Origin of the sequence: Azospirillum himalayense (assembly GCF_042657465.1) — a bacterium.
Lineage (GTDB): Bacteria > Pseudomonadota > Alphaproteobacteria > Azospirillales > Azospirillaceae > Azospirillum > Azospirillum himalayense.
The window spans coordinates 117606-172595 of the sequence record NZ_JBHSLC010000118.1 but is presented as its reverse complement, the minus strand read 5'-3'; the positions used below and the strand labels follow the sequence as shown (position 1 = coordinate 172595).

The window sequence follows — 54990 nt, the reverse complement described above, 5'->3', positions numbered from 1 at the left end:
TCACCATACCGGACGCCGCGGACCGCCTTTATGTGATGGACCCGCGCACCGGCGCCATCGCCGTGACCGTCACCGCCGGAGCGGCCGCGCCATGACCAACACTTTCATCCACGATTTCCGCAGCGACAATGTGGCCGGCGCCGCGCCGGAGGTGGTCAACGCCCTGGCCGCGGCCGCGATCGGGTCCGCCGATCCCTATGGGCAGGACCCGCTGACCGCCAGCGTGACCCGCCGCCTCTCAGCCCTCTTCGAGGCCGAGGTGACGGTGTTCCCGGTCGCCACCGGGACGGCCGCCAACGCGCTGGCCCTGTCGGCCCTGGTCCCGCCCTACGGCGCGGTCTACTGCCACCAGGAAAGCCACATCCACGTCGACGAGTGCGGCGCGCCTGAGATGGCCACCGGCGGGGCCAAGCTGGTACCGCTGGCCGGGGAGGGCGGCAAGCTGACCCCCGCCGCCCTGACCGCGGCGCTGGCCGGGGCGGGCATCGGCGTGGTGCATCGTGTGCAGCCCGCCGCCCTCAGCCTGACCCAGGCGACGGAGGCCGGCACGGTCTACCGTCCGCAGGAGGTGGCGGCCCTGTCCGACGTCGCGCACGCCCACGGCATGGCCGTGCACATGGACGGCGCGCGCTTCGCCAACGCGGTGGCCCGGCTGGGCTGCGCCCCGGCGGAGGTGACCTGGAAGGCCGGGGTGGACGTGCTGTCGCTGGGCGGCACCAAGGGCGGCTGCCTCGCCGCGGAGGCGGTGGTGTTCTTCAACCCGGCGCTGGCCGAGGATTTCGGCTTCCTGCGCAAGCGGGCCGGGCATCTGGTGTCCAAGGGCCGCTTCCTGTCGGCGCAGCTCGACGCCTGGCTGGCCGACGATCTGTGGCTGCGGCTGGCCCGTCACGCCAACGCCATGGCCGACCGTCTGTCGCAGGGCCTCGCCGCGCTGCCGGGGGCTGAGCTGGCTTACCCGGTTGAGGCCAACGAGGTCTTCGTGCGCCTGCCCGCCGCGGTGGCCGACGGGCTGGAGGCGGCGGGCTACCGCTTCTACCGCTGGGAGGGCGATCTGCTGCGTCTGGTCACCGCCTTCGACACGCCGCAGGCCGTCGTGAACTCTTTTCTGAAAATCGCCAAAGATCTGTCAGAAAAGGCTTGATCGGGCAGGGTGGGTTCGCTAAAAACCCGCCACGCCGACGACGCCACGTCGTCAGACGACGAAAGACTGTCCCCTTCGTCTAGAGGCCTAGGACACCGCCCTCTCACGGCGGTAACAGGGGTTCGAATCCCCTAGGGGACGCCACTTTCGTTCGGCTGGCAACCGAGCATCGCCCGATGAAGGTCCCCTTCGTCTAGAGGCCTAGGACACCGCCCTCTCACGGCGGTAACAGGGGTTCGAATCCCCTAGGGGACGCCATCCTTTCCGGCATCAACGATCCACGGCCCGCCCTTCCGGCGGGCCGTCGTCGTTTCGGCCCCGTGCGCCGGCGCCGTTCCGGCGCTCTCTCCCGTCAGGTCTTGCGGATCAGGAAGGACATCGAGTCCGCCGTCTCGTAGAGCGGCACGCCGCAGCGGCAGCGCATCGCCGCGTAGTCGTAATCGCTGCCGCCGCATTTGTAGCAGCGCAGGGGCAACCGGGTGCGCCGGTACAGTTCGATCCCGGCGATGTCCGCGTGCAGCGCCTTCACCTCGTCCGCCGTGAAGAAATCCCTGGAGGCGAGATCCGCCGCCATGGCGTCGCTCAGGGGCATCCCAGTCGTCCGGATGTGCTGGAGGGCGAGGAGGACCTGAAGGCTGGTGGCCGGCGGCCGGGGGTAATCGGAGCAGTAGGCCCGGTAGAGGCTGTGGTCCGGGTGCGAGGTGTGGATGTCCTCCAGGATGTACAGGCCGCCGCTGCGCAGGTGGGGCAGGGACTGGGTCAGGCACCAGGCCTGATGCTGGGGGATGTGGCTGCCGTCCTCGATGATGAGATCGAACCGGATGTTGTTGGCCTGCAGGCTGCGCCCGATGTGCTCGGGATCGTTCTGGTCGAACCGCACATACTGGATGCGGTCGTCCTGCGGCCATTCCGGCTGCGGTTCGAGGATGTCGGCGCCGATGATGAAGGCGTCCGGGAACTGGGAGCGCAGCCAGCGGATCGAATCACCGCGGAACACACCGTACTCCAGGATGATCCGCACCGGACCCAGCGTCTCGAAGGCCTGTCGGTAGGTGTCGATGTACTGGTGCCAGTAATGCTTGTCGGAGTTCGTCCAGTCCGCGCTGCTCATCGGTGGTCCCCGCTGTCGGCGATGCCCGATCATACGGGAAATCGCCGGGCGGGGCCGCCGAATTGAGTGCGGAAGACGGTCGGCGTCAGCGTTTCGAAGTGCCGCCGGAGCGGGAGACGCTCAGTTCGGCGACCTCCTCCTGCTTCGCGGCCGGCAGGCCGGCGGAGCGCACCACGCCGGGATCGTGGGGATGGACCCGGCGCGGGTAGACGCTGTGGACCTTGACCACGTAATCCTGCGTCTCGCGGTAGGGCGGGACGCCCTTGTATTGGAGCACGGCCCCTTCGCCCGCGTTGTAGCCGGCCAGAGCCAGCGTCACGTTGCCGTCGAAATAGGCCAGCAGCCAGCGCAGATACTTCATGCCGCCGCGCAGGTTCTGCTCGGGGTCGAAGGGCTTTGTCACGCCGAAGCGCTCCGCCGTCTCTGGAATGAGCTGCATCAACCCCATGGCGTTCTTTTCCGACACCACATCCACGCGATAGCCGGACTCCACGGCGATCACCGCCAGCACCAGATCCGGGTCGAGCCCGTAGCTGGGGGCCATCTTGGTGACCATGGCGCGGATTTCCTTGGGCGGCATGCGGATCACGCCCCAGCGCACGCTGGGCGGTTCGCAGCGGTCGGGCGCCTTGCCCGCCGCGCCCTTGCTTGTGACGCTGGCTTTGACAATCTGCGCCGCGTCCTGGTTGCCCAGTTGGGCGGCGCGGCGCAGCCAGGAGCGGCCGAGTTCCTCGTCCTTCGACACCGCGCCACGCCCGGCCATGTGCATGCGCCCGGCGCGGTAGGCCGCTTCGGCGTAGTCCTGGCGGGCCGCCCGGCAATAGAGGGAAAGGGCCATCCGCTCGTCCCGGTTCACGCCTTTGCCGACCTCGTAGCGCATGGCCAGCTCGTACTGGGCGCGGGCGCTGCCCTTGCCGGCGAGGGCCTCCAGCGCGCGGATCGTGCGCTCGGTCGAACTTTGGAAGGCCGGTGGCTGGGCCGCCGCCGTCTGGACCGATTTGTCCTGGACCGATTTGTCCTGGACCGATGTGTCCTGGGCCGTGGCCGGCAGCGCCGTCAGAAAGGACGCGATCAGCCCGCCGGCGGCCAGAGCCGCCGCGCTTTTCGCCGTCTTGACGCGCCTTTTGCCGATTGGTGAGGCCGTCCGGTCTTTCGGCGTATGCGGGAAGATTGCTGCGCTAGCGCCAACGTCCGGCTGTCCGCGAAAGATGTAATGCGATATGGTTCCGGCCAACAGAGGAAGCGGAACACAATGAAATAAGACTTCCGCCAAGGGACGGAAACGCCGCCTATACAGAGAAGAAGAACCGCTGTCAGCGGACCTGCGGATTGATGAATGAGCGAATTCATCGTTGGCCATAGACATGGCTGTCCCGCAAAGGAGATTCGAGGTCGGTTGGTGAAAGCCAGCCGGCCTTTTCCTTTTGAGCAAAGTCATGAAGCCTCCCGTATGTCCGGAGACGATACCGCATCCCCGACCGAATGCTACGGGAGCAATCGGACGATTCATGGCATTTAGGGGTAATCTCGCCAAATTGTTAAGGGGCTTAGCCTTTTTCCCAACTGGCAGCCCCTGTGGTGGCCCATTACGTACTGATGGACCGACGATTGTCGTTGGAGAATCCGGTTATGCCCCGTGCGCATTCGGCGCAAGGCGGGGGCCGGAGCGATGGTTCGGGCGTTTTCAGACCCGCCCGGATCGATCGGGACATCTTTCGGTACACAGGGAGGCAGCGTTCCACCGATGGCGAACCACGTCGCGAGTTCCTTGCGCCGTCCGGCAAGCAGCCCCGCGCCGCTTGACCCCGTCGCCCTCAAGCCGGTGATGGGAAGCCGCCGTGCGGACGAGGACGAGTTGAACGTTGCGGTCGAAGCCGAGGATGGCGTCGAAGCCGACGATCCGGCCGTCGAAGACGCGGCGGAAACACCTTCGGCACCGTTGGCGCCCCCCGATCCGGCGATCATCGCGCAGATCGAGGCGGAGATTCCCCGTTTGCGTCGTTTCGCCCGCGCCATGGTCCGGGACGCCACGCTGGCCGACGACCTCGTCCAGGAATGCCTGGAGCGCGCTTTGTCGCGCCTGCATCTCTGGCGGCCCGGCAGCAATCTGCGCGCCTGGCTCTTCACCATCCTGCGCAACCTGCACATCAACGGCATCCGTCGCCGGCAGGCCGTCGTGGACATCGACGGGGAAGGGCAGGCGGCGATCGGCGCCGCCCATGGCGGGCAGTTCGTCCGGCTGGAGTTGCGCGACCTTAAGCGCGCCCTCGGCCTGTTGCCGACCGAGCAGCGGGAGGTGGTCCTGCTGATCGGCCTGGAGGGCATTTCCTACGGCGAGGCCGCCGACATTCTCGGCATCTCCATCGGCACCGTGAAGTCGCGCCTGTCGCGCGGACGGCGCGCCCTGCGCCAGCTCATGGAAGGGCACAGCCCGACCGACGAGGACTGATCCGTCCGAACTCCCTCACCGCTCATGCCGGGCGCACAGAGAAACCGGCAACGCTCCGGATGGGGCGTTGCCGGTCAGGTGCGAGGCTAACATCGAGAGGCTTTCGGGGTACTCGCGAGCCTGGCCTTCCGAAACGGGAACGGCCAAGCAAGGGCGCGCTGCGGGAAACGCCCGCCCGGACGGTTCCGGGCGGGTGCTGGGTCTAGCGGCGCCTGACCAGGCCCAGAATCAAACTCGCTGCGAACAGGATCAGGAAAAGGAAGAACAGGATTTGCGCAATGCCCGAAGAGGCCGACGCAATCCCGCCGAAACCGAGTGCGCCGGCGATCAGCGCGATCACGAAGAAAACAAGTGCCCAATAGAGCATCCTAACCTCCCTCGCTCGGTCCGAAGCGCATTGCAGCTCGTCCGGCGCGCAGTCTGTTGAGTGTCATACTCTGTGAAGAGCGTGTCAGTACTGTGCAGAACACGGCGCCGCTGCGAAAGGTTCCCAGGCCCCGCTCCAGTAAAGAGCTTTTTTTGGGTAGGGTCGGTTCCAAAAGGAGGGGGGTCTTCCCGATACCGCTGGCTTGACCGCAACAACCGCCGATGAGCGCTGTTGTCGGGGTCGCCAGCCTGCTTGGTTCCGGCCGGGCGGGCGAAAAGGCGCAGCACCGCTCCGCCGGTGCGAGACGCCCTGTCGAGAGAAGAGGATGCCATGAACGCCAAACTATCCCTCGCCGTTCTTGCCGCGACCCTGGCGGCCGCTCCTGCTGCGATGGCCCAGACCTATCCGAACAATGAGCCGCAGGTTCCCTACGAGCGTTCCAGCCCGTCGGGCCTGCCGACCAACAGCCCGCAGGTGGAAAGCCTGCCCGGCGAGCGGACCGATCCCTGGAGCAATCAGACCCAGAACCGGATGCCCGACGGCCGCATGCCCGACCGCGTGACCAGCGGCAGCGCCGAATCCACCGTCGGAGCCGGAACCGCGGGCACCTATGGCAGCACCGGCACCTATGGGGCGCCCGGCACCTACGGTTCGACCGGGACCATGAACAACAGCATGCCGAACAGCGGCGCGATGGGGACCACCGGGTCGGCCACCGGCACCATGCCCAACACCATGCAGGGCAACCGGCAGGTCATCATGAACGTCGACCCGAACACCGCCCAGCGCGCCGAGCGCGGCCAGAACCGCAAGGAGCTGATGCAGACCTCGCTGCTGAACTACCTCAGCGCCGCCGGCTTCACCTCCGTCCGTGATTTCCGCAAGCAGGGCGAGAACTACGTGGCTGAGGCCCAGTCGGCCAACGGCACCTGGAGCACCGTGCTTCTCGACACCAACACCGGCACGATCTCCGAAATGCGTTGATCGCCGGTCCGCCGCGGCTCAGTCCATCAGCCGCGGCCATGATCCGGTCAGGCGACCGTAACCCGCCGCGACCGACGCGTCGTACAGGGGCAATGGCTGGCGCAGCCGTTGCCCCGCGTCGCGTCCAAGGGTGCGCACCGCGGTCGCCAACCGCCCGTCCGGCGGCCAGGAGCCGCCGGGGCTGAAAGGCACCGTCAGCGCGATGCCCTGCTCCAACCGCCCGCCGTAGCGGCTCTGCGCGCCCTCCGGACCCTCGGTCCAGGTGATCTGGGCGGACAGGCGGATGCCGCCGTCGAAGGCGCGCATCAATTCGACCGTGCCGCCCCAATCCCCGCCGAGATAGCGGCCCAGCCGCAGCACGCCCGTGGTGGCGGCCCCCGGCGCTTCCCAATAGACGCTGGCGTGTCCGGTGTTCCGTCCGCTTTCCGGGGCAAGGCGCAACGCGTCGTCGGGCGGACGCTTCCAGACGCGGTTGAGGTCGAGCCCGAGCGCCCAGCGCGCCGTCGGAGGGCGGTACAGCGACTCGGCTCCCACACCGCCGAACATCTCCTCGAAATGGCCGATGGACAGGCGCGTGCTCCAGTTCCCGGAGGGGGCGGCCAGCCACGCGGCGTACAGCCGCTCGACCGCGGCGCTCCGGTCGGCGTAGCGCGGCAGGTCGCTGCGCACCGGCTCCGCCGCCGGAATGGCGTTGGTGTCGAGAAGGTGGAGGTTGTGGCTGACGTTCACCCGCAGTCCGCCGCTGAGAACCAGCCCGGGCAGCGGTTCCGCCGTCAGCACCGCGTCGCCATAGGTCCGCTGCACCAGCGGAGCGCTCTGCTCGAACAGGCTGGCTTCCACGGTAGGAACGACGGCCAGGGTCAACCGCGCCGGCCAGTCCGGCGGAGGACCGGCGGAGCGGTCGATGCGGGCTGTCCGCCAGATTTCCTCGGGGCTGCCGCGGTGATCGGCTGCCTGCTCCACGGCGCGGCGCGACAGAGTGACGGCGGTGCCATCCAGCCCGGCAGTGCCGGTGACGACGGTCAGCCATTCGACCTCCGGCGGTGCGCCGTCGGCCAGCAGGCGGGCGGCGCGCCCCACCTCCTGCGCCAGCGGGGCGGTGCCGGCGCCCGCCGGGTCCAGCCACAGGGTGGCGATGTCTTTATCGATCCGCGCGGCGCGGGCGGGCAGCCGGTGTAGCCGGGCCAGAGCTGCGATGTCCGGGGCGGGCAGGGCGGCGTCCGGCGCGGCCGGGCGGGCGCCGACCATGGGCGGCGGCGTGCGCGGGGTGGTGTCGGTGTCCTCCCGCGGGTCGAAGCGGGCGGCGAGGCGCAGCATGGCTCGCGATCCCTGCTCGACCCCGGCGCCCAGTTCCAGCCAGCGCCAGGGCCGATAGGTCAAGCCCGCGTTCAGCGGCAGGCCGGGCCGGAAGGTCGGGTCGTCCTGCTGCTGGGCGCGAAAGCCGTCGGCGCTGTACTCCAGCTTGGCGCTGAGCCCCTCCAGCGGCGTGTGCCATTCGAGCCCGCCGAACAGGGCGGCGCGTTCCCCGGTGAACCATGCCTCGGGCCCGCGGGACGACACCTTCGCCGGGTCGCGGTCACGCTTGAAACGCCCGCCAAGGAAGCGCAGCGGGTTGCGAAAGTGTCCATAATCGCCGAGCCCGCCCCAGCCAATGCCCAGGCTGAGATCCACGTGCCACCAGCGCCGCGAGGCGACCAGATATTCCCCCGCGAAGCGGCCCTTGCCCGGCAGGTCCAACCCGCTGCCGGTGACGTCGCGCCCGCCGACCGCCAGCGCCGGCCACCACGGCCCCTCGTGCACCAGGCGCAGCTTGGCGTCCACCCCTGGCTCGCTGAGGCCGTGCCAGCTTGGGTAAGTGCTGTCGCGGAGGGTAATCTCAAGGCCGGGAAGGAGCTGCGCTCCGGCGAAGACATGCCGATGCAGGCCACCGAGAGCGGTCAACCCCGCGGTGAGGGTGCCGTCCGGCATGCCGCGCGCGGTTGGTGTCTGAAGCAGCCCAACGGCTCCCCAGTCGGACAGGGTCGCCTCAAGCCCCTCCGCCCGAGCGGGCAGGGCGGCAAAGGACAGCGCCAGGACAAGGAGAACGCGATTCACGCCACAGTAGAAATAATCGGGAAGGTTCCCGATCCATGGCATTTTCATGCGTATGAATGCAACCAGAAACCCTCTGCCGCCCCGGAGAGGATGGCCCGAAGGGCCGGGTGAGGGGCCTGCAAGGATTTAGGCGTTGCTTCTTGACGGTACCCTCACCCTCCCACCGCTTCGCGGCGGGCCCCTCCCTCTCCCGGGGCGGGAGAGGGGTCAGAGCGGTTCGGCGGTGCAGGTCAGGCCCATCGTCTCCGCGGTGTTGGCGACCGCGGACAGGCAGGTGCCGGAACGCTCCGGCGGGATCGAGACGGCGAAGCGGATGGTATAGCGCCCGCCTTCCCGCTCCGGCAGGGTCTGGGCGTCGAGGCGGACGATGTTGGCTTCGAACTGGGTGAAAATTTCCGACAGACGGGCGATCAGGCCGGGCTGGTCGCCGCCCGACACCTCCACGCGGTGGGTGATGCGGGCGAGCGGGCCGGGGTTGGGATCGAAGTCGAAGGGCGTGACCTTGATCTGCGCGCCGGCCAGCTCGGGCAGGCTCGCCAGCCCCTCCTGCACCTCTTCGACCGGGACGCCGTCCGGCAGTTCGCAGACCGCCGAGAATTCCGCCCCGGACCCCATCACCGCGAAGGTCGCGTCGCGCAGGTTGGCCCCCAGCCCGAACAGATGGCCGGTGACCGCGGAGACGAGGCCGACGCGGTCGGGGCAGAAGGTCGAAACCAGCGCGAGGGATGACACGGGCGGAACCTCCGATGCAGGAAAGGGAAGCGGTGGCGGCGATCAGGCCGCCGTTCCGCCCACGGTCAGGCCGTCCAGGCGCAGGGTCGGCTGTCCGACGCCCACGGGAACGCCCTGGCCGTCCTTGCCGCAGGTGCCGACGCCGGGGTCGAGCTTGGTGTCGTTGCCGATCATCGACACACGGGTCAGGCTGTCCGGGCCGTTGCCGATCAGGGTGGCGCCCTTCACCGCCGGGCCGAGCTTGCCGTCCTCGATCAGATAGGCCTCGTTGGCGGAGAAGACGAACTTGCCGCTGGTGATGTCCACCTGCCCGCCGCCGAAGTTCTTGGCGTAGAGACCCTTCTTGACCGACTTGATGATCTCCTCAGGCTCATAGGCGCCGGGGCGCATCACGGTGTTGGTCATGCGCGGCATGGGGTGGCAGGCGAAGCTCTGGCGGCGCCCGTTGCCGGTCGGGCGCATCCCCATCAGCCGGGCGTTCATGCGGTCCTGCATGTAGCCGACCAGGATGCCGTCCTCGATCAGCGTGGTGCACTGGCCGGGGGTGCCCTCGTCGTCCACGGTGATCGAGCCGCGGCTGTTCTCGATGGTGCCGTCGTCCACGATGGTGACGCCGGGCGCGGCGATGCGCTGGCCCATCAGCCCGGCGAAGGCCGAGGTCTTCTTGCGGTTGAAGTCGCCCTCCAGCCCGTGGCCGATGGCCTCGTGCAGCAGGATGCCGGGCCAGCCGTTGCCGAGAACGACGGTCATCTCGCCCGCCGGGGCGGGAACGGAGGACAGGTTGACCAGCGCGGAGCGCAGCGCCTCGTCGACGAAGGCCCGCCACGTCTCCGGCTGCATGTAGTGCTCGTAGGTGACGCGCCCGCCGCCGCCGTGGCCGCCCGTCTCCATGCGGTCGCCCTCGGCGACCACGACGGAGACGTTCAGCCGGACCAGCGGGCGCAGGTCGGCGACGCGCACGCCGTCGGCGCGGATGATCTGCACCGCCTGCCACTCGCCGCTGATCGAGCAGGAAACCTGCCGCACCCGCGGGTCCTTGGCGCGGGCGTAAGCATCGATCTCCGCCAGCAGCTTCACCTTCGCCTCGAAGGGAACCAGGGGCAGGGGGTTGTCGGGAATGTAGAGCGCGCGGTTGGTGCCGGCGGGCGGCTCGGCGAAGGTGCCGGCGTGCCCGGCCTGGACGGCGCGCACCGTCGCGGCGGCGCGGCGGATGGCGTCCTCGGACAGGCTGGAGGCGTGGGCGAAGCCGGTCGCCTCGTCGGCGATGGCGCGCAGGCCGAAGCCCTGGGTGGTGTCGAAGCTGGCCGCCTTCAGCTTGCCGTCGTCCCAGCCCAGCGATTCGCTCTGCGAATATTCCAGATACAGTTCGCCGTCGTCCGCCCCCCGCAGCGCGTCGGCCACCACCCCCTCGACACGGGAACGGTCCAGGCCGGCGCGGTTGAAGAACAGATCGTCGGTGACGGCAAGCGCGCTCATGGGGACTCCGGGGTATCGGTCTATCGTAGGACAACGATGCGGCACCGGCGCTCTCGCACCCGCACCCGCGATGTGGTCTAAGATCAGACATATAGTGTGGCGACGGGCGGCCCATCCGGCAAGGCTCGTCGTCCATGGGTGGAAGGGGCTTGGAAGGGGAATGGCCGCGATGACCGACGACGCGCTGGCGATGGGCCGCACCGGCAACGGGGACGCCGGCCGCTCCCTGGCTCACCCCCTGAAGAACCACGCCCTGCGGGTGACCCTGACCAACGAGGTGCACACCCGTCCGCCGGAGGTTCTGTCGACCCCGGTGCGCGCCACCATGCTGGCGATGCTGTCGGGGGAAGGCGCGTCGGAGGCCGACCGGCTGCATCTGGAGAAGCTGTGCGACTGGGCCGGCGTGCCGCGCCCGCCCGCCGGGGCCACCCATTACAGCGGCTCCTTCGGCAGCTTCCGCCTGAAGTGGGAGCGGCACACCGAATTCTCCACCTGGACCATCTTCCGCCCCAACGCCGCCGCCCCGGCGGGTGTGCTGGTCGACCCCTTCCTGGAACCGGCGCTGAACGCGGTGCCCAAGGAATGGCTGGCCGGGCTGCCGGGCGAGCTGATGGTCGGCGTCCATGTCGCCGTGCTCGACGCCGAATCGCCGGAGCCGTCGGCCAACATGCTGGCGGCGATGTTCGGCTCGCCGAGCTACATCGGGACGCGGATCTCCGGGCGGGCGGCGACGGCCTGGACCGACTTCCGCATCCATGGCGACGGCTTCTCGCGCATTTTGATCGCCGACCACGCGATGACCTCCAACCAGGCGGGCCGCGTCGTGCAGCGCCTGCTGGAGATCGAGACCTACCGGGTGATGGCGTTGCTGGCGCTGCCGGTGGCGCGCGGCGTGCTGCCGCGCATCGGCCCGATCGAGGCCGATCTGGCCGACCTGACCACCCGCATCGCCACCCTGCGCGGCCTGGACGACGAGCGGGAGCTGCTCGACCGGCTGACCCTGCTGGCCGCCCAGACCGAGCAGATCGCCGCGGAGACCGCCTACCGCTTCGGCGCCGCGCGGGCCTACTACAACCTTGTGGAAAAGCGCATCGTCGAGCTGCGCGAGATCCGCATCGAGGGGCTGCCTACGGTGGGCGAATTCATGGACCGCCGCCTCGCCCCGGCGATCCGCACCTGCGAGGCGGTGGAATCGCGCCTGCAGGCGCTGTCCCAGCGCGTGGCCCGCGCCAGCGACCTGCTGCGCACCCGCGTCGAGATCGCCGTGGAGGGGCAGAACGCCGAGCTTCTCCTCTCCATGGACAAGCGGGCGCAGCTTCAGCTCCGCCTGCAGGAGACGGTGGAGGGGCTGTCGGTGGTGGCGATCAGCTATTACCTTGTCGGCATCGTCGGCTACGCGGCAAAGGGCGTGAAGGGACTCGGGATGAAGGTCGATCCCGACCTGCTCGTCGGGCTGATGATTCCCATCGTTATCGCCTTTGTCTGGTCCGGCGTGCGCCGAATCCGCAAGGTCATCACCAGCGGCCACTGACGGCCCCGGAGCTTTTCCGTTCTAACACGGTGGTGGGTTACCGCAGCGCAAACGGTGGCCGGATGGCGCCGTCCGCGCAAGGTCGCTTGCGTCCCACACCAAGGACGTGCAAGCCTAAAAACTTGATTTTCCGAGACAATTCGCTATACCATCAAACTGCGACAGCTTGTCGCAGTGCGAAGCCGATACGGAAGCTCAACTTCTGTTCTGATGCGGGCTTGAAACCGGCATTGCGCCTATGTCCTTCGTGTAGGGACGCCTGACTTGTACCCAAGCGCAGTGCAGGGTTAAGCTCGCGCTGCGGGGACCGTGCCGCCCACAAACGGCACGATCCCTGCATAGACCGGCACCGTCGCAACGCCCGGACGCGCAACCGCCCGACAGGGGTGGAACGCACCAGGGAAACAGGGGCGAAGGCGGGTCCGGCGGGAAGGGACGACCGCCGTCCGCGACCGTGGGCGGCGGGCAACGAAGAGGGTGGGGATGAAGACGCAGACCCTGAACGCTGCCGTTCTGGCGGCGCTGACATCTTTGTGTGGATTTGCCGCGACCGGTTCCGCCGCCGAACCCCACCCCTGGCAATTGGGGCTTCAGGAGGCGGCCACCCCGGTCAAGCACGCCATGGACTCGTTCCACGACCTGCTGACGGTGATCATCGTCGCCATCGTCATTTTCGTGGCGGGGCTGCTGGGCTGGGTGGCGCTGCGCTTCAACGCCAAGAAGAACGCCGTGCCGTCCACCACCTCGCACCACACGGTGCTGGAGATCGCCTGGACGGTCATTCCGGTCATCATCCTGATCGTCATCGCCGTGCCGTCCTTCAAGCTGCTCTATCAGGCCGAGCGGGTGCCGGAGGCGGAGATGACCATCAAGGTCACGGGACGGCAGTGGTTTTGGGACTATGAGTATCCCGACCACGGCAACATCGCCTTCTCCAGCTACATGATCCAGGATTCGGAGCTGAAGCCCGGCCAGAAGCGCCTGCTGGAGGTCGACAACCGCGTGATCCTGCCGGTCGGTACGACCGTGCGCGTGCTGGTCACCGCGGGCGACGTCATCCATTCCTGGGCGGTGCCGAGCTTCGGCGTGAAGAAGGACGCCGTGCCGGGCCGCGCCAACGAGACGTGGCTGCGGATCGAGAAGGAAGGCGTCTATTACGGCCAGTGCTCCGAGATCTGCGGCGTCAACCACGCCTTCATGCCGATCGCGGTCGAGGCCGTGTCGAAGGAGGCCTTCAACCAGTGGGTCGAGAAGGCCAAGACCGCTTACGGGACCCCCGACACCAAGCGTGACGTTGCCCAGATGCCGTCCGCCGGGGCCGTCCAGTAAGCCTCATGCTTTGGATGCAGCGGCACCTCAAAGAAAAATCATTCCGCCGACGCGAGGGTTAGAGACATGGCAAACGCCAATCCGGGGGAAGCGCAGGGACACGGCCACGGGCATGACCATGACCACCACATGCCGGGCTTCGTCGAGCGTTGGTTCTTCTCCACGAACCACAAGGACATCGGAACGCTCTACCTGATCTTCTCGGTGATCGCCGGGCTGATCGGCGGGTTGTTTTCGGTCATCATGCGCTTGGAGCTCCAGGCGCCGGGCCTGCAGTTCGTCAGCGACGGGCAGGTCTGGAACGTGCTGATCACCGCGCACGGCCTGATCATGGTGTTCTTCGTGGTGATGCCGGCGCTGATCGGCGGCTTCGGCAACTGGTTCGTGCCGCTGATGATCGGCGCGCCCGACATGGCCTTCCCGCGGCTGAACAACATCAGCTTCTGGCTGATCGTCCCGGCCTTCCTGCTGCTGCTGGGCTCCGCCTTCGTGGGGCAGGGTGCCGGCACCGGCTGGACGATCTACCCGCCGCTGTCCTCGCCGCTGGGCCACAGCGGGCCGTCGGTGGACATGGCGATCTTCGCCCTTCACCTCGCCGGTGCCTCGTCGATCCTGGGTGCCGTGAACTTCATCACCACCATCTTCAACATGCGCGCGCCGGGCATGACGCTGCACAAGATGCCGCTGTTCGTCTGGGCGATGCTGGTGACCGCCTTCCTGCTGCTGCTGGCCGTGCCGGTCCTGGGCGGCGCCATCACCATGCTGCTGACCGACCGCAACTTCGGCACCAGCTTCTTCAACCCGGAGGGCGGCGGCGACCCGATCCTGTTCCAGCACCTGTTCTGGTTCTTCGGTCACCCCGAAGTCTACATCATGATCCTGCCGGCCTTCGGCATCATCAGCCACATCGTCTCGACCTTCTCGCACAAGCCGGTCTTCGGCTACCTGGGCATGGCCTACGCGATGGTCGCCATCGGCGTGGTCGGCTTCGTGGTGTGGGCGCATCACATGTACACGGTGGGCCTGGACGTCGACACCAAGGCCTACTTCACCGCCGCCACGATGATCATCGCGGTGCCGACGGGCGTGAAGATCTTCTCTTGGATCGCCACCATGTGGGGCGGGTCGATCGAGTTCAAGGTGCCGATGCTGTGGGCGCTCGGCTTCATCTTCCTGTTCACCGTCGGCGGCGTGACCGGCGTGGTGCTGGCCAACGGCGGCATGGACATCGTGCTGCACGACACCTACTACGTGGTCGCCCACTTCCACTACGTGCTGTCGCTGGGCGCGGTCTTCTCGATCTTCGCCGGCTGGTACTACTGGATCGGCAAGATGTCGGGGCGCCAGTATCCGGAGTTCTGGGGCAAGGTTCACTTCTGGACGACCTTCATCGGCGTGAACCTGGTCTTCTTCCCGCAGCATTTCCTGGGTCTGGCCGGCATGCCGCGCCGCATCCCGGACTATCCGGACGCCTATTGGGGCTGGAACATGATCTCCTCGTTCGGGGCGTATCTCTCCTTTGCGTCCACGCTTCTCTTCGTGTGGATCGCGTACAAGACCCTGCGCAGCGGCGAGAAGGTCGAGGCCGCCTATTGGGGGCCGCAGGCCGGCACGCTGGAGTGGACCGTGAGTTCGCCCCCGCCGTTCCACGCCTTCGAGACGCTGCCGCAGGTGAAGTGACCATCGGTTGTGACCATGACGCCGGGGGAGCCGGGAAGCTCTCTCCGGCCGGAGGATAGTGAAGTATGACGGACCTGAGCATTGAACGGGTCTCGACAGGTCCGGTCTCCGGATCGACGCCGGGTGACTACATCGAACTGCTGAAGCCGCGGGTGATGTCGCTCGTGGTGTTCACCGGGCTGGCCGGCATCGTGCTGGCGCCCGGGCACATCCACCCCGTGCTGGCGGCGGTGGCGGTGCTGTGCATCGCGGTCGGAGCCGGAGCCTCGGGCGCCATCAACATGTGGTACGACCGCGACATCGACGCGGTGATGTCGCGCACCGTCCGCCGCCCGATCCCGTCGGGGCGGGTGGAGCCGGAGAACGCGCTGGCCTTCGGGGTGATCCTGGCCGCGGCGTCGGTCGTGGTGATGGGGCTGGCGGTCAACTGGGCGGCGTCGGCGCTGCTGGCGATGACCATCGGCTTCTACGTCTTCATCTACACCATGTGGCTGAAGCGGCGGACGCCGCAGAACATCGTGATCGGCGGGGCCGCCGGCGCCTTCCCGCCGATGATCGGCTGGGCGGCGGTAACGGGCGGTGTGGAGTTGCCCTCCATCCTGCTGTTCCTGCTGATCTTCCTGTGGACGCCGCCGCACTTCTGGGCGCTGGCGCTGTTCCGCAACGGCGACTACACGCGCGCCGGGGTGCCGATGATGCCGGTGGTCGCGGGCCCGGACGCCACCAAGCGGCAGATGCTGGCCTACACGCTGGTCCTGCTGCCGGTCGCCGTGGCGCCGTACTTCCTGGGCATCGGCGGCCTCACCTATCTGATCGGGTCGAGCCTGCTGGGCGCCTTCTTCGTGCTGTGTGCGGTCCGCGTGCTGCGCGCCACCGACGACAAGCCGGCCAAGCGGATGTTCGGCTTCTCGATCCTCTACCTGTTCCTGCTGTTCGCCCTGCTGATGGGCGAGCATCTGGTGACCGGAATCCTGACGACCGGAGGCGGGGCATGACGATCATGGATGAATCATACGAGGAACGCCGCAAGCGGCTGCGCGGGCGCAACTACGCGGTTCTGGCCGCGCTGATCGGGCTGGTGGTGATGTTCTACGTCATCACGCTGGTGCGGATGGGCGGGCACTGACCACGGAACGTTGAGCGGACAAACGGCAGGGGAGGACGCGGCGCCATGAGCGACCGGCCTGAAAGCGACAAGGGGCTCCGGCGGAAGAACCGCCTGTTCATGGCCGGGCTGCTCGGCCTCGTCTTCGGGATGGTCGGGCTGGCCTACGCCTCGGTGCCGCTCTACGCGCTGTTCTGTCAGGTGACCGGCTTTGGCGGCACCACCCAGCGGGCCGACGCCGCGCCGGCGCGGCAGGTCGACCGCGTCATCAAGGTCCGCTTCAACGCCGACGTGAACCAGTCGCTGCCCTGGCGCTTCAAGCCGGAGCAGAAGGAGCTGACGGTGAAGCTGGGCGAGATGGGGTTGGCCGCCTATCAGGCCGCCAACCGGGTCGACCGGCCCACCGTGGGCACCGCGCTCTACAACGTCACGCCGGACAAGGTCGGCAAGTACTTCAACAAGATCGAGTGCTTCTGCTTCACCGAGCAGGTGCTGGAGCCCGGTCAGTCGGTGGACATGCCGGTGGCCTTCTTCGTCGATCCGGCCCTGGCCGACGATCCGGCGATGGAGGACGTGACCACCATCACCCTGTCCTACACCTTCTTCCGCGCCAAGGACGAGACCCAGGTGCTGGCGCAGCACGCGACGCAGGCCGCGGGTGCGAAAGGCACCGGGACCGCGGCGAACTGAAGACAGATCTAAAAAAGAGACAGTCTGAACGAAGAAATCGGGCGAAACAAACCGGGGTTGGAAAGAGACGATGGCCGACATCACGCACGCGCACATGCCGCATCCCCCAGCCTCCGCGCACGGCGCGGGCGAGGGTGCCGGCATCCCGCATCCCTACCATCTGGTGAAGCCGAGCCCGTGGCCTCTGCTGGGCGCCTTCGCCGCCGGTCTGTTCGCGACGGGCATGGTCATCTACATGCACGGCGGCGGCTGGCTGCTGGCCGCCCTCGGCTTTGTGTCCATCCTGGGCGTGATGTTCGGCTGGTGGCGCGACGTCATCAAGGAGGCGGTGCGCGAGAAGGCGCACACCCCGGTGGTGAAGATCGGCCTGCGCTACGGCATGGCGCTGTTCATCGCCTCGGAGGTGATGTTCTTCGCCGCCTTCTTCTGGGCCTTCTACGACGCGGCGCTCTACCCGAAGGTGTTCGCCGAGAACCCGCACGGCGTCTGGCCGCCGCCGAACATCACGGTGCTGGAGACCTTCCACCTGCCGCTGATGATGACGCTGATCCTGCTGCTGTCGGGCGTCACCGTCACTTGGGCGCACCACGCCATCCTCGAGGGCCGCAACAAGGAGGCGTCGCGCGCGCTGGGCCTGACCGTCCTGCTGGGGGTGATGTTCACCTTCTTCCAGGGCTGGGAATACGCCCACGCCGCCTTCGGCTTCAAGCAGGGCATCTACCCGTCGACCTTCTACATGGCGACCGGTTTCCACGGCTTCCACGTCATCATCGGGACCATCTTCCTGGCGGTCTGCTGGTTCCGCACCATGAAGGGCCACTTCACCCCGCGGAGCCATTTCGGCTTCGAGGCGGCGGCTTGGTACTGGCACTTCGTGGACGTGGTCTGGCTGTTCCTGTTCGTGTCGATCTACTGGTGGGGGTCGCTGGGCGCCGCCAGCGGCCACTGATCGATCCCCCCCTGTCGCCTTGCGAAGCCCTTCTCCTCCACCGGGGAGAGGGGCTTCCCGTTCCTGGAGGGAGGCGAATGATTTGAGCACGTACTACACCAGCCCATCGCCCCTGACCGCCGGCCTGCGTTGCGCCTGCCCGCGCTGTGGACGGGGCAAGCTGTTCCACGGCTACCTGACCGTCAACGAGCGCTGTTCGGTGTGCAACCTGAACCTCGCCCGGCAGGACAGCGGCGACGGGCCGGCGGTTTTCCTGATCTTCATCCTGGGTTTCCTGGTCGTGCCGGTGGCGCTGTGGGTGTCGATGTCGGTGGACTGGCCACTGTGGCTGCACGCCGTCGTCTGGAGCATCGTCGTGCTCGGGCTGGCGCTCGGCATGCTGCGCCCGGCCAAGGCCTATGTGGTGGCGCTCCAGTACCGCCACCGCCGCAACGAGCTGGAGGATCCGGACGAGTGACCATGACCGCCGCCGAGCCCCGCCGCTTCCGCCCCTCGCTGTGGGCGACGCTCATCACCGTGCCCGCCGTTCTGGTCATGCTGGGGCTTGGCACGTGGCAGATGCAGCGGCTGGAATGGAAGGAGGATCTGGTCCGCCGGGTGGAGCAACGGCTGCACGCCGCCCCCATCCCGCTGCCCACCACCATCGCCGATCCGGAGGCGCTGGAGTTCCGTCCGGTGACCGTCGCTGGGCGCTTCCTGAACGACAAGGAGATGCTGCTGGTGGCCCGGCCCCGGCAGGGGCAGGCGGGCTACGAATTGCTGACCCCGCTGCAGCGCCCGGCGGCGGACGGCGGCGGTGTGGTGCTGGTCAACCGCGGCTTCCTGCCCATGGACAAGCGCGCCCCCGCCAGCCGTCCGGAGAGCCGGGTGGAGGGGCCGGTGACCGTCACCGGTCTGGTCCGCCTGCCGCAACCCGCCGGCTGGCTCCAACCGGGCAACCGGCCGGGGGCGGAGTCCTGGATGCGGCTGGACCCGCCGGCCATGGCGGCCTCCGCCGGGCTGGAGACGGTCGCCCCGCTGGCGGTGGAGGCCACCCCCGATCCGGGGCGCGGCAACGCACCGCTGAACGGGATTCAGCCCTTGGTCGAGCTGCCCAACAACCATAGGCAATACGCGTTCACCTGGTATAGCCTCGCCGCGACGCTGATCGTCGTCTATGTGCTGTCCCAACGCCGGAGGACCGGTCCGGCATCCTAGGAGTTGCGCTTCATGACCGCTGCTTATCGGGAGCTGGAACGCCGTTTCGCCCGCATCGCCGCCATCGGCGACGCCCTGGGCATCCTGAGCTGGGACAGCCAGACCATGATGCCCGACGGCTCCAGCGACGGGCGGGCCGAGCAGACCGCCACCCTGACCGTGCTGGCCCACGAGCTGCAAACCGACCCCCGTGTGGCCGACTGGCTGGCCGAGGCGGAGGCGGCGGGCGGGCTCGACGACTGGCAGGCGGCCAACCTGCGGGAGATGCGGCGCACCCACCGCCACGCCACCGCCGTTCCCGGCGACCTGATCGAGGCGACCAGCAAGGCGATCTCGGCCTGCGAGATGACGTGGCGCACCGCGCGGGCGGAGAGCGACTTCGTCAAGCTGCTGCCCAGCCTGTCGGAGGTGCTGCGCCGTGTCCGCGAGTGCGGTGAGGCCAAGGCGGCGGCCATGGGCCTGTCCCCTTACGACGCCATGCTGGACGAGCACGATCCCGGCGCGCGGTCGGAGCGGATCGACGCCCTGTTCGCCGGGCTGGCCGGCTTCCTGCCGGAGCTGATCGGGCGCGTCCTCGACCGGCAGGCCGCCGAACCGGCACCGCTGCGGCCCGTGGGGCCCTTCGCCGTCGCCAACCAGAAGGCGCTGGGCGAGCGGCTGATGCGCGCGGCGGGCTTCGACTTCACCCGCGGGCGGCTGGACGTGTCGCTGCATCCCTTCTGCGGCGGCGCCACCGGCGACGTGCGCATCACCACCCGCTACGACGAGGACGACTTCACCAAGGCCCTGATGGGGGTGATGCACGAGACGGGGCACGCCCTCTACGAACAGGGCCGTCCGCGCGACTGGCTGAACCAGCCGGTCGGGCTGGCCCGCGGCATGGCGGTGCATGAGAGTCAGTCGCTGATCGTCGAGATGCAGGCCTGCCGCTCGCCGGAGTTCCTGTGCTGGCTGGCCCCGGTCGCCCAGGAGGCGTTCGGCGGCTCGGGCCCGGCCTGGGAGCCCGACAACCTGCGCCGCCTCTACAGCCGGGTGGAGCGCGGCTTCATCCGGGTGGACGCCGACGAGGTGACCTATCCGGCGCACATCATCCTGCGCTACCGGCTGGAGAAGGCGTTGATCGCCGGCGATCTGGCGCTGGCCGACCTGCCAGGGGCCTGGAACGACGGCATGAGGGAACTGGTCGGGGTGGTGCCGCCGAACGACCGGCTGGGCTGCCTTCAGGACATCCACTGGCCGTCCGGCGCCTGGGGCTACTTCCCCAGCTACACGCTGGGCGCCATGACCGCCGCTCAGCTGTTCGAGGCCGCGGCGACGGCAAATCCGGACATCCGCCCGGCGCTGGCGCGCGGCGATCTCGGGCCGCTGGTGGCGTGGCTGGGGACGAATGTGCACGGCAAAGGGTGCCTGCACGCGTCCGGCGACGAGCTGCTGACGGCGGCCACCGGGCGCCCGCTCGATGCGGCGGTGTTCCGACGGCATCTGGAACGCCGGTATCTGGGGGCTTGAGCGGAGCCTTTGCCCCCTCCCTAACCCTCCCCCGCTAACGCAGGGGAGGGGACCGTTTCTCCCTCCCCTGCGTTAGCGGGGGAGGGCCGGGGTGGGGGCGAGTAAGTCGCCAAATCGCGTTCTTTGGGCAGCAAGAAAACCCAAAATCCGCAGAACGCAAAAGGCTGACCCGTAACCCTCCTTCGTTCCAGCACGGCGCCTCGCGCAATCAAGCAATCAATCCGAAAAACAGCCTCAAAACAGCGCAAGCACTCGACGCGCCTTCATTGTCTCAAATGTCTTCAAAATCCGCTCTTCCGGACATGGTCACACATGCCTTGGATTGCCGGAATTAAGCAACATTCCTGGCAATATTTCGTTAACCATAAACCGCCAGCTTCCGGCCCAACGCGAATGGCAACGAGGGCTGAGCACAATGGGCATCGCCAAGGGCTTCCTGCACACGGACGGCAACCAGATCGTCGATTCGTCGGGTCAGAACGTCAAGCTGACGGGCGTCAACTGGTTCGGCGGCGAGGGCTTCGTCTTCAACCCCAACGGCATGGACATGCGCGGGTACTGGGGGATGATGGAGCAGATGAAGGAGATGGGCTTCAACACCATCCGCCTGCCGTGGAGCGACGCGGCTCTGGACGCCGACCGGGCGACGGGCATCGACACCTCCAAGAATCCCGACCTCGCGAACAAGTCCCCGCTTGAGGTCATGGACAAGGTGATCGACTACGCCGGGCGCATCGGCATGAAGGTCATCCTCGACCACCATCGTTCCAGCGACGGTGCGTCGGCCAACGAGAACGGCCTGTGGTACGACGACAAGTACCCGGAGTCGAAGATGATCGAAAACTGGAAGATGCTGGCCGAGCGCTACAAGGGCAACGACACGGTGGTCGGTGCCGATCTGCACAACGAGCCGCACGGTCAGGCGACCTGGGGCGGCGGCGACAAGGCCACCGATTGGGCCTGGGCCGCGGAGCGCATCGGTAACGAGATCCAGTCCGTCAACAAGGATTGGCTGCTGCTGGTCGAGGGCGTCGAGATCCACGAGAACCAGTGGGAGTGGTGGGGCGGTAACCTGCGCGGCGCCAAGGACCGCCCGATCGAGTTCGACAATCCGGGCAAGCTGGTCTACTCGGTCCACTCCTACGGCCCGTCCATCCATGAGATGGAGTGGTTCAAGGCCAGCGACTACCCGAACAACCTGCCGGGCCAGTACACCGACAATTGGGGCTGGCTGCTGAAGGAGGACAAGGCGCCCGTGCTGGTCGGCGAGTTCGGCGGCAAGCTGGAGACCGACCAGGACAAGGCCTACATGGCCAAGCTGATCGACTACATGAACGGCGACCTCGACGGCAACGGCACCAACGACCTCGGCGCCGGCAAGGAAGGGGCGAGCTGGACCTACTGGTCGTGGAACCCGAACTCGGGCGACACCGGCGGCATCCTGAAGGACGATTGGCAGACGGTCGACCAGACCAAGTACAACGCCATCAAGGAAGGCCTGTTCGACGGCGGCGGCAGCCCGGCCAAGGCCGCCTGGGCACCGGCCAAGGCCCAGGCGCTGGGAGAAGGCGACATCAACGTCCTGTCCCACACGGTGACCCAGCCGCAGGCGGCGGATCACAGCACCGCCGCCTCGGTGAACGCCGCGCTCGCCGCCCAGACGGTGGAGCTTCCGCCGGTCGACGCCGCGCACGATCCGTCGGCGCTGCATCACGACCCGCTGGACGTCCACACCGGCGCCTGATCGGAGGACAGCATTCCACCGTCCCTCTCCCGGGGCGGGAGAGGGACGGTGGAATGCAACGCACCCGGAACCCGCCGCTTGCGCCGCGTGTGGGAGGGCGCTAACTATGCCCGTTCCACAAGAGTCGCCGGCCCGCCACAGCGTCGGCCACCTTCAGGCGTCGGAGAGTGTGCGTTGAAGTACGTCAGCACGCGGGGTCAGGCCCCGGTCCTGGGTTTCGAGGAAGTCCTTCTGGCCGGTCTCGCGCGTGACGGCGGCCTCTATGTCCCGGAAAGCTGGCCACAGTTCTCGGCCGACGAGATCCGCGCGATGCGCGGCCTTCCCTACAGCGAGATCGCCGTGCGCGTGATGCTGCCCTTCCTGGGCGGCGCCATCGCCGAGGACGATTTCCGCGCCATCGTGAAGGACGCCTACGCCAGCTTCGATCACGCCGCGGTGGTGCCGCTGGTGCAGCTCGACCAGCGCACCTGGGTGATGGAGCTGTTCCACGGTCCGACGCTGGCCTTCAAGGACGTGGCGCTGCAACTGCTCGGCCGCCTGTTCGACCATGTGCTGGCCAAGCGCGGCGAGCGGGTGACCATCGTCGGCGCCACCTCGGGCGACACCGGCTCCGCCGCCATCGAGGCGTGCCGCGACCGCCAGAACGTGGACATCTTCATCCTGCACCCGAAGGGCCGGACGTCGGAGGTGCAGCGCCGCCAGATGACCAGCGTCCTGTCGGACAACGTGCACAACATCGCGCTGCACGGCACCTTCGACGACTGCCAGGATCTGGTGAAGGCATTGTTCAACGACATGGCCTTCCGCGACAGGATGGGCCTGTCGGCGGTTAACTCGATCAACTGGGCGCGCATCATGGCCCAGATCGTCTATTACTTCGCCGCCGCGGTGGCGCTGGGCGCGCCCGACCGCAAGGTGGCCTTCACCGTCCCCACCGGCAATTTCGGCAACGTCTACGCCGCCTACGGCGCGCGGGCGATGGGGCTGCCGGTGGAGCGGCTGGTCGTGGGCTCCAACGCCAACGACATCCTGGCCCGCTTTTTTGCCAGCGGCACCATGTCGGCGGCTCCGGTCGTGCCCACATTGAGTCCCAGCATGGACATCCAGATCTCCTCCAACTTCGAGCGGCTGCTGTTCGATCTGCTGGGCCGCGACGGCGCTGCCGTGCAGGCCGCCATGGACGGCTTCCGCGCGGAGGGCAAATTCGCCGTCACCGACGCGCAGCTGGCCGAGGCGCACGCGATCTTCGCGGCGGGCCGCGCCGACGACGCCCGGACCATGGACGTCATCAAGGAGGTCTGGGAGAAGACCGGCGGCTATCAGGTCGATCCGCACACCGCCGTCGGCATCCATTCCGCGGCGACCGCCCTGGTCGATCCGTCGGTGCCGGTGGTCGTGATGGCGACCGCCCACCCCGCCAAGTTCCCCGACGCGGTGGAGACGGCCACCGGCCGGCGCCCGGTCCTGCCGCCGCGCCTCGCCGACCTCTACGAGCGGGAGGAGCGGCTGTCGGAGCTGCCCAACGACGTTGCGGCGGTTCAGGAGTTCGTCGTCGCCCGCGCCCGCGCCGCCAAGGAGGCCGCATGAGCATCCGCGTGACCACGCTGCCGAACGGGCTGCGCGTCGCCACCGACACGATGCCCGGCGTGCAGTCGGTCTCGCTCGGCTGCTGGGTCGGGGTTGGCACACGCAACGAGTCCGCGAGCGTCAACGGCGTGGCGCATCTCGTCGAGCACATGCTGTTCAAGGGCACCGAGCGGCGCTCCGCCTTCCGCATCTCCGAAGAGATCGAGAATGTCGGCGGCCAGCTCAACGCCTACACGACGCGCGAGCAGACGGCCTATTATGCCAAGGTCCTGCACGAGGACACGGCGCTGGCGCTCGACCTCATCGCCGACATGCTCCAGAACTCCGTCCTCGACAGCGACGAGCTGGTGCGCGAGCGCACGGTGGTGCTTCAGGAGATCGGCCAGTCCGCCGACACCCCCGACGACATCATCTTCGACCATTTCCAGTCCACCGCCTATCCGGGGCAGGCGCTTGGCCGGCCCGTTCTGGGGTCGGCGGAAATCGTCGGCGCCCTGTCGCGCCCGGCGCTGGTCGATTACATCGACGGCCATTACGGCGCGCCGGGCATCGTCCTGGCCGCCGCCGGGCGGCTGGAGCACGACCGGCTGGTCGACATGGCCCTGTCGGCCTTCGACGGTCTGTCCTCCCGTCCGGCGCCGGAGTCCGAGAATGCGCGCTACGCCGGCGGCGACTTCCGCGAGGCGCGGGACCTGGAGCAGATGCACCTCGTCCTCGGCTTCGACGGGGTGGGGGTGCACGACCCGGATTACTACGCCCATTCGGTGATGTCGACGCTGCTCGGCGGCGGCATGTCCTCCCGCCTCTTCCAGGAGGTGCGGGAGAAGCGCGGGCTGGTCTATTCCATCTACACCTTCTCCGGCGCCTACCGCGACGGCGGGCTGTTCGGCGTCTACGCCGGCACCGGCGAGGACGAGGTGGCGGAGCTGGTCCCCGTCGTCTGCGACGAGTTGATGCGGGTGACCGAGGACGTGACCGAGGAGGAGGTGGCCCGCGCCGCCGCCCAGCTCCGCGCCGGGACGCTGATGGCGCTGGAAAGCTCCATGTCGCGCTGCGAGCAGCTCGGCCAGCAGCTTCTGGTTTACGGGCGCCCGGTGCCGGTGGAGGAGATCGTCGAGAAGATCGGCGCGGTCGACCGCGAGTCCATCGTCCGCGTCGCCCGCCGCCTGCGCGAGAGCCGCCCCACCGTGGCCGCGCTCGGCCCGATCGGACGGCTGGAGGAATATGACCGCATCGCCGCGCGGTTCCGGTAAAGGACGCGCCAGGGTGGGAGGGGCAGAATGATCCGCCTGCTCGGCGGTGGTCTCATCAGCCCGCCGGCGGTCCGGCTCGACGGGCCGATCTGCTACATCCGCCCGCCGCTGCCGCGGGACTGGCGCGAATGGGCCGACCTGCGGGCGGACTCCCGCGCCTTCCTCACCCCCTGGGAGCCGACTTGGCCGGCGGACGCCCTGACCCGCGCCGCCTTCGGGCGCCGGCTGCGGCGTCAGGCGCAGGAATGGCGCGACGACCAGGGCTACAGCTTCCTCGTCTACGACCGCGCGACCGACCGGCTGGTCGGCGGGCTGGGGCTGACCAACCTGCGGCGCGGCGTGGCCCAGATGGCGACGCTCGGCTACTGGGTCGGGCAGCCCTACGCACGCAATGGCTATATGTCCGGCGCGACCCGGCTGGTGCTGGATTTTGCCTTCGGGCAATTGGGGCTGCACCGGGTCGAGGCGGCCTGCCTGCCGACCAACGCGCCCAGCCGCGGTCTGCTGGAAAAGGTCGGCTTCACCCACGAAGGCTACGCGCGCGGCTATCTGCGCATCGACGGGGTGTGGCGGGACCATGTCCTCTACGCCATCCTGCGCGAGGAGTGGCGGGGCTAGCCCGTCCGGTCGGGATGCCCGCCTCCAAAATCCCAAGACGTCGTCCCGGCCGGCTTAACCCGCGGTTAAGGGAGCGGGCGCAGGCTGACGGCATGTCCTTCGCATCGCATGAGGCGGATATGTCGTCGAACCCCACCTATCCGAACGCCACTTGGACGATAGAAGATTCCCTGACTTACGCCGTCGAACTGGACGGGCGCCGCGTCGATCTGCGTTATGAGGCGTCGGGCTTCCAGAGCGGCTGGGCGGTCTATGCCGGTGACGAGCTGATCGAACGGTGCAGCGAGCTGATACAGGCCCGTGGTCTTGCCCTGGCGATCGCCAGCAAAGGTCCGTGAATCGGAAAGTCTGACGTGAGGTCCCGCCGCGTGCCGTGCGGCGGGTCGTACTCTTGATTAGGAGGGGGTGCCGTCAGGCGTGCCCGGCCTCCGCCGACAGCATGGACAGGCTGACACCGAGCTTGGCGATCGAGCGTTCCCACTTGGTGTCCAGTTCGGGATCGAACAGCAGCGTCTCGTCGCAGGGCACGTTCAGCCAGCCGTTCGCCTGGATTTCCGCGTCCAGTTGCCCCGGACCCCAGCCGGCGTAGCCGAGCAGCAGGATGTTGCGGCGCGGCCCGCGATCCTCGGAAATGGCGCGCAGGATGTCGATGGTCGCGGTCAGCGCCACCTCGTCGTCCACCACCAGCGTGCCGTCCCGCACGTAATCGGTCGAATGCAGGACGAATCCGCGCCCGGACTCCACAGGCCCGCCATAATGGACGGGCATGTTGGCGATCGGCTCCTGGATTTCGATCTCGAGCTGCTCCAGCAAATCCTCGAAGGTGACCGACCCGAACAGGCGATTGACGACGAGGCCCATGGCGCCGTCTTCGTTGTGGGCGCACATATAGATCACGGTCCGCTGAAAACGCGGGTCCGTCATGCCCGGCATGGCGATCAGCAACTGGCCGGTCAGATAGTCCGAGGACTTGGTCAGGTGCGGCATGGGCGCTATCCTTAGTGTCGGGGGACGGGCGGACCGTTGGGCGGCCACCCGAAGCCGTCTTCGCCCGAGTGTGACAGCACGGGCCAAGCTTTGTCATCCATATACAGCCGCGGCCGATGGGCGGCCCGCTGCGTCTTGATATGAGAACAGTCGGTGCGATGAAAAGGTTTGTTCCGTTCCTGCTCGCCATCCTGGCCTTGGCCGCACCCGGAATGGGGAGGGCGGAGACCGGCTCCTGGGTCAAGTCCGGCCCGGTGGAGGCGCGGCTCGTCGCGTCGGTCCAGGGGGTGGGCGATCTCGCCAAAATCCCTCTGGGGCTGGAGGTCCGGCTGGAACCGGGGTGGAAGACCTATTGGCGCACACCGGGCGACGCCGGCTTCGCGCCGCGGCTGGACTGGTCGGAGTCGCGGAATCTCAAGGCGACGGAGCTGATCTACCCGGCGCCTCACCGCTTCACCGTCCTGGGCTTCGAGACGGCGGGCTACGACGCGGAGGTGCTGTTCCCCATCGCCGCCACCCCGGCGGAGCCGGGCAAGCCGCTCGATCTCGCACTGAAGGCGGAACTGCTGGTCTGCTCGACCATCTGCGTGCCGGAGATGGTGACGCTGTCCCTGTCCATCCCCAAGGGACCGGCGACGCCGGGGCCGTCGGCCAACGACATCGCCCGCGCCCAGTCCCTGGTGCCCGGCGACGGGCGGGCGTCCGGCCTGACCGTCACCGCGGTGCGCGGCCAGGGCGCCGCGCTGGAGGTCGAGGTCACCGCCCGCGAGCCGATGGTCGCCCCCGACGTGTTCGTGGAGACCGACCCGCCGGTGACCTTCGCCGCCCCCAAGAGCCGGTTCCTCGACGGCGACCGGCGCGCGATCCTGCGGATGGACGCGACCGACCCGACGCCCGGCCTGGACCTCGCCGGACGGGCGATGACGCTGACCGTGGTGGACGGCAACCGTTCCGTGGAGGCTCCGGCGACCGCCGTCGCTGGGCTGCGCGGCGGTGCCGGGGCGGCTCCGGCGGGGCTGCTGGCCATGCTGGGCGTCGCCCTGCTGGGCGGGCTGATTCTGAATCTGATGCCCTGCGTGCTGCCGGTGCTGTCGCTGAAGCTGCTCTCGATCGTCCAGCACGGCGGACGGGCGCCCGCGGCGGTGCGCGCCGGCTTCCTGGCCTCGGCGGCGGGCATCCTGACCTCCTTCCTGATCCTCGCCGGGGCGCTGGTCGCGGTGAAGGCGGCGGGCGGTGCCGTGGGCTGGGGCATCCAGTTCCAACAGCCGCTTTTCCTCGTCTTCATGGTCGTGCTGGTGACCCTGTTCGCCGCCAACCTGTGGGGCCTGTTCGAGCTTCCGCTGCCGCGCGCCGTCGCCGACCGGCTGGACGGGCCAGGGGGGCAGGGGCTGGGTGGCCAGTTCGCCACCGGCGCCTTCGCCACGCTGCTCGCCACGCCCTGCTCCGCGCCCTTCCTGGGGACGGCGGTGGGCTTCGCGCTGGCCCGCGGGGCGCTGGAGGTGTTCGCCATCTTCGCCGCCCTCGGCGTCGGGCTGGCGCTGCCTTACCTGCTGATCGCCGCCTTCCCGCGCGCCGCGCGCCTGTTGCCGCGTCCGGGGCGCTGGATGGTGGCGCTGCGCCGGGTGCTGGGCGGGGCGCTGGCCCTGACCGCGCTCTGGCTGCTGTCGGTGCTGGTCGTCCAGGTCGGCGAGGTGCCGGCGCTGGCCGTCGCCGTGCTGATGGGCGGGCTGGTCGCCGCGCTGTGGCTGGGCCGCCGGCTGGCGGAGACGGCGCGCTGGGCCGGGGCGGCGCTGGCCGGGCTGCTGGCCCTGGTGGCCTTCGCCGTTCCCGCCGTCTTCGGTCCCTCCGCCGGGGCGGCTCCGGTCGCCGAAAGCACGGCGGCGCGCTGGACCGTCTTCGACGAGGCCGCGATCCGCGAGCAGGTGGCCGCCGGGCGCACCGTCTTCGTGGACGTCACCGCCGACTGGTGCATCACCTGCCAGGCGAACAAGAAGCTGGTGCTGAACCGCGGCACCGTCGCACAACGGCTGGAGGACGCCGGGACGGTGACCGCCATGCGCGCCGACTGGACCCGTCCGGACGAGACCATCGCCCGCTATCTTGCCCGACACGGCCGCTATGGTATTCCCTTCAACATCGTCTATGGTCCGGGGGCTCCGGAGGGCATTGCGCTTCCGGAACTGCTGACCGAGGGCGCCGTCCTCGACGCGCTCGACCGGGCGTCCGGCAAGATCAAAAGCTGAAATACAAAAAGTTGGGAGTTCAGGAGACATGACCATTCAAGTGGGCGAGGCCATCCCGTCCGTCACGCTGAAGCATCTGACCGACAACGGGATGCAGGACATCACGACCGACGCGCTGTTCAAGGGCAAGACGGTGGTGATGTTCTCGGTGCCGGGCGCCTTCACCCCGACCTGCTCCGCCAAGCATCTGCCGGGCTTCGTCCAGAAGGCCGAGGACCTGAAGGCTAAGGGTGTGGACGACATCGTCTGCCTCGCCGTCAACGATCCCTTCGTGATGCGCGCCTGGGGCGAGAAGAACGGCGTCGGCGGAAAGGTCACCATGCTGCCGGACGGCAACGCCGCTCTGACCCAGGCGCTGGGCCTGACGATGGACGGCACGGGCTACGGCCTCGGCCTGCGCGGCCAGCGCTTCGCCCTGGTCGCCAAGGACGGCAAGGTCACCCACCTCGCCGTGGAGAAGCCGGGCCAGTTCGAGGTGTCCTCGGCCGAAGCCGTGCTGGGCGCGCTGTAAGGGGTTGAAACCCCTCTCCCGCCTCGGGAGAGGGTGCCCGCGAAAGCGGGCGGGTGAGGGTGCCGGCAAGGATCAACGCACCATTCTCGCCAGTACCCTCACCTTCCCGCCGCTCTGCGGCGGGTCCCTCCCTCTCCCGGGGCGGGAGAGGGCCTGTTTGCTGCGTCACCCCAGCTTCGTGCGGTCCCAGGTGGTGTCGGCCACGCCGCGTTCCCGCAGCTTCGCCTTCTGCACCTTGGCGGTCGGCGTCTTGGGGAAGGCGTCCACGATGTCGATGTAGCGGGGCTGGGCGTAGCGCGGCAGTTCACGCTCGGCGAAGGCAGCCACGGCCTCCGGCGTCAGGGTGGCGCCCGGTGCGGCGACCAAGGCGACCATGATCTCGTCCTCCGCCCCCGGAATGCCCGCCGGCACGGCGTAGGCGGCGACCTCCGCCACCCCCTCCAGCCGCGACAGCACCGTCTCCACCTCGTAGGACGAGACGTTCTCGCCGCGGCGGCGGATGCAGTCCTTGATGCGGTCGACGAAGGTGACGTAGCCCTCGTCGTCCATCACCGCGGCATCGCCGGTGTGGAACCACAGGTTCCGCCACGCCTCCACCGTCTTGTCGGGCATCCGGTGATAGCCGGACAGGAAGCCGAAGGCGGCCTTCGGGCGCACCATGACCTCGCCGACCTGTCCGCGCGGCACCGGGATGTCGGTCTGCGGGTCGCGGATTTCCACCTCGAAGTAACGGTCGTAGACCTTGCCGCAGGTGCCGGGTCGCGGCTTGCCCATCTCGGCGTAGAGCGGGATGTTCACCTCGGTCATGCCGTAGAGGCTGATGACGTCGCGGACGCCGAAGCGCTCGCGCAGCACCCGCTCGGTGTCCGCCGGGTTGGGGGCGGCGCCGACGAGGCGCAGCGGGTGGTCCCGGTCGTCGGGGCGCGGCGGCTGGGCCACCACGAAGGCGGTGACGGCGCCCAGCGAGTTGGTCACCGTGCAGCCGTGGCGCCGGATGTCGTCGAGCCAGGAGGAGGCGCTGAACCGCTCGCGCAGCACCGCCGACCCGCCGGAGATCATCGCGGCGTAGAGCTGCATGTAAAGCCCGTTGGCGTGGAACAGCGGCAGGCAGATGTAGAAACGGTCCTCGTCGGTCAGCGCGAAATTGTCGATGGAGCCCAGCCCGAACAGGAAGCCGTGGCCGTGCGGCATCAGCACACCCTTCGACAGGCCGGTGGTGCCCGAGGTGTACATGATGCAGGCGTCGTCCCCGGCGCGGGGCAGGGGGCCGTCGTAGGGGGCGGCGTCGCGCCAGCCCTCCAGCGCAGTGTGCGGCGATCCTTGGGCGGCGCCGGGCACCACGAGCCCGCGCAGGGCGGTCAGGCGTGGCGCGATGTCGGTGATGCGGTCGGCCAAAACGGCGTCGACCACCGCCAGGGCGGCCCCGGCATTCTCAAGCTGGTGCTCCAGGAAGCCGCCCTTCAGCTCGGTGTTCAGCGCGACCATGACGGCGCCCAGCCGCCCCAGCCCCAGCCACACGCGCACGAAGTCCAGCCCGTTCGGCAGCATCACCGCCACCGTGTCGCCCGGCTTCACGCCCAACCCGGCGAAGAAGCCGGCCACGCGGCCCGCCTGCTCCTGCGCCTCGGCGTAGGTCAGGGACTCGCCGCCAATCATCGTGACGAAGGTCTTGGCGCCGCGTTCGGCGGCCTGATGGGCCAGCACCTCGGGCAGCACCCAGCGGGCTTCGTTCCGCAAATGCGGATACATCTCGGTCTCCTCCCAACGATCTTTCGTCGTTCGTTATCGGAGGGAGCCTAGCGGGACGGCGGGTCCGCCGTCCAGAAGCCCTTGAGGAGGGCGGTCATTCGCCGGACGGGATCAGCCCCGCCCGGCCTGCCGGACGTCGGCGACGCCCTGGCGGGCCAGCGCGTCGGCCCGCTCGTTCTCCGGATGGCCGGCATGGCCGCGGACCCAGTGGAACTCGATCCGGTGCTGCCGCTTCGCCTCGTCCAGGCGCCGCCACAAATCCTCGTTCTTCACCGGCTTCTTGTCGGCGGTCTTCCAGCCACGGGCCTTCCAGCCGTGAATCCACTGGGTGATGCCGTTCTTCACATACTCGCTGTCGGTGTAGAGCCGCACCTCCATGGGCCGCTTCAAGGCTTCCAGCGCCTGGATGGCCGCCATCAGCTCCATGCGGTTGTTGGTGGTGGCCGGCTCGCCGCCGTACAGTTCCTTCTCCACCCCGTTGTAGCGCAGGATGGCCCCCCAGCCGCCGGGGCCGGGGTTGCCGCTGCACGCGCCGTCGGTGAAGATGTCGACGACCTTCGGCGCGCTCTTGTCACCGTCGGTGCCGCCCCCGCCGTTGGTATCCGTCGTGTCCGTCATGGCGTCAGACCTGATAGCTGCCGCCGTCGTCGAGCGCGTAGTCGCCGAGCCCGCGGACGGTCTGGTGGAAGCGCAGCTTGCGCAGATATTCCAGCGGGTCCTTCGGGCGCACGAAGGCCCCCGGCGGATGGTTCAGCCAGTCGTAGAGGCGCGTCAGCAGGAAGCGCAGGGCGCTGCCGCGGCACAGCCAGGGCAGGGCGGCCAGCTCCGCCGGCGAGAGGGGGCGGACCTTCTGGTAGCTGGTCAGCAGCATTCGCGCCTTGGTGGCGTTGAACGACCCGTCGACCTCGAAGCACCAGGCGTTCATGCAGATCGCGATGTCGTAGGCCAGGAAATCGTTGCAGGCGAAGTAGAAGTCGATCAGCCCGGACAGCCCGTCGCCGCGGAAGAACACGTTGTCGGGGAACAGGTCGGCGTGGATGACCCCGGACGGCAGGCCGGCGGGCCAGTTGGCCTCCAGCGCCGCAAGCTCCGCCTCCAGCGTCGCGCGCAGGTCGCGGGCGACCTCGTCGGCGCGCGGCGCGCACTTTCCGGTGAGGTCCTTCCAGCCGTCCAGCGACAGGGCGTTGGGGCGCTCCATCCGGAAGTCGGCGACGGCCAGATGCAGGCGGGCCAGCGCCGTCCCCAGCTCCGCGCAGTGGTGCGGCGTGATGCGGCGCGGCCACATGCCGGCCAGGAAGGTGACGATCACCGCCGGGCGCCCGGCCAGCTCGCGCAGGGCCTGCCCGTCCGTGCCCTGGACCGGCAGCGGGCAGGCGATACCCTTGTCGGCGAGATGCTCCATCAGGCCCAGGAAGAAGGGAAGATCCTCGCGCCGGGTGCGCTTCTCGTAGAGCGTCAGGATGTAGGGGCCGCGCTCCGTCACCAGGAGGAAGTTGGAATTCTCCACCCCCTCCGCGATGCCCTTGCAGGACAGGACGGCGCCCAGATCGTACTGGGCGATGAAAGCGTTCAGCTCGTCGTCGGTGACTTCGGTGTATACGGCCATGCCAGCGCCTTACCGGGATTCGGGGCGCCGGTCAATGCTGCCGCGACCGCTCACAGCGCTATGCCGTCGTAAAGCGCCATCAGTGGAAGCTCCGCCCCGATGGAGGCCAGCGGCAGCGTGGTGTCCTCGGTGAAATCCTCGACGATCCAGCGCCGTCCGTCGCGGCGCCAGAGCTGCGCCCGGACGGCGCGGCTGTCCACCAGCAGCACCTCCTGCACGGAGGGGATCTGCATGTAGTCGGGCACCTTGGTGCCGCGGTCGTGGCTGGCCGTGCTGTCCGACAGGATCTCGACCACCAGCACCGGATTCGGCGTCGCGCGTTGGCCGGGCTGGTGGGATGAGCAGGTGACGGCGAGGTTGGCCTCGTAGAAGCGATCGGCGCGGTCGTCGCGTTCGATGGCCGTTTCCGTCAGCACGAAGCAAGGCGGGCGCAGGCGCCGCCGAATCTCGAAGGCGATGTTGCCCGAAAGACGGCTGTGCGCCTGGCTGCAAGGACTCATCGCCCGCGGCTGCCCGCCGACCAGCTCGTAGCGCGTGTCCGGCTCCTGCCGGTCGGCCCAGGCGAGGAACTCGTCGATGTCCATCTTCTGGATGGCCGGCTTCTGGATGGCGGGCGCGCCCATGAACGTCTCCTTCGCGAAGGCCGGTCCCTGGATTATGCGTCCGCCGGGACCGGACGGGAAGGGGCGCCGCCGTCCAGAAGCGGCTTCGGCAGTTTGAAGGTGATGTCCTCGAAGGCGGTGCGCAGTTCCTCCACCGTCACGGCGTAGCGGGCGCGGGCGGCCTCCATGACCTCCTCCACCAGCACTTCGGGGGCCGACGCTCCGGCGGTGATGCCCAGCGTGGCGACTCCGTCGAGCGCCGACCAGTCGATGTCCGCCGCGCGCTGGACGAGCTGGGCGCGCTGGCAGCCGTGGATCTTCGCCACCTCGACCAGCCGCTTGGAGTTGGAGGAGTTCGGCGCGCCGAGCACCAGCAGGGCGTCCACCTTCGGCGCGATGGCCTTCACCGCCTGCTGGCGGTTGGTGGTGGCGTAGCAGATGTCCTCCTTCTTCGGCCCGCCGATGGTCGGGAAGCGGGCCTGGAGGGCGGCGACGATGCTCGCCGTCTCGTCCACCGACAAGGTGGTCTGGGTGGCGTAGGCGAGGTTCTCCGGGTCGTCCACCCGGACCGTCGCCACGTCCTCCACCGTCTCCACCAGCACCACGGCGCCCGGAGGCAACTGGCCCATCGTGCCGATCACCTCCGGGTGGCCGGCGTGGCCGATCAGCACGATCTGGCGCCCTTCGTTGAAGTGGCGCTCGGCCTCGCGGTGCACCTTGCTGACCAGCGGGCAGGTGGCGTCGAGGTAGAACAGGCCGCGCTGCTCCGCCGCCGCCGGGACCGACTTCGGCACGCCGTGGGCGGAGAAGACCACCGGCACGCCGTCGGGCACCTGGTCCAGCTCGTCGACGAAGATGGCGCCCTTGGCCTCCAGGCTCTGCACCACGAATCGGTTGTGGACGATCTCGTGCCGGACATAGACGGGGGCGCCGAACCGCTCCAGCGCCACCTCCACGATCTGGATCGCGCGGTCCACGCCGGCGCAGAAGCCACGGGGGGCCGCGAGCAGGATGGTCAGGGGCGTCTGGGTCATGCGCGTCGTTCCGGTGTCTCGAAAAAGGGGTGTAAGGGTTCGTTCGTCGCAGCGGCGGCGTGGCCTTGTGCCGGCCCCACCGCTTCTCTAAAGTCGTGGCAGAACACACCCTTCCAACCGTTAGGTCAGACCGATGGACCGCCGCCGCGACCGTAATATAGGAACCCCCGCCCGGAAAAGCCCGCGGGCGCTTGCATTCGCAGGTTTGGGCGTCCTGGCGCTCACCGGCTGCTCCGGCATGGGGGGCGGATCGAACGCGGCGGCGGACGCGGCGCTGGCCTGCCCGAAGGTCTCCATCGTCCGCGATCTGGCGGAGGTCACCCAGTTCCGCAACGGCGGCGGGCGCGACCTGACGGACGTGACCTCCCGCGCGGCGCTGGCCGATTATTCCGGCAACTGCGACTACACCAGCGACGGCGTCACGGTGAACGTGAACGTCTTCCTGATCGCGGAGCGCGGGCCGGCCATGCAGGGCAACACGGCGAATTACCGCTATTTCGTCGCCGTCGCCAAGCCGGGCGAGGAGACGCCGACCACCAAGTCGGAGTTCGACACCTCCGTGACCTTCGATGCCGGGAAGCTCCGCTCCGGCAGCCGCGAGGAGCTGGCGCCGAAGATTCCGTTGCCCAAGGACGCCAACGGCAAGGATTGGAAGATTTTCCTTGGATTCCAGCTGACGCCGGAGCAGTTGGCCTTCAACCGGGCGCAGATGAAGCAGTGATTGGCTGGGGGGTTGGAAGTGGTCAACGCACCGCTTGTCGTGACCAGAGCACTAGTTATCATAGGCTTGAAGTCAACAGGACATCCCGAGGTGCTGGTGCAGAGGTACCGCCAAGAATTCGTCGTATGATGGTGGCTATCTGAATTTAACTTGATGATGATAGGAGCGCCCGCTGTCATGTGGGCGCTCCATAGTTTTCTTTCGGTCAGCCGATTCTGTGGGCGGTAAAATGGGTGGCGAATTGCTGACCGGCAATCGCCGAAGTCGACGATTTGCTATGGTGCGCCAGCATTTCCACGTAATCTGATGTGCCATTCATGTAGACGACTGTGGACGCCGGCACGTAGTAATGTCCATTTGTTGTTGCAATAACCAGAGCCATGGTGGCGCCCAATCCATTTTTATTAATATTCAACTGGAGAAAAGATCCGGTGGTCATCAGCATGGCGATCTGCCCATGCAGAGCGTAGTAGCCTGCGACCGAAGGCTGAAAACGATGGTTTGTCGGATTCAGCGCATTGCCGATGTTTATGTCTTCGCTCGGGGAGGGTTGAATGACCAGATTCACCAGTGTGGACGTGTTGGGAGCAACTCCTGTTTGATCAATACCGGCAAGGGATGCTCGGCAGATCACGGGGGTGCTGGTAGCCGGCGCCGTATCGAAGAGGGCTCTCTCATCAATGATGGCCCTGTTTTCAATCGCCTGAGTTTTCTCATCGGAGAACACTCGTGCAACCGGCAGCATGCCGGTCGGGATGGCCGGTGGCTGCAGGCTATTGGGCGTGCCGGTCACCGCACTGGCGGTGCCAGTCAAACGATCCACCACCACGCGGTCGATACGGAAACCCGACGTCGGCGGCACGAAGGGGCCGACGACCTGCGCCTTCACCTCGGTGAGGGTGATCCCATTCAGCAGATAGCCGGGGTCGAGCGCGATGGTCAGGTCGGGCGACACCTGGGCATGCGGGGCGAAGGGGCCGACGATGCGCTGGGCGACGGCCCAGTTGGCGGCGCTCTGCGACAGATCGGTCGGGTTGAAGGTCTGGGCGGCCATGGAATGCTCCTTTGAAAAACTGGCATTGCAGCGAGGAATGGTTCGGCATGGGGCCTCACCGCTGACGTAAATAGGATTATCATCCTTATAGCCGGTAATGAAGACTGATTTCCTTTTAACATCTGATTTAATTCCTTGACGCACTGCGCGTGCCGCTGGTTCTTCCCGCATCCGATTCGCTTGGAAGCGGGCCGACGAGCGGCTGAAGCGATGCCGAGCGAAGGACGCTTGCGTTGTGTCCCGGGTCGGTTAGCCTTCAATGACGCGGCCGAGAATGAGCGGTCGAAAGAAGGAGAAGGCTTATGCCCAGCGCACCGGTTGCTGCGACCAAGGAACCCATCGTCATCGAACTGGAAGCCGGGAAGACCTACTGGTGGTGCCGCTGCGGGCGCAGCGTCAAGCAGCCGCTGTGCGACGGCAGCCACGCCGGCACCGGGCTGGAGCCGATGAAGTTCGCCCCCGCCACTTCCATGAAGGCGCGCTTCTGCGGCTGCAAGGCGACCAGGAAGCCGCCCTTTTGCGACGGCAGCCATCTGGACCTGAAGTGAGCATCACCGGGACCCCAGCGAACCCCGATTGACATTCGCAAAGGTCCCGGTAGGTTAAGCGGCACAAGCTGACGATCCCTCGCGGGAGAGATCGCCGTCCGGTCCGCCGGACGGTGGCGCCGAAGGAGCAACCGCCCCGGAAACTCTCAGGCAAAAGGACCGCAAGGGGGATAAGGCAACTCTGGAAAGCAGCTTCGTCCGCGCATCGTGGGTGATGGCTCACCGAAGGAGTAAACCGGTCGTTGAGGGTTGGACCCCGCCGGTGAATCTCTCAGGTCCAGGACAGAGGGGGCAGGACTCGCGCCAATCCCGGCGCGGGTTGTGCGACCCTATGTCGGAGGACCCGCGTGACCGAGGCTTCTGAGTCCCCCAAGAAAACGCCGCTGCACAGCCTCCATCTGGAGCTGAAGGGCAAGATGGTGCCCTTCGCCGGCTACGACATGCCGGTGCAGTACCCGCTCGGCATCCTCAAGGAGCACCAGCACACCCGCGCCAAGGCCGGGCTGTTCGACGTGTCGCACATGGGGCAGGTGCGCCTGACCGGCGAAGACCCGGCCGCCGCCCTGGAGTCGCTGGTTCCCGGCGACATCAAGGGGCTGGCCCGCGGGCGCATGCGCTACACGCTGTTCCTGAACGAGCAGGGCGGCATCCTGGACGACCTGATGGTCACCAACGCCGGCGACCACCTGTTTCTGGTCGTCAACGCCGCCCGCAAGGACCACGACGTCGCCCACATGCGCGAGCGGCTGAAGGGCAAGGCCGAGGTGGAACTGCTGGACGACCTCGCCTTGATGGCGCTTCAGGGGCCGGAGGCCGCGGCGGTGCTCGGGCGCTTCATCCCTGAAGCGGCCACCATGAAGTTCATGAGCTACCTGCCGGCCACCTTCGACGGCATCCCGGTGATCATCACCCGCTCCGGCTACACCGGCGAGGACGGCTACGAGATTTCCTGCGACAAGTCCGACGCTGAGGCCATTGCCCGCGCCCTGCTGGCCGAGGACGAGGTCGAGGCCATCGGGCTGGGTGCCCGCGACTCGCTGCGGCTGGAAGCCGGGCTCTGCCTCTACGGCCACGACATCGACGAGACGACGACTCCGGTCGAAGCCGGCCTGGAATGGGCGCTGTCCAAGCGCCGCCGGGAGGAGGGCGGCTTCCCCGGCTACGCCATCATCAAGGACCAGCTCGCCAACGGCGCCCCGCGCCGCCGCGTCGGCCTCCAGCCGGAAGGCCGCCAGCCGGCCCGCGAGCACACCGACGTCTGTGACGCGGACGGACAAAAGATCGGCGAGGTGACCAGCGGCGGCTTCGGCCCCACCGCCTCCGCCCCGGTCGCCATGGGCTACGTGGACCGCGCGCACGCCGCCGTGGGCACGCCGGTCCAGCTCATGGTCCGCGGCAAGCCGCTGGCCGCCAAGGTCGCCGCCATGCCCTTCGTGCCGCAGCGCTACTACCGCGGCTGAACAACAAACACCGAGCGAACAGGGGACAACCATGACCATCAAGTACACCAAGGACCATGAGTGGGTCCGCGTCGAGGGCGATGTCGGCACCGTCGGCGTCAGCGACCACGCCCAGCACCAGCTCGGCGACGTCGTGTTCGTCGAGCTGCCGGACGTCGGCCGACAGCTCGCCCAGGGCAAGGAAGCCGCCGTCGTGGAGTCGGTGAAGGCCGCCAGCGACGTGTTCGCCCCGGTCTCCGGCGAGGTGATCGAGGCCAACGCCGACCTGGAGAACGACCCGTCGCTCGTCAACGCCGGGGCCGAGACCACCGGCTGGTTCTTCAAGCTGCGCCTCAGCAACCCGTCGGAGCTGGACGGGCTGATGGACGAAGCCGCCTATAAGGCCTTCGTGGAAGGGCAAGCCTGAGATGCGTTACCTGCCCCTGACCGAGGCCGACCGGCGCTCCATGCTGGAGGCCATCGGCGTGCCGTCGGTGGACGAGCTGTTCCGCGACGTGCCCGAGGCGGCCCGCCTCTCCGGCCCGATCGAGGGGCTGTCCAACCATATGGGCGAGCTTGAGGTCGATCGCGCCCTGTCGGCGATGGCGGGGAAGAACCTGCCCGCCGGCAGCGTGCCGAGCTTCCTTGGCGCCGGCGCCTACCGCCACCACATCCCGGCGACGGTGGACCACCTCGTGCAGCGCGGCGAGTTCCTGACCGCCTACACCCCGTACCAGCCGGAGGTGAGCCAGGGCACGCTGCAGGTCCTGTTCGAGTTCCAGACCCAGGTCTCGCTGCTGACCGGCATGGACGTCGCCAACGCCTCCATGTACGACGGCGCCACCGCCTGCGCGGAAGCCGTGATGATGGCCAACCGCGTCACCCGCCGGAAGAAGGCCGTGCTGTCCGGCGGCCTGCACCCGCATTACCGCGACACCACGACGACCGACGCCCGCTTCATCGGTTTCGAGACGGTCGTCATGCCGCCGGCCCCGACGGGCGGCGAGGACCTGCTGGCCGAGGTCGACGGCGACACCTCCTGCGTCGTCGTGCAAAACCCCGACGTGTTCGGCCACGTCCGCGACTACACCGAGCTGGGCAAGGCCTGCCAGGCCAAGGGCGCCCTGCTGATCGTCGTGGTGACAGAGGCCGTGTCGCTCGGCCTGCTGACCCCGCCGGGCGCGATGGGCGCCGACATCGTGGCGGCGGAAGGCCAGTCCCTGGGCAATGCGCTGAACTTCGGCGGCCCCTATGTCGGGCTGTTCGCGGTGAAGGAGAAGCTGGTCCGCCAGATGCCGGGCCGTCTCTGCGGCCAGACGGTGGACGCCGATGGGCGGCGCGGCTTCGTGCTGACGCTCTCCACCCGCGAGCAGCACATCCGCCGCGAGAAGGCGACCTCGAACATCTGCACCAACTCCGGCCTGTGCGCGCTGGCCTTCTCCATCCACCTCAGCCTGCTGGGGGAGGAGGGCTTCACCCGACTCGCCGAGATCAACCACGCCAAGGCCGTGCAACTGGCCGACAAGCTGGCGGCGGTGACGGGCGTCGAGATCGTCAACGACAGCTTCTTCAACGAGTTCACGGTGAAGCTGCCGAAGCCGGCGACGGAGGTCGTGGAGGCGCTGGCGCGGCGCGGCATCCTGGGCGGCGTTCCGGCTTCCCGCCTGTTCGGCGGCGGGCTCGACGACCTGCTGATCGTGGCCGCCACCGAGACCAACACCGAGTCCGACATGGACGCCTTCGCCACCGCCCTCGCCGAGGTTCTGTGATGAGCATGAACAACCAGGGTCGCCCGACCAGCATCGCCGAGGGTGCGGACAGCGCCGTTCCGCAGACCGTCACCGGCAACCGCGGCCTGCAGATCGAGGAGCCGCTGATCTTCGAACAGGACAGCGCCGGGCGTTGCGGCGTCGACCTGCCGGAGGTCCCCGCGGTGGGCTCGCGCCTGGGAGCGGTGAAGCCGCGCGGCCGGATCGGCCTGCCGGGCCTCGCCGAGCCGCAGGTGGTCCGCCACTACACCCGCCTGTCGCAGAAGAACTACGCCATCGACAGCGGTCTGTATCCGCTGGGCTCCTGCACGATGAAGCACAACCCGCGCCTGAACGAGAAGATGGCGCGGCTGCCGGGCTTCGCCGACGTGCACCCGCTCCAACCCGAAAGCACGGTGCAGGGTGCGCTGGAGCTGATGGCGGAGCTGGGCCGCTGGCTCGCCACGCTGACCGGCATGGCGGCGGTGACGCTGGCCCCGGCGGCGGGTGCGCACGGCGAGATGTGCGGCATCATGGCGATCCGCTCCGCCCACGACGCCAAGGGCGACAAGGGCCGCACCAAGATCCTCGTCCCGGAAAGCGCCCACGGCACCAACCCGGCGACCGCCGCCGCCTGCGGCTACGCCGTCGAGGCGATCCCGGCGACCGAGGACGGGCGCGTCGATCTGGAGGCGCTGAAGGCCAAGCTCGGGCCCGACGTCGCCGGCCTGATGCTGACCAACCCGAACACCTGCGGCCTGTTCGAGCGCGACATCATCACCATCGCCGAGGCGGTGCACGCGGCGGGCGCCTATTTCTACTGCGACGGCGCCAACTTCAACGCCATCGTCGGGCGGGTGCGACCGGCCGACCTCGGCATCGACGTGATGCACATCAACCTGCACAAGACCTTCTCCACCCCGCACGGCGGCGGCGGTCCGGGCTCCGGCCCGGTGGTCTTCGCGGAGTCGCTGGCCCCCTTCGTCCCGGTGCCCTATGTGGTGCAGGACAAGGACGGCGCCTTCCGTCTGGTGGAGCAGGCCGGCGACGGCCCGGCCTTTGGGCGGATGAAGGCGTTCCACGGCCAGATGGGTATGTTCGTCCGCGCGCTCGCCTACATGATGAGCCACGGCGCCGACGGGCTGCGGCAGGTGGCGAACGACGCGGTGCTGAACGCGAACTATCTGCTGGCCCGCCTTCAGGACGTGATGACACCCTCCTTCGAGGGGCCGTGCATGCACGAATGCCTGTTCGACGACCGCTTCCTGAAGGGGACGGGGGTGACCACGCTCGACATCGCCAAGGCGCTGATCGACGAGGGCTTCCACCCGATGACCATGTACTTCCCGCTGGTCGTGCACGGTGCCCTGCTGATCGAGCCGACTGAGACGGAGTCAAAGGCGAGCCTGGACCAGTTCGTCACCGCCCTGCGCGCCCTGGCGGAGCGGGCCAAGTCCGGCGACGTGGCCTATTTCCAGGGCGCCCCGCGCCTGACCCCGCGCCGCCGCCTCGACGAGACCGCTGCGGCGCGCAAGCCGGTGCTGCGGTGGACACCGGCGGTGGAGCCGGAGACGGTCGCGGCGGAGTAGGGCGCACTTGCCCCCACCCTCCCACTTCGTGGGTCCCTCCCTCCCCCTCTGCGCAGGGGAGGGACTGATTGCGGAGGCGGCGGAGTTCCCTCCCCTGCGCAGCTCTCGCGCAAACCATGGGTTTGCGCTGACGCGGCAGGCGGACCTTCGGTCCGCCGAGAGCGGGGGAGGGTTAGGGTGGGGGCAACGCGCCCCTCACCGCTGATCCAGCTTCACCTCGATGCGCCGGTTCCGGGCCAGCGCCTCGTCGCTGGTGCCGGGGTCGAGCGGCTGATACTCGCCGAAACCGGCGGCGGCCAGACGGTCCGCCGGAATCCCCTGGTCGATCAAGTACTTCACCACCGAGATCGCGCGCGCCGCCGACAGCTCCCAGTTCGAGGCGAACTGAATGCGCACGGGGCGCGCGTCGGTGTGGCCGTCCACGCGCAGCACCCAGTTGATGTCCGGCGGGATGGTCCGGCCGATCTCGATCAGCGTGCGCGCCAGCTCCGCCAGCCGTTGCTTGCCGGCCTCCTCCAGAGTCGCCGAGCCGGAGGGGAACAGAAGCTCAGACTGGAAGACGAAGCGGTCGCCGACGATGCGCACGTCGGGCCGGTTGCCCAGAGCCTCGCGCACCCGTCCGAAGAACTCCGAGCGGTAGCGGGCGAGGTCCTGCACCTTGGCGGCCAGCGCCTGGTTCAGCCGCGAGCCGAGTTCGGCGATCTGGACCTGCTGCTCCTCCGCCTTCTTCTCCGAGATCTCCAGCACGGCGCCGATGCGGGCGAGCTGCTCGCGCAGGGCGCTCATCTGCCGGTTCAGCAGGTCGACCTGCTCATTCGCCTTGCCGGTCGCGCCCTGCTCGGCGGACAGGGAGGCCATCAGCTCGGTGATGCGGATGTCGCGCTTCTCGATGTCCTTCTGCGCGAGCATCGTCTTCTCGTCGGCGCTGGTGAGCCGTGTTTCCAGCGCCTTGGACCGGTCGCGCTCCCCGCCCAACTCGGCGAGCAGCGCTTGGCGCTGCTCCTCGCTCAGGCGTTGCTGCGCGGCGGCGGCGGCCAGTTCGCCCTCCAGCTTGGTCCGGGTCTCGCGCAGCGCCTTCAGGTCGGCCTGGAGGCTGGCGGCCTCGGCCAGCTTCAGCTCGATGGTTTCCTTGTCGGCGCGGATCGTGCGCTGCAGCTCCTCCGCCGTGCGGGTGGCGTGGTCGAGGTCGCCCTGCAGCGTGGCGATGCGGCTGGTCATGGTGTCCCGCGCCGCCACGGAGCCCTGAAGCTCCGCCGAGAGCTGGGCGACGTTGATGCGCAGATCGGCGTTGGCGTCCCGCTCCAGCGCCAGCAGGTCGTTCAGCTCCGCCACCTTGCGGTTCAGGCTGCCGAGCTGCTCGTCACGCCCGGTCAGGGCGGTCGCCATGTAGAACTGGGCGACGACGAAGATCATCAGCAGGAAGATGACCACCATGACGAGGGACGACAGCGCGTCCACCCATCCGGGCCATGCGCTGGCCTCGCGATGGCCGTTGCGGCGGCTGATGCTGGGCATGGCGGGGTGTCCCTCCGGCGATTGGAACCCCTCTCCCGCCTCGGGAGAGGGAGGGGCCCGCCGCAATGCGGCGGGAGGATGAGGGTGCGGCACGGAGGACGCGCTGATCCTTGTCTGCACCCTCACCCGGCCGCTTCGCGGCCACCCTCTCCCGGGACGGGAGAGGAGAGACAGGTCAGCGCTGTTCCGATTCTTCGGCCAGGGCGGCGATGGTGCGGGCCAGCAGCTTGATCTCGCTGCGGATCTCCTGCACCGCCTGGACCCGGCCCGTGGAGGATTCCTCGACCATTCGGGCGAGGTAGATGTCCATGTTGCGCAGATGCTGGCGCGAGGCTTCGTCGAAGCCGCCGATGGCCGCTTCCGACAGCCGGTCGAGCAGCCCCTTCATCTCCAGTTGGCTCTCACCAAGCCGCAGGAGGAGTTGCTGTTCGGCGCGCATCTGGTCGGTCAGCGTGCTCAGCCGTTCGGTCAGCGTCATCAGGTTGGCGTTGGCCGAGCGGCGGCCCTCCTCGGCGGTGGCGACGGTGCGCTGGAGCGAGTCGAGGTTCTCCGCCGTCTGTTCCAGGAGTGCCGTCAGATAGGCCGGCATCGACTGGTCGCCGGTCTCCAGGCTGCCGCCGGCCCCGCTGGAGAGACGGGTGGCGCCGGACAGCCAGTCCTCGACGTCCTGGAAGAAGCGGTTGTGCGCCTGGCTGGCCTGAAGCTCCAGGAAGCCCAGCACCAGGGACCCGGCCAGACCGAACAGCGAGGAGCTGAAGGCCGTGCCCATGCCGGTCAGCGGCGCTTCCAGCCCGTGCTGGAGGTTGCTGAACATCGCCCCGACGTCGCCGCCCTGCACCGACAGGCCGCCGATCACCGATCCGACCGACTGCACCGTGTGCAGCAGGCCCCAGAAGGTGCCGAGCAGGCCGAGGAAGATCAGCAGACCGATCAGGTAGCGCGACAGCTCCCGCGACTCGTCCAGCCGTGAGGCGATGCCGTCGAGCAGGGAGCGCATCGACAGCGCTGACAGGGTCAGCCGCCCGCGCCGTTCCCGCAGCATGCGCGCCATCGGGGCGAGCAGCACCGGCTCCGGTGCGGCGACGGCGGGGTTGCCGGACTGGAAATGCTCCAGCCACGCCACCTCGGGCCGCAGCATCAGCACTTGGCGGAAGATGAACAGGATGCCGGCGAGCAGCGTGCCGAGGATCAGCCCGTTCAGCGCCGGGTTGTTCATGAAGGCGGCGCGCAGGGCCGGGAACAGCAAGGCCGTCACGCTTCCCACGACCACCAGGAAGAGGATCATCCGTGTCAGGAAGCGCTCCGGGCGCGTCATCGGGGAAGGCTCCTCAAGAGGGTGGGACGATGGGGCGATGGCGGCCATGGGCACTCTCGTCCAGGGAAAGGGGCAGGCGGTCCGGGTTACAGACGACGGCTCACTGGTTCAGGAACTCCACGTCCAGCCGATCCGGTGCGCCGCCCGCCGCCTCCATGCCCATGGCGCGGATGTCCACGCGGGTGCTGGCGATGCCGGCGGTCCCCAGCTTCTCGCGGACGGCCAGCGCGCGGGCCAGCGACAGCTGCCGCGCCTCGCGCGCCGTCTCCGGCGTGCCGCTGGCGTAGGAACGGATCTGCAACCGAAGCTGCGGGTTGGCGTTCATGCGCTCCGCGATGGTGTCCAGTCGCGTCTGGGCCGGTTCGGGCAAAGCGGTGGCGGTGCCGTCGAACAGCACGGTCAACGGCTCCATCCGGGGCAGAGCGGGCGCCGCGGGTGCCTTCGGAGTCGGCGGCGGCAAGGCGGCGGTCTGCGTCCGGTCGGGCGGCGGCGATGCCGCCGGCCGGTTCGCGGCCGGGACCGGCGGTGCGCCTTCCGGCATGGCCGGCGGGGCCGGGCTGGGTCCGACCGAAATCTGCGGCAGGTCCGGCGCCGTCATCAGCGTCGGCGCCCGGAAGACGGGCGGGGCCGGCGGGGCCGGCGGCGGGAAGATGTCGGGCCGCGGCGGAATCGGCAGCGGCTGCGCGTTCTCCAGCGTCAGACCGCCTGTGTTTGCGGTGGGCGCCGGGCCCGGCGCGGAGGCGCTGGTCTGGGGCGGCGCGATGCCCGGCGAGGAGCAGGCGGTCACGGCCAGGGACAGCGCCATGGCGGCGGCGGGGAGGACGCACAGGGGTGCCGACCGCCCGTCGGGGGCGTCCGGAGAACGGCTTATGCGTCCGACAATCCTCATGGTGACCAGCGCGTTGTTCCCAGTGACACGGAAAAGCGTTGGTACCATAGCCCTTCGATCGGTGTAGGGACAACGCCCTTTGGGCCGCGCGGCGCGTTTCCCCACCAAAGCGCGGCCCTTGCTATCCCAACGTCATGAAGGGCTTATGGCTCGGCCGGAGGTCAGCCCTGACCGGCGTCCGCCGCCCCGGCTGCCCCGGCAGGAGCGGAGCGCACCTTGCGTTCCGTCGCACCGCGCAGGATCTTGGCGATCGGCAGGTGGAAATGGGCGTTGGCCGCCAGGATCGTGCCGCCGAACACCGGGTTGCGTCCGCCGCCGATCTCACCGACGAAGCCGCCGGCCTCGGTCACCAGAAGCTGGCCGGCCGCGGCGTCCCAGGGGGCGAGACCGCGCTCCCAGTAGCCGTCGTAGCGGCCCGCCGCGACGTAGGCGAGGTCGAGCGAGGCGGCGCCGAAGCGGCGGATGCCCGCGACCTCCTTCATCAGGGCCTCGGCCTCCACCAGGAAGCCGGCATGGTCGCCGCGGCCCTTGAAGGGGATGCCGGTGGCGATCACCGCGTCGGCGAGGTTGCGGCGCTCCGACACGCGCAGGCGCTGGTGGTTCAGGAAGGCGCCCTGGCCCTTCTCGGCCCAGAACATCTGGTCGTGCACCGGCTCGTACACGACGCCGGCGACGATCTCGCCGTTCTTCTCCGCGGCGATGGAGATCGCCCAGTGCGGGATGCCGTGCAGGAAGTTGGTGGTGCCGTCCAGCGGATCGACGATCCAGCGGGCGGTCGGGTCGCTGCCCTTGCTGGCGCCCGTCTCCTCCATGAGGAAGCCGAAATCCGGGCGGGCCTTCTGCAGCTCTTCGCGCAGCAGCTTTTCCGCCTTCATGTCGGCGGCGGACACGAAGTCCGCCGGGCCCTTGCGCGACACCTGGAGGTGCTCGACCTCGCCGAAGTCGCGGACAAGGCCGCGGGCCGCCTTTTCGGCGGCGCGGACCATCACGTTGATAAGGGCGGAGCGGGTGGCCATGGGCGTGTTTTATCTCGTGCGGAACCGGAAAAAGAATACACCGGCCCCTGCCTTAAGCGAGAGCCGGTGCGCAGAAAATCAGCCGGGACGGTCAGTCCTTGGCGCGCTCGACATACTCGCCGGTCTGGGTGTCGACGACGACGCGGGTGCCCGACTCGATGTGCGGCGGCACCAGGATCGACACGCCGTTCTCCAGCTTCGCCGGCTTGTAGGAGGAGGAGGCCGTCTGGCCCTTCACCACCGGGTCGGCCTCGGTGATCTGCAGGGTCACCTTGCCGGGGATCTCGACGCCGAGCGGCGCGCCTTCGAAGGACTGCACGGTGACTTCCATGCCGTCCTGCAGGAACACCTTCTGGTCGCCGATGATCTCGCCGGGGATGGCGGTCTGCTCGTAGCTTTCCTTGTCCATGAAGGTGTAGCTGTCGCCTTCGGCGAACAGGAAGGTCATCTCGTGCTCGTCCAGGCGGGCGCGCTCGACCGTCTCCTGGGTGCGGAAGCGCTCGATCGACTTGTTGCCGGTGCGCACATCCTTCATTTCAAGCTGGATGAAGGCGCCGCCCTTGCCGGGCTGGACGATGGCGGTCTTCGTGATGACCCAGAGCTTCCCGTTATGCTCCAGCACATGGCCGGGACGCATCGTGTTGGCGTTGACCTTCATGACATACTCGTGATTTCCAGGAGACAGGCGGCGCGGAACCTAGCAGCTTGCCGGGCCGGTGGCAACGCCGGGTGGGGCTGAATCGGCGCTCTGCGCCTTCTTTGTCCGTTTTCGCCGCCGCTCCCGCTCTGCTAAGCAGCGTCATCGCTCCGTCAGTGAAGGCTGTCATGTCCCCCATCACCCCCGCCTGGGCTCCCGAGAGCTTCGCTCGCCGCCGCTCCCATCTGGCCGTGCGCGGCCGCGTGCTGGGCGCCGTCCGCCGCTTCTTCGAGGAGAACGCCTTCCTGGAGGTGGACACCCCGGCGCTCCAGGTCTCGCCGGGGATGGAGCCGCATCTCCAGGCCTTCGCGACGGAGCTGGTGGGGCCGCACCCCGACGACCGGCTGTGCCTGCACCTGCACACCAGCCCCGAATTCGCCATGAAGAAGCTGCTGGTGGCGGGGCTGCCGCGCATCTACCAGATCGCCCACGTCTTCCGGAACGGCGAGCGCTCGGCCACCCACGCGCCGGAGTTCTCCATGCTCGAATGGTACCGGGCGGGGGAGGGCTACCGGACGCTGATCCGCGACTGCGAGGATCTGGTGCGCGAGGCCGCCGTCGCCGCGGGGCGGACGCGATTCGACTTCCGTGGCATGACCTGCGACCCGTTCAAGGAGTGGCGGGTGCTGACCGTGCAGGACGCCTTCCGCGAATATGCGGGGATCGACCTGCTGGAGACCTTCGACGGCAGTCACGACCCCGACCCGGCCCCGCTGGCCGCCCTGGCGCGGCGCATCGGCATCGCGCCGCATGATGGCGACCGTTGGGAGGACATCGTCTTCCGCATCATGTTCGACCGGATCGAGCCGCATCTGGGCGCGGGCGTGCCCTGCGTGCTGACCGACTATCCGGTCTGCATGGCCGCCCTGTCGCGTCCCAAGCCGGAGGACCCGCGGCTGGCCGAGCGGTTCGAGCTGTACGCCTGCGGCCTGGAACTCGCCAACGCCTTCGGCGAGTTGACCGACGCGCGCGCCCAGCGAGCCCGTTTCGAGGCCGACATGGATTTGAAGGAGCGCATCTACGGCGACCGCTTCCCGGTGGACGAGGATTTCCTCGCCGCGCTGGAGCATGGCATGCCGGAATGCAGCGGCATCGCGCTGGGCTTCGACCGGCTGGTCATGCTGTGCAGCGGCGCGGAGCGCATCGACGAGGTGCTGTGGCTGCCGGTGGCGGGGGCCTGACCCCACCCGCCACCGGCGGCACCATCGTCAGGCAGTGACGTCGATCACCACGCGGCCGCGCACCTGCCCGGCGAGGATCTGGCCGGCCAGTTCCGGCAGCTTCGACATCGGCTCCACCGTGTACATCGCCTTCAGGTGGTCCTTGTCGAGGTCGCGGGCCAGCCGCGCCCAGGCGCGCTCGCGCCGCGCCGCCGGGGCGGCGACCGAATCGACGCCGATCAGCGTGACGCTGCGAAGGATGTGCGGCAGCACCGTGCCCGGCAGGTCGGCGCTGCCCGCCAGACCGCAGGCGGCGATGGCGCCCCCCCAGACGGTTTGCGACAGGGCGTTGACCAGGGTGATGCCGCCCACCGAATCGACGCCGCCGGCCCAGCGCTCCTTCTGGAGCGGCGGGCCTTTCTCCTGAAGGGCGGCACGGTCGATGAAGCCGGTGGCGCCCAGGCCGGACAGGTATTCGTGGGTTTCGGGCCGTCCCGTAGAGGCGGTGACCGGATAGCCGGCCTTGGCGAGCAGGGCCACCGCGACGGAACCGACGCCGCCGGCCGCTCCGGTGACCAGAACCTCCTTGCCGCCGGGCTGGATCGCGCCCCAATCCTCCAATGCGTCGACGCAGAGCGCCGCGGTGTAGCCGGCGGTGCCGATGCCCATCGCCTCCTCCGGCGAGAAGACGTCGGGCAGGCGGATCAGCCATTCCGGCTTCACGCGCTGGAACCGGCTGTAGCCGCCCCATTGGGTTTCCGACAGACCCCAGCCGTTGACGATCACCTTGTCCCCGGCCTTCCAGTCGGCGGAGCGCGATTCCACGACCGTGCCGGCGAGGTCGATGCCGGCGACCATCGGCAATTTGCGGGCGATCCGGCCCTTGCCGGAGACGGCGAGGCCATCCTTGTAGTTCAGGGTGGAATAGGCGACCTCGACCAGCACGTCGTGGTCGGGCAGGTCGCTCAGGCTCAGCGGCTTGAAGCCCCCCTTGGGCTTGCCGTCGGCGTCTTCGATGACGAAGGCGGTGAAGGTGTCGGCCATGCGGATTCCTCTCCCGGGACGGGTTCTTGATTGGGGGAAAGCCTAGCACGGACGCGGCGACGGGCAAGAGGCGGGGACGGTGGAGCGCGTCAACTTCCCCTCTCCCGTCCCGGGAGAGGGAAGGGGCCCACGCGAAGCGTGGGAAGGGTGAGGGTGCGGGCAAAAATAAACCGCTGATCCTTGTGCGACCCTCACCCGGCCCTTCGGGCCACCCTCTCCCGGGGCGGGAGAGGGGTAAGCACGGTTGCGAGCATCCAGATCAGAAGGTGATCTTGGTCTGGAGCGCGATCACGTCCACATGGGCCTTGTAGTCGGCGGACAGGTTGCCGCGGAAGGCGTCGCTGCCCGTCAGGTTGTCGCGCAGGTCGATCTTGGCCTTGTTGGCGAAGATGTGGCTGTAGCCGATGTCGGTCCGGATGCTGTCCGTGACCTGATAACCGGCGCCGATCGACACCCAATAGCGGTCCTCGTCCGGAATGCGCGGCGTGCGGTACTGGTCGGTGACCGGGGTCTGGTCATAGGCCACGCCGAAGCGCAGGGTCAGCTTGTCGTTCCACTTGTAGGCGGCGCCCAGCGCGAAGAACCAGGAGTCGTCCCAATTCTCGTCGGTCACCGTGTCGGTGCGCAGCGGGTTGCGGTAGCGGATGCGCAGCTCCTTGAAGCGCGACCAGTTGGTCCACTGCGCGTCGGCCATCACGGCGATGGAACTGGTCAGCTCATGGTAGGCGCCGAAGGAGATGATGTCCGGCGTGGCGACCTTCGCCCGCACCGGCGAGCCGGCGAAGCTGGCGCGCAGCGCCGGAGTTGCGGGGACGCCCTCGAACTTCGAATCGCCGTCCAGCTCGTGGAAGACGGAGGAGCGGTAGGAGACGCCGAAGCGGGTGCCCTTGGCCGGCTCGTACAGCATGCCGGCGGTGAAGCCGACGCCCCAGTCGTCGCCCTTGACCTCGCCCACGCCGTCGCGCGAGCCCGGCGCGATGGGGACCCCGGTGGCCGCCAGGATGGAACCGAAGTCCACGGCTTGGCTCAAACGGGCCTTGGCGTATTGGAACTGCAGGCCGCCGGCGATGGTCAGGTCCGGCATCAGCCGGTAGGACACGGTCGGGGAGATGTTGATGGTCAGCAGGCTGGAATGGATGCCGTGGTAGCGGCCGGTCCAGCTTTCCGGATAGTCGGTGGACAGGCCCCAGGGCGCGGTGATGGCGAGGCCCAGCTTCACGTCCGGCGACACCGTGTAGGCCAGATAACCCGACGGTATCACCGCGTCCATGCCGATGTCGCCGGGGTCGGAGGTGCCCAGGATGGTGCTGCCGCCCAGCCGCGTGGCGCGGGTGCCGCGGGCGTTGCTGGTCTTCGAGGTCGGGAACACGCCGCTCAGCACGCCGACCGCCTGATTCCCCTCGATGGTCCCCAGGGCCGCGGGGTTGAAGAACAGGCCGGTGGCGTCGCCCATGCCGTTGGCGGTGGCGCCCGCGAAGGAGGTTCCCTGGCCCGAGGCGCTCTGCTCCTTCAGCAGATAGCCGGCGGCGCCGGCCGGCAACGGCGCCGCGATGGCGACGGCGGCGGCAGCGGCGAGCAGATTCCCCTTCAGAGACCCTTTGGACATGCGTTTCTCCCCAATTTCGTTATTTGACGCAATGATACACAGATTGACGTTAACGTAAAGTAGCCCCGCTGAAAAAATGTTGGGCCAACAAATTGTGCGCCCGATGGTGTGCGTGGGGGAGGGAAATGCCCGCGGCGGTCGATTCGCCGCGGGTCCGAAACGGAGGGTTTCTAAGGGGCGTTCAGCCCAGCCAGCCGGCGACCATGGCCATGCCGGCACCGATCACGCCCTGGGCGTCGGTCCAGATCAGCTTCGCCGTGATGGCGATGGAGGCGACGACCAGCATGGGCCGCACGATGGCGGCGCCGTTGCGGATGACCATGTGGGCGCCGATCTGCGCGCCGATCATCTGGCCCAGCCCCATCAGCAGCCCGGCCACCCAGGCGATCTGCCCGCCGGCCAGGAAGAACAGCAGAGCGGCGATGTTGCTGGTGAAGTTCAACACCTTCGTGTGGGCGGTCGCCTTGCGCAGGTTGAAACCGAGCAGCGAGACGAAGGCAATGGCGAAGAAGGTGCCGGTGCCCGGCCCGAAGAAGCCGTCGTAAAAGCCGATCCCCGTTCCGGCGAGCAGCGCGAAGCCACGCTCCCCGATGCGCTGTTGCGCGTCGATCTCACCGGCCTTCGGGGAGACGAGCAGCCAGATGGCGATGCCGATCAGCAGCACCGGGATGACGTTGCGCAGGAATCCCGGATCGATCATCTGGACGATGATGGCGCCCGCCGCGGAGCCGGCGAAGGTGCAGGCGATCATCACCGCCATGTCGCGCGGCCTCACCTCGCCGCCGCGGGTGAACTTCACCGCGGCGGAGAAGGAACCGAAGCTGGATTGCAGCTTGTTCGTCGCCAGCGCCTGCGCGGGCGACAGGCCGGCCCAGAGCAGGGCGGGGAGGGTCAGAAGCCCGCCACCCCCGGCGATGGCGTCGACGAATCCCGCGACAAGGCCGAACGCGAACAGCGCGGACAGCGTCTCGATGGAAAGGAGATCCATGATCCGGCGGCGGCCTTCGTTACCCTTCGGCCGCGGCGATGGCGGCGTTGAACGCCTTCACGGCGGCGCCCGGCCCGTCGGGATGATTCCACACGGCGCCGACCACAGCCAGGAAATCGGCCCCGGCGCTCACCAGCGGCCCGCAATTCTCCTGGGTGATGCCGCCGATGGCGACGCAGGGGACCTCCATAAGCTCCGACCACCACCGGAGCAGCTCCGGCTCCGCCTTGAATTCGGCGTCCTTGGTGGTGGTGGGGAAGAAGGCGCCGAAGGCGACGTAGTCGGCCCCGGCCTCGCCCGCTTCCATGGCGAGATGGCGGCTGTCGTGGCAGGTCACGCCGACGATGGCGTCGTTGCCGACGATCCGCCGCGCCTGGGCGTAGGGCGTGTCCTTCTGCCCGACATGCACGCCGTCGCAGCCGGTCTCGCGGGCGAGTTGGGGATGGTCGTTCAGGATGAAGGCCACCCCGCGCTCCTGGGCGATCGGGCGCAGGGCGTCGCAGGCCCGGCGCACGGCGTCGTCGGAGCAGTCCTTCAAACGCAACTGGACGCAGGCGACATCGCCCGCGTCCAGCGCTTCGGTCAGTTTTGGCGCGAACGCCGCCGGTTCCAGGACCGGCGGCGTCACGAGGTAGAGCCGACAGGCGGTTTCGGTCACCCGAGGCGATCCTTACTCTTTGCCCTGGTAGATCTTCATGATCCGGTCGAGCAGCTTCAAAGCGTCTTCGCGCGGGCGCTGGAAGGCGTTGCGGCCGATGATCGAGCCGTTGCCGCCACCGTCGCGGATCGCGCGGGCGTCCTCGAACACCGCGTCCTCGCCCTTGGTGGCGCCGCCCGAGAAGACCACGATGCGGCGGCCGTTGAAGGCGCACTGCATGATGTGGCGGACGCGGTCGGCCTGGGTGGCGATCGGGATGTTCTTGGACTCGTAGACATTCTTGGCCTCCGCCTGCTCCAGATGGGCCGACGGCAGCTTCACCTTGATGACGTGGGCGCCGAGCAGGGCGGCCATGTGGGCGGCGTAGCCGATCACGTCGATGGCCAGCTCGCCGTCCTTGGAGATCGTGCCGCCGCGCGGGTAGGACCACAGGACGGTGGGCAGGCCGACCGACTTGGCCTCCTTCGACAGTTCGCGGATCTCCTCGTACTGGTCGTACATGGCGTCCGAGCCGGGGTAGATCGTGAAGCCGATGGCCGAGCAGCCGAGGCGCAGCGCGTCCTGCACCGAGGCGGTCACCGCCTGATCGGCGTCCTCCTTCTGGCGCGACAGGCTGTTGGCGCTGTTCATCTTGAGGATCAGCGGGATCGAGCCGGCGAAGGTCGAGGCGCCGGCCTCCAGCGACCCCAGCGGGGCGGCGTAGGCGTTGCAGCCGGCATCGATGGCGAGCTGGTAATGGTAATGAGGGTCGTAGCCCGGCTCGTTCGGCGCGAAGCTGCGCGCCGGGCCGTGCTCGAAGCCCTGGTCGACGGGGAGGATCACCAGCTTGCCGGTGCCGCCCAGCTTGCCTTCCATAAGAATGCGGGCAAGGTTGGCTTTGACGCCCGGGGTGTCGCTCTCGTAGTTCGCAAGAATTTCCTTAACACGACGAGTGAGCTTCATCTGGCTCTTCCCCTTGGGGTTTCTGTCGGAAATGCGGCCCTCATAGCCCAGCGCGGGACGCTTTGCAACGGCGGCAGGGGTGTAATGCGCCCCCTCTCAGCGACAAAAGGGCCTATCCGAGAGGGCGGATTCGGACTTCACCAAAGGGCGGGCGAGGGTCGTCGGCCGACTTATGTCACAGCACGGATTGCACGATCACGTACAGGCCATAACCGGCGCCCACCGCCACGGCCCAGGCCCCGGCGGCAAGACCGGCCCAAACGACGAGCAGGCGGGCGCCGCGGATCTTCTCCACCTGCGGCGCGGGAAAGCGCGCGCCGCGCGGAAGCCCGTCCGGCCTCTCCGGATGGAGCAGGGCGGAGTCCTCGCCCTTCAGCGGTGTGGCGTCCGCCTGGGGCCGCAAAGGCGTGGTCGTGGTCATGGGGGTGGTACCGCATCGTGATGATGAAATCACCATACACCACTTTTGATCCTGCGGATTCGGGGAAAAAGCGGTATCGCCTTGGGACTATTCCGTGACATGGCCTTCGTTTCGCCCGTTCAGCCAATTCCGGCAGGCGCGCCGGGGATCGCGGACGCCGCGCAGGTCGAGGGCTTCGGGAAGCGCCGTCAGCAGGCGGGCGTTGCGCTGCGCGGCGATGTCGGCCAGCCGCTCCGCGACGTCCGGCCGCCCGGTGAACAGGATCGCACCGATCCCGGCGGACAACGCGCCCAGGGCATCGCCGGGCCGGTCGGCGCAGTCGAGCACCGCGGTCATCGCAACCGACGGGTGCCGGGCGGCGGCGCGGGCGGCGACCTCGCGAAACCAGGCGGCCCCGGCGGAGGCCGCCGCACCGGGCGCGCTGACCAGCAGAAGGGAAATTCCGAGCTCCGCCGCCGCGGCGCAGGCGGCGTCGGCGTCGGTCAGGCTGTGGATGAGGATGGGGCGGGGGTGCGGGGGCAGGGTGGTCATGGGGGCAGAGGAACATGACGGGAAAAACAGGGCAGGCATTCCCTCAGCCCGATTTCGGGAATTGAGGCAGGTCAAACCGCGGAGGCGGAGGCGAGGCTATCCTTCCAACCTACGCACTCCTGGGGTCGCCGCCGATGATGGACTATAAGGGCTACAAGGCCCAGATCGATTTCGACAACGACGCCGGCATCTTCGTCGGCGCCGTCATCAACACGCGCGACGGCATCACCTTCACCGGCCGCTCGGTCGATGAGCTGCGCAGGGCCTTCCGCGAGGCCGTGGACGATTATCTGGCGATGGCCTGCGACATGGCGGGCAACACCGAGCAGCCCTATTCCGGCAAGCTCGCCATCCGCGTCAACCCGATGCTCCACCGCGCCATCGCCACCTGTGCGGAACGCGAAGGCAAGAGCGTCGCCGCCTGGGTCGCCGACCAGTTGACGCAGGCCACGGGAATCAACGCCGTCAAGGCGGGGTGACCGCGGCCCCTGTCGCACCGGCCTGCCCATGAAAAAGGGCGCCCCGTTCAGGGCGCCCTTTCTCTTTGGTGGCAAGCCGCGGACGGCTTACTTGGCGTTGGCCATGGCGACGGCGGTGTCGCTCATGCGGTTGGAGAAGCCCCACTCGTTGTCGTACCAGGTCATGATGCGGACGAAGTTGCCGTCGATGACCTTGGTCTCGTTCAGCGCGAAGATCGAGCTGTGCGGGTCGTGGTTGAAGTCGGTGGAGACCAGATCCTCGGTGTAGGCGCCCAGGATGCCCTTGAGCGGGCCGTTGGCGGCCTCGGCGATCGCCTTGGTGATCTCCTCCACCGAGGTGGCGCGCTTGGCA

General features: G+C 68.4%; 54 protein-coding genes, 2 tRNA genes, 1 pseudogene and 1 riboswitch (1 of these 58 cut by a window edge). Of the genes and pseudogenes, 31 read left to right on the top strand and 26 right to left on the bottom strand.

Annotated features, from left to right (window positions below; genetic code table 11):
• From ACFPMG_RS32760 to ACFPMG_RS32745, 4 genes are all read left to right on the top strand, one after another.
• A protein-coding gene (locus ACFPMG_RS32760) for a hypothetical protein (RefSeq protein WP_183178179.1) crosses the window boundary here: on the top strand, nucleotides 1–95 show its 3' end. The gene continues 232 nt to the left of window position 1, outside the view; the window shows 95 of its 327 coding nt (coding positions 233–327); its start codon lies off the left edge, out of view; the stop codon is at nucleotides 93–95.
• Entirely contained in the window at nucleotides 92–1141 is a 1050-nt protein-coding gene (locus tag ACFPMG_RS32755) for a threonine aldolase family protein (RefSeq protein WP_377000042.1), read from the top strand. Before ACFPMG_RS32760 ends, ACFPMG_RS32755 begins: the two co-directional genes overlap by 4 nt.
• A 68-nt stretch (nucleotides 1142–1209) precedes the next feature.
• Nucleotides 1210–1285, top strand: a tRNA-Glu gene (locus ACFPMG_RS32750).
• A gap of 38 nt (nucleotides 1286–1323) precedes the next feature.
• A tRNA-Glu gene (locus tag ACFPMG_RS32745) sits at nucleotides 1324–1399 on the top strand.
• Between the two features lie 94 nt (nucleotides 1400–1493).
• Here ACFPMG_RS32745 and ACFPMG_RS32740 read toward each other — a convergent pair.
• Nucleotides 1494–2252, bottom strand: coding sequence for a class I SAM-dependent methyltransferase (locus tag ACFPMG_RS32740; protein WP_377000040.1), 759 nt, complete (start codon nucleotides 2250–2252; stop codon nucleotides 1494–1496).
• An 85-nt stretch (nucleotides 2253–2337) separates the two neighbouring features.
• Nucleotides 2338–3486, bottom strand: a complete 1149-nt coding sequence (locus ACFPMG_RS32735; protein WP_377000038.1) for a transglycosylase SLT domain-containing protein — start codon at nucleotides 3484–3486, stop codon at nucleotides 2338–2340.
• A gap of 510 nt (nucleotides 3487–3996) precedes the next feature.
• Here ACFPMG_RS32735 and ACFPMG_RS32730 point away from each other — a divergent pair.
• Nucleotides 3997–4701: a sigma-70 family RNA polymerase sigma factor gene (locus ACFPMG_RS32730; protein ID WP_103039986.1), complete on the top strand. Its 705-nt coding sequence runs from the start codon at nucleotides 3997–3999 to the stop codon at nucleotides 4699–4701.
• Nucleotides 4702–4903: 202 nt separating this feature from the next.
• On the opposite strand, the gene ACFPMG_RS32725 is transcribed toward ACFPMG_RS32730, so the two are convergent.
• Entirely contained in the window at nucleotides 4904–5068 is a 165-nt protein-coding gene (locus ACFPMG_RS32725; RefSeq protein WP_035674837.1) for a DUF1328 domain-containing protein, read from the bottom strand.
• A gap of 330 nt (nucleotides 5069–5398) precedes the next feature.
• On the opposite strand from ACFPMG_RS32725, the gene ACFPMG_RS32720 reads away from it, so the two are divergent.
• Entirely contained in the window at nucleotides 5399–6052 is a 654-nt protein-coding gene (locus tag ACFPMG_RS32720; protein WP_377000035.1) for a hypothetical protein, read from the top strand.
• Between the two features lie 18 nt (nucleotides 6053–6070).
• On the opposite strand, the gene ACFPMG_RS32715 is transcribed toward ACFPMG_RS32720, so the two are convergent.
• From ACFPMG_RS32715 to tldD, 3 genes are all read right to left on the bottom strand, one after another.
• Nucleotides 6071–8146, bottom strand: coding sequence for a YjbH domain-containing protein (locus ACFPMG_RS32715; RefSeq protein ID WP_377000033.1), 2076 nt, complete (start codon nucleotides 8144–8146; stop codon nucleotides 6071–6073).
• Between the two features lie 207 nt (nucleotides 8147–8353).
• A complete protein-coding gene (locus ACFPMG_RS32710; protein WP_377000031.1) occupies nucleotides 8354–8878 on the bottom strand; it encodes a glycine cleavage system transcriptional repressor in 525 nt (174 codons plus the stop codon).
• 42 nt (nucleotides 8879–8920) lie between these two features.
• The gene (gene tldD / locus ACFPMG_RS32705) at nucleotides 8921–10354 is read right to left on the bottom strand and encodes a metalloprotease TldD (protein ID WP_014240857.1); all 1434 of its coding nucleotides are present in this window, start codon (nucleotides 10352–10354) and stop codon (nucleotides 8921–8923) included.
• Between the two features lie 160 nt (nucleotides 10355–10514).
• On the opposite strand from tldD, the gene ACFPMG_RS32700 reads away from it, so the two are divergent.
• The 15 genes from ACFPMG_RS32700 (at nucleotide 10515) to ACFPMG_RS32630 (ending at nucleotide 25884) form a co-directional block, all read left to right on the top strand.
• The gene (locus ACFPMG_RS32700) at nucleotides 10515–11885 is read left to right on the top strand and encodes a DUF3422 family protein (protein ID WP_465252041.1); all 1371 of its coding nucleotides are present in this window, start codon (nucleotides 10515–10517) and stop codon (nucleotides 11883–11885) included.
• Between the two features lie 483 nt (nucleotides 11886–12368).
• The gene (gene coxB / locus ACFPMG_RS32695; RefSeq protein ID WP_377000029.1) at nucleotides 12369–13214 is read left to right on the top strand and encodes a cytochrome c oxidase subunit II; all 846 of its coding nucleotides are present in this window, start codon (nucleotides 12369–12371) and stop codon (nucleotides 13212–13214) included.
• 66 nt (nucleotides 13215–13280) lie between these two features.
• Nucleotides 13281–14894, top strand: coding sequence for a cytochrome c oxidase subunit I (gene ctaD / locus ACFPMG_RS32690; protein ID WP_377000027.1), 1614 nt, complete (start codon nucleotides 13281–13283; stop codon nucleotides 14892–14894).
• Between the two features lie 65 nt (nucleotides 14895–14959).
• The gene (cyoE, locus tag ACFPMG_RS32685; protein ID WP_377000025.1) at nucleotides 14960–15889 is read left to right on the top strand and encodes a heme o synthase; all 930 of its coding nucleotides are present in this window, start codon (nucleotides 14960–14962) and stop codon (nucleotides 15887–15889) included.
• Entirely contained in the window at nucleotides 15886–16020 is a 135-nt protein-coding gene (locus ACFPMG_RS32680; RefSeq protein ID WP_014240852.1) for a hypothetical protein, read from the top strand. The genes cyoE and ACFPMG_RS32680 overlap by 4 nt, the downstream gene beginning before the upstream one ends.
• Before the next feature lie 45 nt (nucleotides 16021–16065).
• Nucleotides 16066–16689: a cytochrome c oxidase assembly protein gene (locus ACFPMG_RS32675; protein WP_377000023.1), complete on the top strand. Its 624-nt coding sequence runs from the start codon at nucleotides 16066–16068 to the stop codon at nucleotides 16687–16689.
• A 70-nt stretch (nucleotides 16690–16759) separates the two neighbouring features.
• Entirely contained in the window at nucleotides 16760–17638 is an 879-nt protein-coding gene (locus ACFPMG_RS32670; RefSeq protein ID WP_377000021.1) for a cytochrome c oxidase subunit 3, read from the top strand.
• Nucleotides 17639–17720: 82 nt separating this feature from the next.
• Nucleotides 17721–18095, top strand: coding sequence for a DUF983 domain-containing protein (locus ACFPMG_RS32665; RefSeq protein ID WP_377000019.1), 375 nt, complete (start codon nucleotides 17721–17723; stop codon nucleotides 18093–18095).
• Between the two features lie 2 nt (nucleotides 18096–18097).
• Nucleotides 18098–18835, top strand: a complete 738-nt coding sequence (locus ACFPMG_RS32660; RefSeq protein WP_377000293.1) for an SURF1 family protein — start codon at nucleotides 18098–18100, stop codon at nucleotides 18833–18835.
• A 12-nt stretch (nucleotides 18836–18847) separates the two neighbouring features.
• Nucleotides 18848–20344 (top strand): carboxypeptidase M32, encoded by a 1497-nt coding sequence (locus ACFPMG_RS32655; RefSeq protein WP_377000017.1) that lies wholly within the window; start codon nucleotides 18848–18850, stop codon nucleotides 20342–20344.
• Nucleotides 20345–20759: 415 nt separating this feature from the next.
• A complete protein-coding gene (locus tag ACFPMG_RS32650) occupies nucleotides 20760–22088 on the top strand; it encodes a glycoside hydrolase family 5 protein (RefSeq protein WP_038527103.1) in 1329 nt (442 codons plus the stop codon).
• Between the two features lie 174 nt (nucleotides 22089–22262).
• Nucleotides 22263–23675 (top strand): threonine synthase, encoded by a 1413-nt coding sequence (thrC, locus tag ACFPMG_RS32645; RefSeq protein ID WP_377000015.1) that lies wholly within the window; start codon nucleotides 22263–22265, stop codon nucleotides 23673–23675.
• Nucleotides 23672–24928: a M16 family metallopeptidase gene (locus tag ACFPMG_RS32640; RefSeq protein WP_377000013.1), complete on the top strand. Its 1257-nt coding sequence runs from the start codon at nucleotides 23672–23674 to the stop codon at nucleotides 24926–24928. The genes thrC and ACFPMG_RS32640 overlap by 4 nt, the downstream gene beginning before the upstream one ends.
• A gap of 27 nt (nucleotides 24929–24955) precedes the next feature.
• On the top strand, nucleotides 24956–25546 hold the full coding sequence (locus tag ACFPMG_RS32635) for a GNAT family N-acetyltransferase (RefSeq protein ID WP_038527111.1): 591 nt from the start codon (nucleotides 24956–24958) through the stop codon (nucleotides 25544–25546).
• A 92-nt stretch (nucleotides 25547–25638) separates the two neighbouring features.
• Entirely contained in the window at nucleotides 25639–25884 is a 246-nt protein-coding gene (locus tag ACFPMG_RS32630; RefSeq protein WP_377000011.1) for a hypothetical protein, read from the top strand.
• A 73-nt stretch (nucleotides 25885–25957) separates the two neighbouring features.
• On the opposite strand, the gene ACFPMG_RS32625 is transcribed toward ACFPMG_RS32630, so the two are convergent.
• Nucleotides 25958–26533: a YqgE/AlgH family protein gene (locus tag ACFPMG_RS32625; RefSeq protein ID WP_014240841.1), complete on the bottom strand. Its 576-nt coding sequence runs from the start codon at nucleotides 26531–26533 to the stop codon at nucleotides 25958–25960.
• 158 nt (nucleotides 26534–26691) lie between these two features.
• Here ACFPMG_RS32625 and ACFPMG_RS32620 point away from each other — a divergent pair, with 158 nt between their 5' ends.
• Together ACFPMG_RS32620 and ACFPMG_RS32615 are read left to right on the top strand one after the other, a co-directional pair.
• The gene (locus ACFPMG_RS32620; RefSeq protein ID WP_377000009.1) at nucleotides 26692–28776 is read left to right on the top strand and encodes a protein-disulfide reductase DsbD family protein; all 2085 of its coding nucleotides are present in this window, start codon (nucleotides 26692–26694) and stop codon (nucleotides 28774–28776) included.
• 28 nt (nucleotides 28777–28804) lie between these two features.
• Entirely contained in the window at nucleotides 28805–29287 is a 483-nt protein-coding gene (locus tag ACFPMG_RS32615) for a peroxiredoxin (protein WP_377000007.1), read from the top strand.
• Between the two features lie 165 nt (nucleotides 29288–29452).
• Here ACFPMG_RS32615 and ACFPMG_RS32610 read toward each other — a convergent pair whose 3' ends face one another.
• The 5 genes from ACFPMG_RS32610 to ispH all read right to left on the bottom strand — a co-directional run bounded on the left by ACFPMG_RS32610 (nucleotide 29453) and on the right by ispH (nucleotide 34278).
• A complete protein-coding gene (locus ACFPMG_RS32610; protein WP_377000005.1) occupies nucleotides 29453–31036 on the bottom strand; it encodes an AMP-binding protein in 1584 nt (527 codons plus the stop codon).
• Nucleotides 31037–31147: 111 nt separating this feature from the next.
• A complete protein-coding gene (gene rnhA, locus ACFPMG_RS32605; RefSeq protein WP_377000003.1) occupies nucleotides 31148–31654 on the bottom strand; it encodes a ribonuclease HI in 507 nt (168 codons plus the stop codon).
• Nucleotides 31655–31658: 4 nt separating this feature from the next.
• Entirely contained in the window at nucleotides 31659–32642 is a 984-nt protein-coding gene (locus ACFPMG_RS32600; protein ID WP_377000001.1) for a homoserine kinase, read from the bottom strand.
• Nucleotides 32643–32692: 50 nt separating this feature from the next.
• Nucleotides 32693–33265 (bottom strand): Uma2 family endonuclease, encoded by a 573-nt coding sequence (locus tag ACFPMG_RS32595; RefSeq protein WP_376999999.1) that lies wholly within the window; start codon nucleotides 33263–33265, stop codon nucleotides 32693–32695.
• Nucleotides 33266–33297: 32 nt separating this feature from the next.
• On the bottom strand, nucleotides 33298–34278 hold the full coding sequence (gene ispH, locus ACFPMG_RS32590) for a 4-hydroxy-3-methylbut-2-enyl diphosphate reductase (RefSeq protein WP_376999997.1): 981 nt from the start codon (nucleotides 34276–34278) through the stop codon (nucleotides 33298–33300).
• 238 nt (nucleotides 34279–34516) lie between these two features.
• On the opposite strand from ispH, the gene ACFPMG_RS32585 reads away from it, so the two are divergent.
• Nucleotides 34517–34999: a hypothetical protein gene (locus tag ACFPMG_RS32585; protein WP_376999995.1), complete on the top strand. Its 483-nt coding sequence runs from the start codon at nucleotides 34517–34519 to the stop codon at nucleotides 34997–34999.
• Between the two features lie 205 nt (nucleotides 35000–35204).
• Here ACFPMG_RS32585 and ACFPMG_RS32580 read toward each other — a convergent pair whose 3' ends face one another.
• On the bottom strand, nucleotides 35205–36053 hold the full coding sequence (locus tag ACFPMG_RS32580; protein ID WP_376999993.1) for a hypothetical protein: 849 nt from the start codon (nucleotides 36051–36053) through the stop codon (nucleotides 35205–35207).
• A 302-nt stretch (nucleotides 36054–36355) separates the two neighbouring features.
• Between ACFPMG_RS32580 and ACFPMG_RS32575 the strand changes: the two genes are divergently transcribed.
• The 5 genes from ACFPMG_RS32575 (at nucleotide 36356) to gcvPB (ending at nucleotide 41377) form a co-directional block, all read left to right on the top strand.
• Complete coding sequence (locus ACFPMG_RS32575) at nucleotides 36356–36601, top strand: CDGSH iron-sulfur domain-containing protein (RefSeq protein WP_376999991.1); 246 nt, start codon at nucleotides 36356–36358, stop codon at nucleotides 36599–36601.
• 72 nt (nucleotides 36602–36673) lie between these two features.
• Nucleotides 36674–36773, top strand: a riboswitch (glycine riboswitch).
• Nucleotides 36774–36948: 175 nt separating this feature from the next.
• Nucleotides 36949–38061: a glycine cleavage system aminomethyltransferase GcvT gene (gcvT, locus tag ACFPMG_RS32570; RefSeq protein ID WP_376999989.1), complete on the top strand. Its 1113-nt coding sequence runs from the start codon at nucleotides 36949–36951 to the stop codon at nucleotides 38059–38061.
• Between the two features lie 31 nt (nucleotides 38062–38092).
• The gene (gene gcvH / locus ACFPMG_RS32565; protein ID WP_014240827.1) at nucleotides 38093–38467 is read left to right on the top strand and encodes a glycine cleavage system protein GcvH; all 375 of its coding nucleotides are present in this window, start codon (nucleotides 38093–38095) and stop codon (nucleotides 38465–38467) included.
• 1 nt (nucleotide 38468) lies between these two features.
• Nucleotides 38469–39809: an aminomethyl-transferring glycine dehydrogenase subunit GcvPA gene (gcvPA, locus tag ACFPMG_RS32560; RefSeq protein WP_376999987.1), complete on the top strand. Its 1341-nt coding sequence runs from the start codon at nucleotides 38469–38471 to the stop codon at nucleotides 39807–39809.
• A complete protein-coding gene (gcvPB, locus tag ACFPMG_RS32555; RefSeq protein WP_376999986.1) occupies nucleotides 39809–41377 on the top strand; it encodes an aminomethyl-transferring glycine dehydrogenase subunit GcvPB in 1569 nt (522 codons plus the stop codon). The genes gcvPA and gcvPB overlap by 1 nt, the downstream gene beginning before the upstream one ends.
• Before the next feature lie 195 nt (nucleotides 41378–41572).
• Here the strand turns inward: gcvPB and ACFPMG_RS32550 are convergent, their stop codons facing one another.
• The 5 genes from ACFPMG_RS32550 to efp all read right to left on the bottom strand — a co-directional run bounded on the left by ACFPMG_RS32550 (nucleotide 41573) and on the right by efp (nucleotide 46770).
• On the bottom strand, nucleotides 41573–42892 hold the full coding sequence (locus tag ACFPMG_RS32550) for a peptidoglycan -binding protein (RefSeq protein WP_376999985.1): 1320 nt from the start codon (nucleotides 42890–42892) through the stop codon (nucleotides 41573–41575).
• Between the two features lie 175 nt (nucleotides 42893–43067).
• Nucleotides 43068–44207 (bottom strand): flagellar motor protein MotA, encoded by a 1140-nt coding sequence (locus ACFPMG_RS32545; protein WP_376999984.1) that lies wholly within the window; start codon nucleotides 44205–44207, stop codon nucleotides 43068–43070.
• Nucleotides 44208–44307: 100 nt separating this feature from the next.
• Entirely contained in the window at nucleotides 44308–45096 is a 789-nt protein-coding gene (locus tag ACFPMG_RS32540) for an OmpA family protein (protein WP_376999983.1), read from the bottom strand.
• A 161-nt stretch (nucleotides 45097–45257) separates the two neighbouring features.
• The gene (locus ACFPMG_RS32535) at nucleotides 45258–46112 is read right to left on the bottom strand and encodes an inositol monophosphatase family protein (RefSeq protein ID WP_145677040.1); all 855 of its coding nucleotides are present in this window, start codon (nucleotides 46110–46112) and stop codon (nucleotides 45258–45260) included.
• Nucleotides 46113–46203: 91 nt separating this feature from the next.
• On the bottom strand, nucleotides 46204–46770 hold the full coding sequence (efp, locus tag ACFPMG_RS32530) for an elongation factor P (RefSeq protein ID WP_014240821.1): 567 nt from the start codon (nucleotides 46768–46770) through the stop codon (nucleotides 46204–46206).
• Between the two features lie 167 nt (nucleotides 46771–46937).
• On the opposite strand from efp, the gene epmA reads away from it, so the two are divergent.
• On the top strand, nucleotides 46938–47990 hold the full coding sequence (gene epmA / locus ACFPMG_RS32525) for an EF-P lysine aminoacylase EpmA (protein WP_376999980.1): 1053 nt from the start codon (nucleotides 46938–46940) through the stop codon (nucleotides 47988–47990).
• 27 nt (nucleotides 47991–48017) lie between these two features.
• On the opposite strand, the gene ACFPMG_RS32520 is transcribed toward epmA, so the two are convergent.
• The 7 genes from ACFPMG_RS32520 to ACFPMG_RS32490 form a co-directional block, all read right to left on the bottom strand.
• Nucleotides 48018–49013 carry an MDR family oxidoreductase gene (locus ACFPMG_RS32520; RefSeq protein WP_376999978.1) on the bottom strand — a complete coding sequence of 332 codons (996 nt, stop codon included), beginning with the start codon at nucleotides 49011–49013 and terminating at the stop codon, nucleotides 48018–48020.
• A 259-nt stretch (nucleotides 49014–49272) separates the two neighbouring features.
• Entirely contained in the window at nucleotides 49273–50619 is a 1347-nt protein-coding gene (locus tag ACFPMG_RS32515; RefSeq protein ID WP_376999976.1) for an OmpP1/FadL family transporter, read from the bottom strand.
• Nucleotides 50620–50800: 181 nt separating this feature from the next.
• On the bottom strand, nucleotides 50801–51607 hold the full coding sequence (locus ACFPMG_RS32510) for a TSUP family transporter (RefSeq protein WP_376999974.1): 807 nt from the start codon (nucleotides 51605–51607) through the stop codon (nucleotides 50801–50803).
• Between the two features lie 19 nt (nucleotides 51608–51626).
• Nucleotides 51627–52265: a thiamine phosphate synthase gene (thiE, locus tag ACFPMG_RS32505; RefSeq protein ID WP_114860606.1), complete on the bottom strand. Its 639-nt coding sequence runs from the start codon at nucleotides 52263–52265 to the stop codon at nucleotides 51627–51629.
• A 12-nt stretch (nucleotides 52266–52277) separates the two neighbouring features.
• Nucleotides 52278–53207, bottom strand: a complete 930-nt coding sequence (locus ACFPMG_RS32500; protein WP_376999972.1) for a class I fructose-bisphosphate aldolase — start codon at nucleotides 53205–53207, stop codon at nucleotides 52278–52280.
• Between the two features lie 175 nt (nucleotides 53208–53382).
• Nucleotides 53383–53628: a hypothetical protein gene (locus ACFPMG_RS32495; RefSeq protein ID WP_376999970.1), complete on the bottom strand. Its 246-nt coding sequence runs from the start codon at nucleotides 53626–53628 to the stop codon at nucleotides 53383–53385.
• Nucleotides 53629–53715: 87 nt separating this feature from the next.
• Nucleotides 53716–54159 carry a hypothetical protein gene (locus tag ACFPMG_RS32490; RefSeq protein ID WP_376999968.1) on the bottom strand — a complete coding sequence of 148 codons (444 nt, stop codon included), beginning with the start codon at nucleotides 54157–54159 and terminating at the stop codon, nucleotides 53716–53718.
• Nucleotides 54160–54293: 134 nt separating this feature from the next.
• Between ACFPMG_RS32490 and ACFPMG_RS32485 the strand changes: the two genes are divergently transcribed.
• Nucleotides 54294–54638, top strand: a complete 345-nt coding sequence (locus ACFPMG_RS32485; RefSeq protein WP_014240811.1) for a type II toxin-antitoxin system HicB family antitoxin — start codon at nucleotides 54294–54296, stop codon at nucleotides 54636–54638.
• Between the two features lie 87 nt (nucleotides 54639–54725).
• Here ACFPMG_RS32485 and ACFPMG_RS32480 read toward each other — a convergent pair.
• A pseudogene (locus ACFPMG_RS32480) lies at nucleotides 54726–54990 on the bottom strand (erythrose-4-phosphate dehydrogenase); the annotation flags it as partial.

Excerpts from the sequence above, each read along its gene's own strand:
- rnhA (WP_377000003.1), bottom strand. The coding sequence starts at position 31,654 with ATGACGGACACGACGGATACCAACGGCGGGGGCGGCACCGACGGTGAC.
- ctaD (WP_377000027.1), top strand. The coding sequence starts at position 13,281 with ATGGCAAACGCCAATCCGGGGGAAGCGCAGGGACACGGCCACGGGCAT.
- gcvPB (WP_376999986.1), top strand. The coding sequence starts at position 39,809 with ATGAGCATGAACAACCAGGGTCGCCCGACCAGCATCGCCGAGGGTGCG.
- ACFPMG_RS32660 (WP_377000293.1), top strand. The coding sequence starts at position 18,098 with ATGACCGCCGCCGAGCCCCGCCGCTTCCGCCCCTCGCTGTGGGCGACG.
- ACFPMG_RS32725 (WP_035674837.1), bottom strand. The coding sequence starts at position 5,068 with ATGCTCTATTGGGCACTTGTTTTCTTCGTGATCGCGCTGATCGCCGGC.
- epmA (WP_376999980.1), top strand. The coding sequence starts at position 46,938 with ATGTCCCCCATCACCCCCGCCTGGGCTCCCGAGAGCTTCGCTCGCCGC.
- ACFPMG_RS32545 (WP_376999984.1), bottom strand. The coding sequence starts at position 44,207 with ATGACGCGCCCGGAGCGCTTCCTGACACGGATGATCCTCTTCCTGGTG.
- ACFPMG_RS32640 (WP_377000013.1), top strand. The coding sequence starts at position 23,672 with ATGAGCATCCGCGTGACCACGCTGCCGAACGGGCTGCGCGTCGCCACC.
- ACFPMG_RS32550 (WP_376999985.1), bottom strand. The coding sequence starts at position 42,892 with ATGCCCAGCATCAGCCGCCGCAACGGCCATCGCGAGGCCAGCGCATGG.
- ACFPMG_RS32635 (WP_038527111.1), top strand. The coding sequence starts at position 24,956 with ATGATCCGCCTGCTCGGCGGTGGTCTCATCAGCCCGCCGGCGGTCCGG.
- ACFPMG_RS32620 (WP_377000009.1), top strand. The coding sequence starts at position 26,692 with ATGAAAAGGTTTGTTCCGTTCCTGCTCGCCATCCTGGCCTTGGCCGCA.
- ACFPMG_RS32670 (WP_377000021.1), top strand. The coding sequence starts at position 16,760 with ATGGCCGACATCACGCACGCGCACATGCCGCATCCCCCAGCCTCCGCG.
- gcvH (WP_014240827.1), top strand. The coding sequence starts at position 38,093 with ATGACCATCAAGTACACCAAGGACCATGAGTGGGTCCGCGTCGAGGGC.
- gcvPA (WP_376999987.1), top strand. The coding sequence starts at position 38,469 with ATGCGTTACCTGCCCCTGACCGAGGCCGACCGGCGCTCCATGCTGGAG.
- ACFPMG_RS32500 (WP_376999972.1), bottom strand. The coding sequence starts at position 53,207 with ATGAAGCTCACTCGTCGTGTTAAGGAAATTCTTGCGAACTACGAGAGC.
- ACFPMG_RS32485 (WP_014240811.1), top strand. The coding sequence starts at position 54,294 with ATGATGGACTATAAGGGCTACAAGGCCCAGATCGATTTCGACAACGAC.
- ACFPMG_RS32600 (WP_377000001.1), bottom strand. The coding sequence starts at position 32,642 with ATGGCCGTATACACCGAAGTCACCGACGACGAGCTGAACGCTTTCATC.
- ispH (WP_376999997.1), bottom strand. The coding sequence starts at position 34,278 with ATGACCCAGACGCCCCTGACCATCCTGCTCGCGGCCCCCCGTGGCTTC.
- ACFPMG_RS32625 (WP_014240841.1), bottom strand. The coding sequence starts at position 26,533 with ATGCCGCACCTGACCAAGTCCTCGGACTATCTGACCGGCCAGTTGCTG.
- ACFPMG_RS32755 (WP_377000042.1), top strand. The coding sequence starts at position 92 with ATGACCAACACTTTCATCCACGATTTCCGCAGCGACAATGTGGCCGGC.
- ACFPMG_RS32655 (WP_377000017.1), top strand. The coding sequence starts at position 18,848 with ATGACCGCTGCTTATCGGGAGCTGGAACGCCGTTTCGCCCGCATCGCC.
- ACFPMG_RS32510 (WP_376999974.1), bottom strand. The coding sequence starts at position 51,607 with ATGGATCTCCTTTCCATCGAGACGCTGTCCGCGCTGTTCGCGTTCGGC.
- ACFPMG_RS32575 (WP_376999991.1), top strand. The coding sequence starts at position 36,356 with ATGCCCAGCGCACCGGTTGCTGCGACCAAGGAACCCATCGTCATCGAA.
- ACFPMG_RS32515 (WP_376999976.1), bottom strand. The coding sequence starts at position 50,619 with ATGTCCAAAGGGTCTCTGAAGGGGAATCTGCTCGCCGCTGCCGCCGCC.
- ACFPMG_RS32720 (WP_377000035.1), top strand. The coding sequence starts at position 5,399 with ATGAACGCCAAACTATCCCTCGCCGTTCTTGCCGCGACCCTGGCGGCC.
- ACFPMG_RS32490 (WP_376999968.1), bottom strand. The coding sequence starts at position 54,159 with ATGACCACCCTGCCCCCGCACCCCCGCCCCATCCTCATCCACAGCCTG.
- ACFPMG_RS32495 (WP_376999970.1), bottom strand. The coding sequence starts at position 53,628 with ATGACCACGACCACGCCTTTGCGGCCCCAGGCGGACGCCACACCGCTG.
- ACFPMG_RS32540 (WP_376999983.1), bottom strand. The coding sequence starts at position 45,096 with ATGAGGATTGTCGGACGCATAAGCCGTTCTCCGGACGCCCCCGACGGG.
- tldD (WP_014240857.1), bottom strand. The coding sequence starts at position 10,354 with ATGAGCGCGCTTGCCGTCACCGACGATCTGTTCTTCAACCGCGCCGGC.
- ACFPMG_RS32520 (WP_376999978.1), bottom strand. The coding sequence starts at position 49,013 with ATGGCCGACACCTTCACCGCCTTCGTCATCGAAGACGCCGACGGCAAG.
- ACFPMG_RS32610 (WP_377000005.1), bottom strand. The coding sequence starts at position 31,036 with ATGTATCCGCATTTGCGGAACGAAGCCCGCTGGGTGCTGCCCGAGGTG.
- ACFPMG_RS32535 (WP_145677040.1), bottom strand. The coding sequence starts at position 46,112 with ATGGCCACCCGCTCCGCCCTTATCAACGTGATGGTCCGCGCCGCCGAA.
- ACFPMG_RS32730 (WP_103039986.1), top strand. The coding sequence starts at position 3,997 with ATGGCGAACCACGTCGCGAGTTCCTTGCGCCGTCCGGCAAGCAGCCCC.
- coxB (WP_377000029.1), top strand. The coding sequence starts at position 12,369 with ATGAAGACGCAGACCCTGAACGCTGCCGTTCTGGCGGCGCTGACATCT.
- ACFPMG_RS32595 (WP_376999999.1), bottom strand. The coding sequence starts at position 33,265 with ATGGGCGCGCCCGCCATCCAGAAGCCGGCCATCCAGAAGATGGACATC.
- ACFPMG_RS32585 (WP_376999995.1), top strand. The coding sequence starts at position 34,517 with ATGGGGGGCGGATCGAACGCGGCGGCGGACGCGGCGCTGGCCTGCCCG.
- efp (WP_014240821.1), bottom strand. The coding sequence starts at position 46,770 with ATGAAGGTCAACGCCAACACGATGCGTCCCGGCCATGTGCTGGAGCAT.
- ACFPMG_RS32630 (WP_377000011.1), top strand. The coding sequence starts at position 25,639 with ATGTCCTTCGCATCGCATGAGGCGGATATGTCGTCGAACCCCACCTAT.
- ACFPMG_RS32615 (WP_377000007.1), top strand. The coding sequence starts at position 28,805 with ATGACCATTCAAGTGGGCGAGGCCATCCCGTCCGTCACGCTGAAGCAT.
- ACFPMG_RS32580 (WP_376999993.1), bottom strand. The coding sequence starts at position 36,053 with ATGGCCGCCCAGACCTTCAACCCGACCGATCTGTCGCAGAGCGCCGCC.
- ACFPMG_RS32740 (WP_377000040.1), bottom strand. The coding sequence starts at position 2,252 with ATGAGCAGCGCGGACTGGACGAACTCCGACAAGCATTACTGGCACCAG.
- ACFPMG_RS32700 (WP_465252041.1), top strand. The coding sequence starts at position 10,515 with ATGGCCGCGATGACCGACGACGCGCTGGCGATGGGCCGCACCGGCAAC.
- ACFPMG_RS32650 (WP_038527103.1), top strand. The coding sequence starts at position 20,760 with ATGGGCATCGCCAAGGGCTTCCTGCACACGGACGGCAACCAGATCGTC.
- cyoE (WP_377000025.1), top strand. The coding sequence starts at position 14,960 with ATGACGGACCTGAGCATTGAACGGGTCTCGACAGGTCCGGTCTCCGGA.
- ACFPMG_RS32680 (WP_014240852.1), top strand. The coding sequence starts at position 15,886 with ATGACGATCATGGATGAATCATACGAGGAACGCCGCAAGCGGCTGCGC.
- ACFPMG_RS32675 (WP_377000023.1), top strand. The coding sequence starts at position 16,066 with ATGAGCGACCGGCCTGAAAGCGACAAGGGGCTCCGGCGGAAGAACCGC.